Origin of the sequence: Rhodanobacter sp. MP1X3 (assembly GCF_014207165.1) — a bacterium.
Lineage (GTDB): Bacteria > Pseudomonadota > Gammaproteobacteria > Xanthomonadales > Rhodanobacteraceae > Rhodanobacter.
This window is the reverse complement of record NZ_JACHCO010000005.1, coordinates 172,813-230,483: the sequence shown is the minus strand read 5'-3', so window position 1 is coordinate 230,483 and position 57,671 is coordinate 172,813. Positions and strand designations below refer to the sequence as shown.

At 61.2% G+C, this 57,671-nt stretch carries 42 protein-coding genes and 1 pseudogene (1 of these 43 running past the window's edge); 31 read left to right on the top strand and 12 right to left on the bottom strand.

The window, feature by feature from the left end; genetic code table 11:
- Positions 1-143 precede the first annotated feature (143 nt).
- On the top strand, positions 144-1,184 hold the full coding sequence (locus HDE79_RS14740) for a YncE family protein (RefSeq protein ID WP_184602765.1): 1,041 nt from the start codon (positions 144-146) through the stop codon (positions 1,182-1,184).
- Positions 1,185-1,214: 30 nt separating this feature from the next.
- Here the strand turns inward: HDE79_RS14740 and HDE79_RS14735 are convergent, their stop codons facing one another.
- From HDE79_RS14735 to HDE79_RS14720, 4 genes are all read right to left on the bottom strand, one after another.
- Complete coding sequence (locus HDE79_RS14735; RefSeq protein ID WP_184602763.1) at positions 1,215-2,615, bottom strand: ATP-binding protein; 1,401 nt, start codon at positions 2,613-2,615, stop codon at positions 1,215-1,217.
- Positions 2,612-3,277: a response regulator gene (locus HDE79_RS14730; RefSeq protein WP_184602761.1), complete on the bottom strand. Its 666-nt coding sequence runs from the start codon at positions 3,275-3,277 to the stop codon at positions 2,612-2,614. The genes HDE79_RS14735 and HDE79_RS14730 overlap by 4 nt, the downstream gene beginning before the upstream one ends.
- Positions 3,278-3,977: 700 nt before the next feature.
- Positions 3,978-4,496, bottom strand: coding sequence for a hypothetical protein (locus HDE79_RS14725; protein ID WP_184602760.1), 519 nt, complete (start codon positions 4,494-4,496; stop codon positions 3,978-3,980).
- Positions 4,497-4,597: 101 nt separating this feature from the next.
- A complete protein-coding gene (locus tag HDE79_RS14720) occupies positions 4,598-6,304 on the bottom strand; it encodes an MASE1 domain-containing protein (RefSeq protein WP_184602758.1) in 1,707 nt (568 codons plus the stop codon).
- Between the two features lie 173 nt (positions 6,305-6,477).
- Here HDE79_RS14720 and HDE79_RS14715 point away from each other — a divergent pair.
- A pseudogene (locus tag HDE79_RS14715) lies at positions 6,478-6,675 on the top strand (transposase); the annotation flags it as partial.
- A gap of 188 nt (positions 6,676-6,863) precedes the next feature.
- Here the strand turns inward: HDE79_RS14715 and HDE79_RS14710 are convergent.
- The 4 genes from HDE79_RS14710 to HDE79_RS14695 all read right to left on the bottom strand — a co-directional run bounded on the left by HDE79_RS14710 (position 6,864) and on the right by HDE79_RS14695 (position 12,866).
- Positions 6,864-7,985 (bottom strand): hypothetical protein, encoded by a 1,122-nt coding sequence (locus HDE79_RS14710; protein WP_255488425.1) that lies wholly within the window; start codon positions 7,983-7,985, stop codon positions 6,864-6,866.
- A 238-nt stretch (positions 7,986-8,223) separates the two neighbouring features.
- Positions 8,224-9,720 carry a S41 family peptidase gene (locus HDE79_RS14705; protein WP_184602756.1) on the bottom strand — a complete coding sequence of 499 codons (1,497 nt, stop codon included), beginning with the start codon at positions 9,718-9,720 and terminating at the stop codon, positions 8,224-8,226.
- A 422-nt stretch (positions 9,721-10,142) separates the two neighbouring features.
- The gene (locus HDE79_RS14700) at positions 10,143-12,161 is read right to left on the bottom strand and encodes a bifunctional 2',3'-cyclic-nucleotide 2'-phosphodiesterase/3'-nucleotidase (RefSeq protein WP_184602754.1); all 2,019 of its coding nucleotides are present in this window, start codon (positions 12,159-12,161) and stop codon (positions 10,143-10,145) included.
- A gap of 183 nt (positions 12,162-12,344) precedes the next feature.
- Positions 12,345-12,866, bottom strand: a complete 522-nt coding sequence (locus HDE79_RS14695; protein WP_184603051.1) for a c-type cytochrome — start codon at positions 12,864-12,866, stop codon at positions 12,345-12,347.
- Positions 12,867-13,385: 519 nt separating this feature from the next.
- On the opposite strand from HDE79_RS14695, the gene HDE79_RS14690 reads away from it, so the two are divergent.
- From HDE79_RS14690 to HDE79_RS14635, 12 genes are all read left to right on the top strand, one after another.
- A complete protein-coding gene (locus tag HDE79_RS14690) occupies positions 13,386-14,651 on the top strand; it encodes an efflux RND transporter periplasmic adaptor subunit (RefSeq protein WP_184602752.1) in 1,266 nt (421 codons plus the stop codon).
- Entirely contained in the window at positions 14,626-14,772 is a 147-nt protein-coding gene (locus HDE79_RS14685) for a hypothetical protein (protein ID WP_184602750.1), read from the top strand. The genes HDE79_RS14690 and HDE79_RS14685 overlap by 26 nt, the downstream gene beginning before the upstream one ends.
- 15 nt (positions 14,773-14,787) lie before the next feature.
- Positions 14,788-18,036, top strand: coding sequence for an efflux RND transporter permease subunit (locus tag HDE79_RS14680; protein ID WP_184602748.1), 3,249 nt, complete (start codon positions 14,788-14,790; stop codon positions 18,034-18,036).
- Between the two features lie 268 nt (positions 18,037-18,304).
- Positions 18,305-21,436, top strand: a complete 3,132-nt coding sequence (locus HDE79_RS14675; RefSeq protein WP_184602746.1) for an efflux RND transporter permease subunit — start codon at positions 18,305-18,307, stop codon at positions 21,434-21,436.
- A 434-nt stretch (positions 21,437-21,870) separates the two neighbouring features.
- A complete protein-coding gene (locus tag HDE79_RS14670; RefSeq protein WP_184602744.1) occupies positions 21,871-22,140 on the top strand; it encodes a hypothetical protein in 270 nt (89 codons plus the stop codon).
- Positions 22,141-22,484: 344 nt separating this feature from the next.
- On the top strand, positions 22,485-23,744 hold the full coding sequence (gene icd / locus HDE79_RS14665; RefSeq protein WP_184602742.1) for an NADP-dependent isocitrate dehydrogenase: 1,260 nt from the start codon (positions 22,485-22,487) through the stop codon (positions 23,742-23,744).
- A 505-nt stretch (positions 23,745-24,249) separates the two neighbouring features.
- Positions 24,250-24,978, top strand: coding sequence for a hypothetical protein (locus tag HDE79_RS14660; RefSeq protein WP_184602740.1), 729 nt, complete (start codon positions 24,250-24,252; stop codon positions 24,976-24,978).
- Positions 24,978-27,524, top strand: coding sequence for a sulfite reductase flavoprotein subunit alpha (locus tag HDE79_RS14655; RefSeq protein ID WP_221440177.1), 2,547 nt, complete (start codon positions 24,978-24,980; stop codon positions 27,522-27,524). The genes HDE79_RS14660 and HDE79_RS14655 overlap by 1 nt, the downstream gene beginning before the upstream one ends.
- A 154-nt stretch (positions 27,525-27,678) precedes the next feature.
- Positions 27,679-29,799, top strand: a complete 2,121-nt coding sequence (locus HDE79_RS14650; RefSeq protein ID WP_184602736.1) for a TonB-dependent siderophore receptor — start codon at positions 27,679-27,681, stop codon at positions 29,797-29,799.
- Positions 29,800-29,974: 175 nt separating this feature from the next.
- Positions 29,975-31,747 carry a bifunctional isocitrate dehydrogenase kinase/phosphatase gene (gene aceK, locus HDE79_RS14645; RefSeq protein WP_184602734.1) on the top strand — a complete coding sequence of 591 codons (1,773 nt, stop codon included), beginning with the start codon at positions 29,975-29,977 and terminating at the stop codon, positions 31,745-31,747.
- A 119-nt stretch (positions 31,748-31,866) separates the two neighbouring features.
- The gene (locus HDE79_RS14640; protein WP_184602732.1) at positions 31,867-32,961 is read left to right on the top strand and encodes a TraB/GumN family protein; all 1,095 of its coding nucleotides are present in this window, start codon (positions 31,867-31,869) and stop codon (positions 32,959-32,961) included.
- 77 nt (positions 32,962-33,038) lie between these two features.
- The gene (locus tag HDE79_RS14635) at positions 33,039-34,160 is read left to right on the top strand and encodes a TraB/GumN family protein (protein WP_184602731.1); all 1,122 of its coding nucleotides are present in this window, start codon (positions 33,039-33,041) and stop codon (positions 34,158-34,160) included.
- Between the two features lie 38 nt (positions 34,161-34,198).
- On the opposite strand, the gene HDE79_RS14630 is transcribed toward HDE79_RS14635, so the two are convergent.
- Entirely contained in the window at positions 34,199-35,143 is a 945-nt protein-coding gene (locus tag HDE79_RS14630) for an aldo/keto reductase (RefSeq protein ID WP_184602729.1), read from the bottom strand.
- A gap of 80 nt (positions 35,144-35,223) precedes the next feature.
- The gene (locus HDE79_RS14625) at positions 35,224-35,412 is read right to left on the bottom strand and encodes a hypothetical protein (RefSeq protein WP_184602727.1); all 189 of its coding nucleotides are present in this window, start codon (positions 35,410-35,412) and stop codon (positions 35,224-35,226) included.
- A 108-nt stretch (positions 35,413-35,520) separates the two neighbouring features.
- On the opposite strand from HDE79_RS14625, the gene HDE79_RS14620 reads away from it, so the two are divergent.
- From HDE79_RS14620 to HDE79_RS14610, 3 genes are all read left to right on the top strand, one after another.
- Positions 35,521-36,441 carry a LysR substrate-binding domain-containing protein gene (locus HDE79_RS14620; protein ID WP_184602725.1) on the top strand — a complete coding sequence of 307 codons (921 nt, stop codon included), beginning with the start codon at positions 35,521-35,523 and terminating at the stop codon, positions 36,439-36,441.
- Positions 36,442-36,709: 268 nt separating this feature from the next.
- Positions 36,710-37,636 (top strand): class I SAM-dependent methyltransferase, encoded by a 927-nt coding sequence (locus HDE79_RS14615; protein WP_184602724.1) that lies wholly within the window; start codon positions 36,710-36,712, stop codon positions 37,634-37,636.
- Positions 37,637-37,676: 40 nt separating this feature from the next.
- Positions 37,677-38,210 carry an rRNA large subunit pseudouridine synthase E gene (locus HDE79_RS14610; RefSeq protein ID WP_184602722.1) on the top strand — a complete coding sequence of 178 codons (534 nt, stop codon included), beginning with the start codon at positions 37,677-37,679 and terminating at the stop codon, positions 38,208-38,210.
- A gap of 49 nt (positions 38,211-38,259) precedes the next feature.
- Here HDE79_RS14610 and HDE79_RS14605 read toward each other — a convergent pair whose 3' ends face one another.
- The gene (locus tag HDE79_RS14605; RefSeq protein ID WP_184602720.1) at positions 38,260-39,048 is read right to left on the bottom strand and encodes a TatD family hydrolase; all 789 of its coding nucleotides are present in this window, start codon (positions 39,046-39,048) and stop codon (positions 38,260-38,262) included.
- Between the two features lie 779 nt (positions 39,049-39,827).
- Between HDE79_RS14605 and gspE the strand changes: the two genes are divergently transcribed.
- The 13 genes from gspE to HDE79_RS14540 all read left to right on the top strand — a co-directional run bounded on the left by gspE (position 39,828) and on the right by HDE79_RS14540 (position 54,355).
- Positions 39,828-41,561: a type II secretion system ATPase GspE gene (gspE, locus tag HDE79_RS14600; RefSeq protein WP_184602719.1), complete on the top strand. Its 1,734-nt coding sequence runs from the start codon at positions 39,828-39,830 to the stop codon at positions 41,559-41,561.
- A 1-nt stretch (position 41,562) separates the two neighbouring features.
- Positions 41,563-42,780 (top strand): type II secretion system inner membrane protein GspF, encoded by a 1,218-nt coding sequence (gene gspF / locus HDE79_RS14595; protein ID WP_184602717.1) that lies wholly within the window; start codon positions 41,563-41,565, stop codon positions 42,778-42,780.
- A gap of 145 nt (positions 42,781-42,925) precedes the next feature.
- A complete protein-coding gene (gspG, locus tag HDE79_RS14590; protein WP_184602715.1) occupies positions 42,926-43,345 on the top strand; it encodes a type II secretion system major pseudopilin GspG in 420 nt (139 codons plus the stop codon).
- A gap of 113 nt (positions 43,346-43,458) precedes the next feature.
- The gene (locus HDE79_RS14585; RefSeq protein WP_343205985.1) at positions 43,459-43,914 is read left to right on the top strand and encodes a GspH/FimT family pseudopilin; all 456 of its coding nucleotides are present in this window, start codon (positions 43,459-43,461) and stop codon (positions 43,912-43,914) included.
- A 17-nt stretch (positions 43,915-43,931) separates the two neighbouring features.
- Entirely contained in the window at positions 43,932-44,354 is a 423-nt protein-coding gene (locus HDE79_RS14580; RefSeq protein WP_184603050.1) for a prepilin-type N-terminal cleavage/methylation domain-containing protein, read from the top strand.
- A 41-nt stretch (positions 44,355-44,395) separates the two neighbouring features.
- The gene (locus HDE79_RS14575) at positions 44,396-45,055 is read left to right on the top strand and encodes a prepilin-type N-terminal cleavage/methylation domain-containing protein (protein WP_184602712.1); all 660 of its coding nucleotides are present in this window, start codon (positions 44,396-44,398) and stop codon (positions 45,053-45,055) included.
- A gap of 41 nt (positions 45,056-45,096) precedes the next feature.
- Complete coding sequence (locus HDE79_RS14570) at positions 45,097-45,930, top strand: type II secretion system protein GspK (RefSeq protein WP_343205977.1); 834 nt, start codon at positions 45,097-45,099, stop codon at positions 45,928-45,930.
- Complete coding sequence (locus HDE79_RS14565; RefSeq protein WP_184602708.1) at positions 45,927-47,093, top strand: PilN domain-containing protein; 1,167 nt, start codon at positions 45,927-45,929, stop codon at positions 47,091-47,093. Before HDE79_RS14570 ends, HDE79_RS14565 begins: the two co-directional genes overlap by 4 nt.
- A complete protein-coding gene (gene gspM / locus HDE79_RS14560) occupies positions 47,090-47,752 on the top strand; it encodes a type II secretion system protein GspM (protein WP_184602706.1) in 663 nt (220 codons plus the stop codon). The genes HDE79_RS14565 and gspM overlap by 4 nt, the downstream gene beginning before the upstream one ends.
- Positions 47,749-48,462 carry a general secretion pathway protein GspN gene (locus HDE79_RS14555; RefSeq protein ID WP_184602704.1) on the top strand — a complete coding sequence of 238 codons (714 nt, stop codon included), beginning with the start codon at positions 47,749-47,751 and terminating at the stop codon, positions 48,460-48,462. Before gspM ends, HDE79_RS14555 begins: the two co-directional genes overlap by 4 nt.
- A gap of 14 nt (positions 48,463-48,476) precedes the next feature.
- A complete protein-coding gene (gene gspD / locus HDE79_RS14550) occupies positions 48,477-51,173 on the top strand; it encodes a type II secretion system secretin GspD (protein WP_184602702.1) in 2,697 nt (898 codons plus the stop codon).
- Between the two features lie 87 nt (positions 51,174-51,260).
- A complete protein-coding gene (gene hrpB / locus HDE79_RS14545) occupies positions 51,261-53,798 on the top strand; it encodes an ATP-dependent helicase HrpB (RefSeq protein ID WP_184602700.1) in 2,538 nt (845 codons plus the stop codon).
- A gap of 164 nt (positions 53,799-53,962) precedes the next feature.
- On the top strand, positions 53,963-54,355 hold the full coding sequence (locus tag HDE79_RS14540) for a DUF1161 domain-containing protein (RefSeq protein ID WP_184602699.1): 393 nt from the start codon (positions 53,963-53,965) through the stop codon (positions 54,353-54,355).
- Positions 54,356-54,437: 82 nt separating this feature from the next.
- Here HDE79_RS14540 and HDE79_RS14535 read toward each other — a convergent pair whose 3' ends face one another.
- Positions 54,438-55,856: a M20/M25/M40 family metallo-hydrolase gene (locus HDE79_RS14535; RefSeq protein ID WP_184602698.1), complete on the bottom strand. Its 1,419-nt coding sequence runs from the start codon at positions 55,854-55,856 to the stop codon at positions 54,438-54,440.
- 165 nt (positions 55,857-56,021) lie between these two features.
- Here HDE79_RS14535 and HDE79_RS14530 point away from each other — a divergent pair, with 165 nt between their 5' ends.
- Positions 56,022-57,671, top strand: the 5' portion of a protein-coding gene (locus HDE79_RS14530; protein WP_184602697.1) for a tetratricopeptide repeat-containing sulfotransferase family protein. 399 nt of this gene lie beyond the right edge of the window; only the first 1,650 of its 2,049 coding nucleotides appear in the window; the start codon lies at positions 56,022-56,024; its stop codon lies beyond the right edge, outside the window.

The window sequence follows — 57,671 nt, the reverse complement described above, 5'->3', positions numbered from 1 at the left end:
CGGATGTGGCTTAGTAGTGACTTTGTTCGATATGACAATCTCGCGAAAGCGTTTCCAGGGAGGGCTTCACTAAGGCTGCGATAAGCAGACGCTTTCATGCTGGGCGGCATAACTCATCCACCCTCTCCGAACAGGCAGCCCTCATGCAAAACCTTTTCCGTCATCTTCTGCCTGCGGCGCTTGCGCTTGCGCTGGCGTTGACTGTTCCGCTGGGTGCGAGCGCTGGCCAGGCAGCGGACAACGATCAAGTGCTCTCGCGAATGGATCTCGGCGGCGACGGCGGTTGGGATTACCTCGGCTTCGATGCGCAGCGGCATCATCTGTTTGTCAGCCGTGGTGATCGTGTACTGGTGATCGACGTGCAGCACGCGAAGCAGATCGGAACGATTGCCGATACCCAGGGCGTGCACGGCATTGCCGTGGCGCAGGACCTCAAGCGCGGTTTCACCAGCAATGGCAAAAATGCCACTGTCACCGCGTTCGATCTGGATACGTTGAAACCCGTGGCGGTGATCACAGGCACCGGCGAAAAGCCTGACGCGATCGTGTATGACATCGCCTCGCATCACGTGTTGACCTTCAATGGCAAGAGCGGCAACGTCAGCGTGATCGATCCGCAAAAAAATAGTGTGATAGCCACCATCGCGCTGCCCGGCAAGCCGGAGTTCGCGGTGTCCGATGGCGCCGGTCATGTCTACGTCAATATCGAGGACAAATCCGAGCTGGTGCAGCTCGACTCGCGCAGCAACACCGTGCTTAACACGTGGCCGCTGGCGCCGTGCGAGTCACCCAGCGGCCTGGCCATCGACCGCGAGCATCACCGGCTGTTCTCGGTCTGCGATAACCAGAAGATGACGGTACTCGATGCGGGCAGCGGCCATCTGGTGGCAACGCTGCCGATCGGCAATGGCCCGGATGCGGTGGCATTCGACGACGCGGCATCGATGGTCTACAGCTCAAACGGTGAAAGCGGCACGATCACCGCCATCCACGAGGACGATCCGGATCACTACACGGTGAAAAACACGATTGCCACCCAGGTCAGCGCGCGTACGTTGGCACTCGATCCGCAGTCACATCGCCTGTATCTGTCCGCTGCGAAATTCGGCGACACCAAACAGGCAAATGGACATCCATCCATCGTAGCCGGAAGCTTTGCGGTCCTGGTCGTCGGTAAGCACTGAGAGGGTGGGTGGCGTATCGATCGCCGCCCATCATTCGCCGAGCGGAATAGCCACCCGCACACGCAGACCTGTGCCGAAAGGGGAGTCGAGCAGTTCGATCGATGCGCCGTGCAGCTCGGCAGCGCGCTGCACGATGGAGAGGCCAAGGCCATAACCATCGCCCCGGCTGGATTTCTCCCGGTGAAAGCGCGCAAACACGGCGGCGCGCTGCTCGGCCGGAATGCCGGGTCCATCATCGATCACGTCCAGCATGGCTTCCTTTGCACCCTGCTCGATGATCAGCTGAACTTGCCCGCCCCGCGGAACATGTCGCAAGGCGTTTTCGATCAGGTTGCGCAGCAGCGCTGCCAGTGCTGCCTCGTAGCCCTGCACGATCACGTGCGGACTTTGTTGCATGAAATCGAGTTGCACACCGCTGTCGGCGATGATCGTGGTCAGCTCTTCGATGACGTCGCTGGCGACTTCGACAAGATCGATCGCAGTTCGCTGTCCCGATGCCACGCCAGCCTCCAGTCGCGCCAGCGCGAGCAGCTGTTCGATACGGCGAGCGAGTGCAGCAACGCTGTGCTGCGCGCCGGCGAGGCTGTCCTGCGCTTCGGTCAGGTTGCTGGTGGCGATGGCGCTTTCGAGATTGATCATGATCGACGCCAGCGGCGTACGCAGTTCGTGCGCGACATCCGCGCTGAAGCGCCGCTCGCGTTCGAGCGCGTCTTCCTGACGTTCGAGTTGTCCGTTGAGCGCCGCAAGCACCGGTTGCAGTTCCAGCGGCGCCTGGTCCAGATGAATCGGCTTGCGACTGCCTGGTTCGCGCGACGACAGCGCCTGCGCCAAAGATGCCAGCGGTTGCAATCCACGCTTTACCGCCCAACCGACCAGCAATGCCAGCAGCGGAAGCCCGATCACCAGCGGCACGCCATGATCGAGCCACAGCGCATGCAGGATGCCGTTGCGACTGTCGTAACGCTCCGCCGTACGAATCGTCACGCCTTCGGCGACATCCCTCAGCGTGTAAACACGCCAGTTGTACTGGCCAGCATGCAGATCCTGAAAATCCGCATCACCCGGGTGCGGCGCGGGCAGGTCGATCACATTGGCCGTCGCCAGCGTGGGGTGCCCCAAGCTATCGAACACCTGAAAGCCGACCTCTGCCTCGTACGTGTAGGCGTGCTTGCTGCGTGCCAGCTTGATCGCGGTTTCGTTCGGTACCGGTACCAGGCCGCCCTGGCCATCCTGTCCGCTCAGCGAGCTGATGCCGGTGTGCTGGATCAGGACTTCGAGCGTGCGCGCCGACTCTGCCAGCCGCCCATCCATCAGTTCGTCGACTTCCTTGATTGTGCGCTGAAAGCTCAGTACGCCCAGCGGCACCAGCACGGCGACCAGCACGATAACGATCAGCCAGCGCAGCCGCGCACGCAGGCTTGTCGGTTTCACTTTGGTTCCCGCGGAATCATGTAGCCGAAGCCGCGCACGTTCTGGATCGTCTCGAAGCTCAGTTTGCGTCGCAGTGCGTGCACCAGCACTTCGAGTGCGCTGCTGCCCACGACGTTGTCCAGCCCGTACAGAGAATTCTCCAGGCTTTCCCGGCGAACCAGCCGGCCCGCACGTTCCATCAGTGTCTGCAGCAGCGAAAACTCGCGACGAGTCAGTTCGACTCGTATGCCGCGGAACGTGACCTCCGATGTGCCCAGGTCGAGGCACAGCGCGCCGACTTCGATGCGGTTGGCGGCGAGGCCCTGCATGCGGCGGGTCAGCGAACGGATGCGTGCGCCCAGCTCGTCGAGATGAAACGGCTTGATCAGATAATCGTCAGCACCGGCATCCAGTCCGGCCACGCGCGCCTCAAGCGTGTCGCGCGCTGTCATCACCAGCACCGGCGTCTTGATGTTGTTGCGACGTGCCTCGATCAGCACCTCCAGGCCATCCTTGCCCGGCAGGCCGAGATCGAGCAGCACAAGGTCGGCGGTTTCATCGCGCAGAGCGATGAGCGCAGCGCGGCCGTCGTGCAGCCAGGTCACGGTATAGGCAAGACGCTCCAGCGCACGCTGAATCGCCGCGCCGAGTTGGGTATCGTCTTCCACAAGGATGATGTGCAACGCGCGCTCCTCCGGATGTCACACCACCGCGTGTGTCGGAGCGGCATGGACCATACGCAGAGTATCGCGGGGATGGCTTATAAACGACTTATGGGGCGTGCAGGCGTGCGTCACATCGACATAGCATGGCCTCACCTTTGTGCTGATCAATGACCGTTTGCACGAGTTTGGGCAGGCGTAGGTGCTCGGCTTGGGGCCGACGGGGATGACCGGATTCGGGCCGGTGATTCCGGCCGCTCAGGTGTTGGCGACGCCCCCGATTCTGAGTGGCACGAAGTTTTAGAGTCCGATCCCAAGCTTGCTATGTATTACGAAGATGATCAATCAATAGGTCACGGATCATGCAGCGATCGTCCTTGGTGAAGCCGAGCAGCATGCGGCTGGCATAGCGCCAGCGCGGCGTCATCTGGGGGCCCTCTGTGCCGCGATGTACTGCATCAGGTCGGTAAGCTCGAATCGCTGATGGAAAAGCCGGTAGCGATCGTGAAGCCGAACAGGACGGTGCTCGATCCTTTTTATGAGTAGTGCCACGACGGGCATTGCCGCGCTGCGAGCCAGCCACCATTTGTAGGCGTGGAAATGTCGGACGGTTATTTCGGGGTGGCCGAGGAGCGATTGCGCAACGAAGGACGGCAGGCGGCGTAGTGGCGCACGCCGGGTGCAATGCGCACCCGGCTTCCCACGGAAAGGTTTTCGATAGCTATAGCGGGGTGACGCCGGCGCACGGAGGACAGGCTGCGTCTGCCGGAGCTAACGCCGGTGTTGTCGTGGTCTTTGGCGATGTCTTGGCGGTGGCCGTCCATACGGTACTGCCATCGCTTTGATAGCGGGCTGTCAACTGCACCGTACTATCCTGATAGACCATGATGGCCGGCGCCGTGCTGTTGACGGCCGCCGCCAGCGGCCGCGCTGGCGTGGACACGCGCTGCGCGTCGGCACCCAGCGGTAGTACGAGAAAATAGCCGTTCTCCGTCGCCACCGTCGCGCGTACCGTGCCGACAAGATCGTTGACCTGGATGTACTTGACTCCGTCCTGTACGAAGACGTAAACATGCCAGCCGGGCGCCGCACTGACATTTTTCGCCTGCGGCCATGACTGTCCCAACCCCGACTGCTGCTGGCTTGTTCCAGCCTGCTGCTGTGCCATGGCAGGCAGCGCCAGGATGCCGGCGATCAACCCAGCCAACAATGGTGCACGCAATACACTGTGTCGAATCATGGTGTCCCCTCTGTTCGCGAATTCACATTCATTAGTTTAAGTACCAAACGTATTCCATGCAGCCGTCGCTATTGCATCGCATCACCGTCTTATCGCCAGTCTCACGCCACGCTAACTGCGCGCCGACCTTTATTTGCGGCAAATCCAGCGTCGAGCTTTACGTCAGGTGTGTCCAGCAACGACACGCTAATGCGTTGCCGACGCCTGTTGGAGCGCAGCCTGCCTTGGTAAAGGCTGGCCCGATCCCGCATGCCGGCAAGATCCAAACCCATGGCGCCGAGTCGAGACAGTAGCAGGTGGCTGCTCTTGGGTAGCGCGATCAGCAGCGGCTGCGCCGTGGGCGGTTCGGGTTCGCCGGCCACGACCAGCATTGTCCAGGGTATGTTGCGCGTCGGTCCCACCATCACCACCCGTACGTAGAGGCGGATACATGGCGTGGCTGGCGATTGCATCAGCGTATAGGCCACCGCTTCGCAGGCCAGCCGGTAGAGCGTCCACTGCGCGCCTGGCGTCAGCAGATTTACCCGCTCCGAGACGTGGCCATCGAAGACGATGCCACATTCTTCCATGGTTTCAGCGATCGCGCCGCCCCAGAGCGCCGTAGGCAAGCCCAGGCGTGGCCACTGCCACGGCGATGGAAGAAAACTCTCTTGCACCGAGGACGTGAAACGCTGGACCAGAAGCAGCAGTGTACGGAAGTAATGCAGCTCATTTTCAGGAAGCACGTCGCGGACGCGTTCGAGCAGGCGGCCATAACCCTCCTTGATATAATCATGGGCCTGTCCCTGCATCTCCATGCCACGACGTAACCGCAGCTCGCCCTGATAGATTTCATGGCGCGCCGCTTGCCGGACCTGCACATGGTCAGTAGCCAGCTGCCGCTCCTGCTCATTGAGCCAGTTGATCTTCGCTCCCAGCGGCAGTAACACCGTGAGAAAAATGGCCATAAAGTTCTGCGCGCTGATGACGCCCGGATCGTAGTGCGCGGGCATGCTCAGCAGGATGCCAACGCTGGCGGCGGTGCCGCCCACCGCGGCGCCCTGCCAGCCATAGCGCACGGCCATCCAAGCCACTGGCAAAAACAGGGCCATACGCGCGGCCTGACGCCATATGTCGCCGGCGACACCCACGCCCATCGCCGTCAGCAGCCCGACGCACGCCAGTCCGAGCACCACGCCTTCGAGCAATAGACGGCTGCTGCCCATCTGCCGACCCAGGTCACGCCAGGAGTCCGCCCGACGAACGGCTTGGTGGATGGCCAGCGCCAGCGGCCCCACCGTCAGACAGCCCAGATAGGTTCCCAATAGATAGCGCGGCGCCCAAAGCCAAACCCAGGCGGGACCGTTATCTTCCGGCTGAAACGTCAGAATAAGTTGCAAGGTGCTATCGGCTGCTGAAAGCAGCGCGAAGGCGAAGGTACAGCCCAGCAGCGCCGCCATATGCTTGGCTGTGATCGATTCGAGTACCCACTTGCCGGATACCGTGCCAGGGAGATGTGCACGCAGCGGCCATGCCACCACCATGGCAAAAGCCGATGTCGGAATCAGATGCAATAGCGACCCACTCCAACCGTATTGGTCAAAACAGGCATAAGCGACGGGGATAAAAGCCACGAGATTGGCGACCAGCAGGGCCGCCCAGAACCGACGCGGCAGCAGCAGCACACCAGCCAGCCAGATCCCGGCTTGGGGCATCCAGTAACCGTAATAGACCAACGAAACGCTGCGCAGCAGCAGGTACGCTCCGCAGAATGCCACGACGATGACTAGCTGTTGCGGCCAGGGCGTAAGCCCTATCCTCTTGAGCATGATGGTCTCCACTCCCTGAGTTGAAAGGGTTACGCACCCGTCGTTCCATCAGCCTGCGCCGAAAGTCCGTAAACGTCGTCATACCCCTCCAGTTTTATTACATTGCGGCCTCTCTCCGTGTCAATGAGAAATAGTCTTAGAACCTGTTCACGATCTCCCCGACATTCCTGATAATGGGAATGTGTAAGAAGAGCTATCCCAGCGATATGAGTCGCGAACTGTTCGATCAGGTTCGACCGTTGCCAGAGCAAGCCCGCCGGAAGACCAAGCCCCGGATCGTGGATCTGATACGAAGTGTAGTGCGCGGTGTTGTACCTGCTGCGCACGGGCTGCCAGTGGCGCGAACGTTGCCGAGCGACTTCCCCAAGTGGAGCGAACAAGATGAAGCCATCCGGCCTTCTTGGCTTTGCTGCTCAGGAAATCGTGAACCAGCTCTTTAAGAGAGTGCACATGGTAGCCGCCCGCGTCCGCATCGAGCGAAAAACGGACGGCTAAATGCCTGTGTAACGATCAGCGGTCAGTCGGTTGGACAATGTCACTGACTCATTTGTTTCCGTTGTCAGGGATTTGGATTTTGTTTGGTTGGCCACGGCGCCGCCTGCCAACAGGCGTTGTAATAGTCCTTGAGGGTACTTCTGACAGGTTCAAGGTAGAAGGTAAAGCCGTTGCGAAATGCGCTATTGCTGTCGCCGACCCATGCACCGACGGATTGCGCAAAAATGATGTATTCCAGACGAGCGGGCGGATAGGGCCGGGCCATCGTCACCGAATCGCTGGCGACACTGGCACCATCCCGCGGTTGCGTCAGCGTCTCTTGTCGGTTGATCTCGAAATACGATCGTGCGCCACGCGCCACAATATCTTTTGCACGGGCTGCGCCTACCTGATTGATCGCGGTAAGCGTCACGAGACCGCGCTTGCACTCGATCGTCATTCGGTGCTCGCCGTGACGGTCGACCTGATCGAGCACCAGATAGAGTCCAGTGGCAGATGGTTGGTATTTCGCCGTGAGCGGTAGCCGTCCATTGTTGGCCAGTCCCGATGAAATCATCTGATCCGCCGTCAGCCACATCACCGCATCGTGTGATGTGGTCGCCATTGGCGTGAGCGCACTGGGATTGATGCCCATGTCCTTCAGATACGAAACGACTTCGTCCGAGGTCTGCTGCGCCTGGCCAATGCCGCTCACTGCCGGGTCCATCGTGTGGTACGAGGACAGACCGATGCGATCACTACCGGTGGCCGCCCACCGATAGAGTCCACCGAAGTAGGCATAGGTGCATGCGCCCACGCAGACAGCCGTGTTGATCTCCCCCTTGCGTCTTGGCTTGCCCAGGTGCGTGACCATCGAACCGGCCCGAAACAGACGCCCCAGCGCCAAGCCTGCACTCAGGTTTCCGTTCGAGGAATTCAGATAGATATCGGACCCGTTGGGGATCTTTCCCGACTTCATCAACGCGGTAACACGTTGAGGCGCGTCGGCGTCGATAACGCCATAAAGATAAACCTGCGGAACGTCGGTGACAGATAGGGTCAGCCGATCGCTATCGATCTGGATGGATAGTTGATCTGCAGACTGACCGCGCGACGAGCCTTTGAGCGTATGCGTCTCTACGCCACGAGCATGAGTCTCAAATGTCGGACCGAGGCACGCGGTAAGCAACAAAGCGCACCAGAACATGTACCGGCGCCCGCCTATACGGGCAAGAAAAGGTTCAACAACCATACCGTATTGCACTACTGCTCCCGGAGCTCAGACCACCCAGTCTCCTTTGTGCCAGATGTCCTGCAAGTGAACACGGCTCAACACACGGGGCAGCGCCACTACTTTCAAGACTCGGACGGAGAAGCGGACACACGCAGTGTCTGTTCACAACGGCGGTCTCAAACGATTGCTTGCCGTAATCTATCTACGGTCATCAATTATGCTGCGCGATGATCTCTGCCTGGCGCAGTACCTCGTCGTTTACGGATTGCACAATGGGGATCCGTATTTGTATATCCGGTGTAACGCCTCTCTTCTCGCGCAGATCTCCATTCGGCCGGACAATTCTTGCTTTGGGATAGCCGACCAAGAGCTTGGTGTTTTTCAAGGTGAACTGCTCCATCGCGCCATAGGTCGTCGCCATGTCGGACGTTGGTTCTCCCAGAATGACGCCGAATTTGTAGTCCTGAACGAGAGCGGCTACCGATACGGCATCCGAGTAGGACTGGCGGTCGATCAGAACAAATACCTTGCCGTTAAAGCGCTTTCCCGGACGCGGATAAGCCAATGGAATATCGAAATCAACGATATCTCCGCTTGACGCGTGTGCGTAGAGGTTTGCGTACTTTTGCGAAATGGGCCCGGCTGCTGCGGCATCATTCGCGATCCGGGCCTGGTTCGCGGCCGTGGATTCCTCACTCACTTTTATCTTGAACTGCGAGGCAAAGCGGAATGGGCGAGTGGCAATCCAGGAGACCAGGACATCGCTAAAGAGGTTGTCGCCGCCAGGGTTACCGCGTAGATCGATGATCACGCTTGCCGCGTGCGCTTCGGAAAAACTTTCGAATGCGCTATCGATGAATTGGCGAAAGCTGGAAACGTCCCACTCTTCGGCTCCGGTCTTTGCCTCCGCGTTGTAAAACGGCCCCGGACGAAGGTACGCGACGCTATCGCTGAGCATCCTCGAATCGCGCAATGGCTTTTCCAGATCAAGAACTGGCGGCTGCTGTTTACGAGCTGCGTCCATTTCAGCGCTGGTGCGAGCCGGTATGTGCAGACGCTGAGAAGCGGAACCGACCCTGCTCAATACGATATCGAAACCGTCAACCGCGCCAAGTTCGACCCAGACATAAGTGGGAAAGTCATACTCCATCAGCGAATGGGCCATGTATGGCGTCTCCGCGGATACATGCCGTTCGGTCCGCTCCAGCCAGCGCGATAGGCTTTCCCCGTCGAGGCTGGTTATTTCATCCCCTTGTCGGATCGTATCCAAACCGCTGAGGTTTTCCGCTACGTAAACGCGACCATCGGCAATTCTTATCTGCAGTGGGAAAGCCCGGCCGCCATGTTTTCTGTACCGCGCCCAATCCGATGCTGGCGAGTCGACGCGCGTATGGCCCATGTGTACGGCGGCAGCAAACAACTCGAATTGGTTTTTTGCCTGCGGCAGAGTTAGCGGCCGACTCAACCCTGCAAGCGTCCGAGCGTACAGTCGATCAAGTTCTGGCTTTGGCGTGAATGCATAGAGATCGAAGTGCGCCGCTTTAAGTTCGCGGTACATCTGTTCGAAGTCCGAGCGCAATTCCATAGCTGAGTACAAACGCTCCGGCGCCGCGCTTGGCTTTGGCGCCGGATGACTACCCGCCAGACAAACGCCGCTGGCCATGCTCATCAGCGCGACCAGGCAAGTAAGCAGAATCCGGGATTTCATATGCCCATCTCCTGGTCGAGGACGATTGCCATATGCTGTCCTGCGGCTCGTATCCATGTTCTGGCATCCTTAAATTCTGACGCGCAGAAGGCGTGATCGTATTGACCGCTACCTAAGTTGAGCGGCGCACCCCGCACCTGGACTAATGCCAAGCTCTGCGTAACTTCAAGCGAATGACGAATGTGCGCTGTACCTATCTAACCTACGCGTGTCAGAAGTACTGCCGTGCCATTCGTCATACGAACACGGGATGCCTGCTACGGGTCGAGGCGATTTTCGGCAACTTGTTCGAGCATCAGTGGTTCAGAGCCAAACGTACACACGTCAATCTGAGCAAATCTTGATCAGCCCAAAACGCACGGCTGCGTTCTCACACAGACTCGGTCGACATAGATAGGCTAGTCAAACTATCTGGCGGGTGATTACTCGGACAAGTCGATTGCGTAGATAGCTATGCCGTCGCCAAGGTCCTTCAGTTGGCGGATACCTCGGAGTCCGGTCGCATACGCCACATCCTGCTTGCCGCTGGCGCCACTGAACACCACTAGGCCGTGCGTTTTCAGCGGCGCGAATTGCCATGACGTCGTTTCAAGATCCTTCGCGCCGATCTGCTTTTTGTCTTTCAACCAGTCGGCCAGAATTTCGCGGGTGCCATCCGGAGCGGTGAGGACGATATTGCTGCCGTCGAGGCCAGGAAAGTGGCCGCCGCCGCTGGCACGGTAGTTGTTGGTGACGATGACGAAGGGTTGGTCGGGCGTCACTGGTTTGTCGTGATAGGTGAGCGTGGTGATGCGCTGGCCGACGGGCTTCGATAGGTCGACCACGTAGTGGATACCGCCCTGGATCTGGTCGAAGTTGAAACCAGGGTATTTGTCGTTGATGAGCTGCTGCTCGCCGGCCTTGTTCGGATCGATCTGGTTGAAGCGCTCGGCAGATTTCTCCAGCCATGCCCTGAGGCCGGCACCGTCGGTTTTCACCGCGGCTAGTGTGTTGGGATAGAAGTACAGGTCGGCGGCGCTGCGCAAGGTCAGCGGGCCGGCGGCGACGTCGGTGTAATCGTCGGGGCCGCCGAAGCCGGTGCGGAATGCGGCGGCGCTGGACAGCATCGGTACGTCGCGTAGTTCGGGATGCGTGCGCGGAAGTTCGTTGCGCGCATAGTCGGCTTGCGCCGCGTTGACGGCGGCCAGCGCGGTCATGTTGCCCTCGTCGGCAAAGTAGCTGCTCATGCGTACGGTGCTTTCGCCGATCGGTGTGTTGACGTAGGCGATCGCCGCTACCTGGGTTTTTTCCAGCAGCGGCGCAATCTGCGGATCGGCAGGTACGCAGTCGGGTTTCGCAACAAGCTTGTTTGCGCCAGCGATAGCCGCACAGATTGGCCGCACCTCGCTGTGCGACTGGCTGCGGTCGATTACCCAGCGGCCCTGCTGCCGGTCGAGTGTCAGCTGGATTACGCCCAGGTCCTTGCCGAAGAAGCCGCCCATCACCGCGGGTACACCACGGACGAAGCCGTGCTCGGCATCGACATCCTTCATGCCGGCATAGTGCGGACCGGGGAACTCGGTGTGTGCGTGACCGAGCAGCAGCACGTCGATGCCGGGCACACCGGCCAGGTACCAGCCGCCATTTTCCATCGCCGACGTGTATGGCGCGGTGTCGAGGCCGCCGTGCAGAATCGCCACGATCAGGTCGGGATGCTGTGCTTGCAGCTGCGGCAGGTATTTCTGCGCGGCCTCGACCACGCCGGTGACGGTGACCTTGCCGGCGAGGTTTTGCTTGTCCCACTGCATGATCGGTGGCGGGGTGAAACCGATGATGCCGATCTTCAGCGGTACGCCGATCTTGCCGCGGTCGGCTCGGCTTTCATCAGGCATGTAGGCCTCGATGGTTTTCGTCACCACCGTCCACGGCTGGAAGATCGGCTTGCCGTCGCGCACGCTGTCGACGTTGGCAAGCACCAGCGGAAAATGCGGGCCGGCGCAATGATCAGTGTGGCCGCCGTCGACGTTCATCGGCGTACCCGTGGCTTGCGAGAGAAAGCGCAGGCCGTAGTTGAACTCGTGATTGCCGGCGGTGCCACCGTCGTAGCCGACTGCATCCATCGCGCGGTAGATCGCCAGCTCCTGATCGCAGGCGAGGGGCTTCACCAGCGCCTGATAGTCGGCCAGCACGCTGCCCTGGATGGTATCGCCGCTGTCGAACAGGAAGGTGTTGGGAAACTGCGCGCGGGCGCGGCGGATCAGCGTGGCGGTGCGTTCGTAGCCCAGCGTGCTGTCCGGCTTGAGCTTGTAGTAGTCATAACTCAGGACGTTGGAGTGGATGTCGGTGGTTTCCAGAATCGCCACTTTTGCCTGCATGCCGTCCAGCAGTTTCACGTGTTGGCCGGCGCAGCCGGCGAGCAGGGCGGTTGCCAAGGCGACAAGTGACGCGAAACGTAACGACATAAAGGGGTTCCGATGAATACGTGCAGAAGCTGGAAGCGTGACGACAGGGTGCTGACGCTAGCAGATCGAAATGACGTTTTTTTGCGATGAACTACCCGTGATCAGGGAAAGTGGGCCAGTGCGCAAACAGCAACGCCGCCCGAAGGCGGCGTTGCAATGAATCAACGGCGATGGAATCGGTGCTTATTTTGCCTGGTCAACAATCCATGTCACCGCGGCCTTGACCTGTGCGTCGGTCAGCGCCGGGTTGCCACCCTTGGCCGGCATGAAGTTGCCGTCCGGCCCGTGATAACCCTCGGTAGCGTGCTTGATCAGCGTGTCGAGACCTTCGGCGATACGCGGCGCCCACATCGCCTTGTTGCCGACCTTGGGCGCACCAGCGACGCCAGCGGTATGGCAGCTGGTGCACAGGTTGTCGAAGATGACCTTGCCGTCGGTGGTGCCGCCATAGGCCACCTGCGAGGCAGCGGCCTTGGCGGCGGCATCGGCCGCGGCCTGCATCGCGGCGCGGCCGGTATTGCCGGCATAAACGGCGCCAGCTGGTGTGATGCGATCGACCACCGCAGCCGACTGGTTCGGATCGGTTTCCTTCGGCGCGTGGTCGTAAATCTCGTAGCCGGCGAACATCAATACGACCGTCAGCACAGCAAGGCCGCCGACCATGATGCCAAGCTGACGGATGGTGGTCTTGTCGGAATTGCTCATGGGACCGCTCACGCACGTACTCCTTTCAGTAGGCAGGGCGGTGAGCCAGGGAGGCTGTTCCGGCGTACCTGATTAGCTGTTCTGTTGCACCGGTGGTATGGCGAGGCCAGAACCGCCGTAGTCGCGGGTCAGGCCGTTGCGCGAGGTTGCCATGCCCGCTCAAAGGCAACCAGCGCCGGATTATAGACGAAGCGTGCGGCAAGTTTCAGGCCTCCGCGGACGCGCATCACGGATGTGCCGCTTCGACAGCCGGGTGAGCGCGGCGCCTGAACGATGTCGCAAAAACGAGGTCTGCAAATATCGAACCCTGCCATCGGTCATGCTCTACCCCTGTCAACTGGCATTGTTCAAGTTCGTTCCACTACACCTATGCTTTCACCCCAGAGGAGTCTGTCGGCCATTGTGTCGACCGGGTGAGACCCGACAAACTTCAGACATACAAGCCGTGCATGCTGGACTGGTGTATGGCACCCCGTTGTGGACCCCGTTGCCGCGTTGTTTCAAGTCCAGGAGTTATACATGTCGCGTTTTTGGAAGATCACCCTGATCGTTATTGCCGTGATCGTGGTGGCGTTAGTGGGCTTCCGACTGCTGCACAAGCCGGCAGAGACGGCCGGTGGCCATCATCGTCGTGGCGCGGGTGCGGATAGCAGTGCAGCGGCCAAGGGCCAGGATGCGCAGGGCGACAAGGATGCCGCGCCGGTGCCGGTCACCGTGCAGCCGGTGGTCAGCCAGAGCGTGCCGATCTATCTCACCGGCCTGGGCACGGTGCAGGCGCTCAATACGGTGACCATCAACCCACAGGTCGGCGGCGAAATGATGACGCTGAACTTCACCGAGGGTCAGTCGGTGAAGAAGGGTGATGTGCTGGCGCAGATCGATCCACGCACCTACCAGGCCAATTACGACCAGGCCCTCGCCAAGCAGAAACAGGACGAAGCGCTGCTGGGCACGGCGCAAAGCACGCTCAAGCGAAACCAGGCGCTGGTGGCGCAAGGCTATGTCGCCGCGCTGGATATGGACACCTACCGCAACACCGTGGCGTCGGACACGGCCACCGTCGCGTCTGACGCTGCCTCGGTCAAGTCGGCCAAGGTGCAGCTCGACTACACCAAGATCATCTCGCCCTGCGATTGCGTCACCGGTATCCGCAGCGTCGACCCGGGCAACGTGGTGACCACTACCACGGCGATCGTCACGCTGACCCAGATCCATCCGATCTACGTGATCTTCTATTTGCCCGAGCAGAATCTGGAAACCGTGCGCAATGCGATCAAGGGCGGCGCCCAGCTTGAGGTGGTGGCGCTGGACAAGACCGACGCGCATCCGCTGGCGAGCGGCGGCGTACTGCAGGTGATCGACAACCAGATCAATACCACCACCGGCACGTTCAAGCTGCGCGCGCAGTTCCCGAATCTGGACAGCAACCTCTGGCCGGGTCAGTTCATCAACACACAGCTGAAGGTGAGCACCACGGCCGGTGGTTTGGTGATCCCGGCGCAGGCGGTGCAACGTGGTCCGGACGGCGACTACGTCTATCAGCTGCAGGACGACAAGACGGTCAAGATGCAGCCGGTGACCGTGGCCAACGAAGTGGGTGCCAGCAACGTGATGATCAGCAAGGGTCTGGCGGTCGGCGATCAGGTGGTGACCGAAGGCCAGTTCCGGCTCAAGCCCGGCAGCAAGGTCCAGGCGCTGAAACCCGGCGAAGTGCCGCCTGCACCCAGCGATGCCGAGTTGAAGGCCAAGCAGAAGAGTGGTGGCGGCCGTCGTGGCGGTGGCTGACGAATTGTGCTTCATCCGGCGGGTGATCGCGGCGAATTCGCCGGTCACCCGCGACAGCCTGCCTTTGCGTAGCGCCATCGCGCAAGGTTCATTGACGGTCGCCCACGACCACGCCAGCTGACGGTTACCACACGCCATGGGATTTTCGACCCTCTTCATCCGCCGACCGATCGCCACCTCGCTACTGATGGTGGCGGTACTGCTGCTCGGCATCCTTGGCTACCGTGAGCTGCCGGTATCGGCGCTGCCCGAAATCGAGGCGCCCAGCCTGGTCGTGACCACGCAGTATCCCGGTGCCAGCGCCGCGACCATGGCGTCACTGGTGACCACGCCGCTGGAACGCAACCTGGGCCAGATTTCCGGCCTGGCGATGATGACCTCCGATTCGTCGGCGGGTCTATCGACCATCGTGCTGCAGTTCAACATGGATCGCGACATCGATATTGCCGCGCAGGACGTGCAGTCCGAGCTCAACCAGGCGCGTGGCACGCTGCCCAGCACTTTGCCGTATCCGCCGGTGTACAACCGGGTGAACCCGGCCGATGCGCCGATCCTCACCCTGCAGCTCACGTCTGATTCGTTGCCACTGCGTGACGTCAACAATTACGCCGACTCGATCCTGGCGCAGAAGCTGGCGCAGGTGCAGGGAGTGGGTCTGGTGTCGATCGCCGGCAACGTGCGCCCGGCCGTGCGCGTGCAGGTGAATCCGGCGCAGCTGGCCAACCTCGGCCTGACGATGGAGGACGTGCGCAACGCGCTTACCGAGGCCAACGTCAACGCGCCCAAGGGCACGCTCAATGGCGCCACGCAGAGTTACAGCATCGGCACCAACGATCAGCTGGCGACTGCCGAGGAATACAAGAGCACGATCATCAGCTACAGCAACAACGCGCCGGTACGCCTGTCCGACGTAGCCAGCGTGGTTGACGGCGTGGAGAACGACCAGCTGGCCGCCTGGGCCAACGGCAAATCCGCCGTGCTGCTGGACATCCGCCGGCAGCCCGGCGCCAATATCGTGCAGACGGTGCAGTCGATCCGGCAGATCCTGCCGCAGCTGAAGGCGGTGTTGCCGGCCGATGTGCACCTGGATGTGTTCGCCGACCGCACGGTGACCATCCGTGCCTCGGTGCACGACGTGGAGATGACGTTGCTGATCACCATCGGCCTGGTGGTGGCGGTGATCTTCGTGTTCCTGCGTCGGTTGTGGGCCACGGTCATCCCATCGGTGGCGGTTCCGCTGTCGCTGCTGGGCACGTTCGCGGTGATGTCGTTCACCGGCATGTCGCTGGACAACCTGTCACTGATGGCGCTGGCGGTGGCCACGGGCTTCGTGGTGGACGATGCGATCGTGATGATCGAGAACATCGTGCGCTATATCGAACAAGGCATGGACGGCAAGGAAGCGGCGGAAGTCGGCGCCAAGGAAATCGGCTTCACCGTGCTGTCGTTGACCGTGTCGCTGGTCGCGGTGTTCCTGCCGCTGCTGCTGATGCCTGGCGTTACCGGCCGGCTGTTCCACGAGTTTGCCTGGGTGCTGACTATCGCGGTGGTCATCTCGATGCTGGTGTCGTTGACACTGACGCCGATGATGTGTGCGTATCTGCTGAAGGCCGACGCTTTGCCCGATAGTGATGACGTGCATGAGCGTCACGCAGCGGCGGGCAAAAAAAATGTGTGGACGCGCATCGTCGGTGGCTACGAGCGTTCGCTCGACTGGATTCTCGACCACCAGCGGCTGACCATGGTGGTCGCTGGTATCACCGTGTTCATCACCATCATTCTGTACATCATCATTCCCAAGGGTCTGCTGCCGGAGCAGGACACCGGCATGATCACCGGCGTGGTGCAGGCCGATCAGAACGTGGCGTTTCCGCAGATGGAGCAACGTACGCAGGCGGTCGCCAATGCGCTGCGCAAGATCGATGGTGTGGCCGGTGTAGCGGCGTTTATCGGCGCGGGTTCGGTCAATCCGACCTTGAACCAGGGCCAGCTCAGCATCGTACTGAAGGATCGTGGTGATCGCGCCAATCTCGATACCATGGTCGCCAACCTGCAGCAGGCCGCGGCCAATATTCCCGGCGTCGCGCTTTACCTGAAACCGGTGCAGGACGTGACGCTGGACAGCCAAGTGTCGGCCACCGAATACCAGTACTCGCTGTCCGACGTGAACTCGACCGAGCTGTCCGGCTACGCCAGCCAGATGACCCAGGCGCTGCGTCAGCGGCCTGAACTCGCAGACGTCGACAACAATCTCGCCGATCAGGGCACGGCGCTCAAGCTGACCATCGACCGCGACAAGGCCAGCCGCCTCGGCGTGCCGGTGCAGACCATCGACGACACGCTGTACGACTCGTTCGGTCAACGCCAGATCTCGACCATCTTCACCCAGCTCAACCAGTATCGCGTGGTGCTCGAAGTGGCGCCGCAGTTCCGCAACAGCACGGCGCTGCTGAATCAGTTGGCGGTGAAGAGCAATGGCAACGGTGCGCTGACGGGCAGCAATGCCACCAGTTTCGGTCAGGCTGCTTCGAGCAATTCGTCGACCAGCACCGGCGTCGGCGTCGCCAATACCGGCGTGATCATCGGCACTGGCGGCATTATTCCGCTCGCCTCGCTGGCCTCATCAGTTGTCACCACGGCACCGCTGGTGGTCAGTCATTCGCAACAGCTGCCGGCGGTGACCTTGTCGTTCAATCTGGCGCCAGGTTATTCGCTGTCGCAGGGTGTCGATGCGATTCACGAGGTCGAGCAGCAACTGAAATTTCCGGCGCAGGTACGCGGACAGTTCATCGGCAAGGCCGCCGAGTTCTCCAACAGCCTCGGTGACGAAGTGCTGTTGCTGCTGGCCGCGATCATCGTGATCTACATCGTGCTTGGCGTGCTGTACGAGAGCTACATCCATCCGCTGACGATTATCTCCACGTTGCCGCCGGCGGGTGTGGGTGCGTTGCTGGCGTTGATCCTGTGTGGCATGAGCCTGTCGGTGGATGGCATCGTCGGCATCGTGCTGCTGATCGGTATCGTCAAGAAAAACGCGATCATGATGATCGACTTCGCGATCGAGGCGAAGCGCACCGGCCTCAGCGCGCGCGATGCGATTCGTCGTGCCTGCCTGTTGCGGTTTCGTCCGATCATGATGACTACCGCCGCGGCCATGCTCGGCGCGTTGCCGTTGGCCTTGGGCAATGGCATCGGTTCGGAATTGCGTCGTCCGCTGGGTGTGTCGATCGTCGGCGGTCTGCTGTTGTCGCAGCTGGTCACGCTATACACCACGCCGGTGATTTACCTGCATATGGAACGGTTCTCCGACTGGATGGAAGCGCGTCGCGAGCGGCGTGCGCTGGCACATGCGCAGGCACAGAGCCAGGTGCGGAGAACGACTTGAGTCCAATGGTCCGATGGCGGCCGCCGGCTATGCGCGGACGGCACGAAGCGAAAGGGGCGCGGCGCGAGCCGTTCGCCCCTTTCGACTTGATGGCGGTGCGCTGGCACGCTGGGTCATGAGCACGTTTCACGGCGCATTTTCATCCCACTTTCGAGTTAAAAAATTTTGTGCGAACTGTTTTCCAGACTCAACCTTTTCAGCCTGCGGACGTTGATGGCTGCATGAGCCTTCACCTCCCGCACGTCGCCGTTGCGCATCATTTCGCGGCATGAATATCTCCGGACCGTTCATCCGTCGTCCGATCGGCACCTCACTCTTGGCCATCGGCGTGTTTGTGGTCGGGGTGATCTGCTACGCGTTGCTCGGCGTGGCTGCACTGCCGGATATCCAGGTGCCGGTAATCTTTGTGCAGGCCAGCCAGGCCGGCGCCAGTGCAGGCACCATGGCGTCCACCGTCGCCGCACCGCTGGAGCGCCATCTAGGTCAGGTGACTGGCGTCGATACGCTGCGCTCCTCCAGTTCGCTGGGCAGCACCCAGGTGTTCATGATCTTCGATGGCGGCCGCAATCTCGACGCTGCCGCGCGTGACGTGCAGGCGGCGATCAACGCGGCGCAGTCCGATCTTCCCTCTGGCCTCAACAGTCCACCCAGTTACGAGAAGGCCAATCCCAACGACGATCCGATCATTGCCTTCGCGCTGACTTCGGATACGCAGTCTTCGCGTGACCTGTATGACGTGGCCGATTCGCTGCTGGCGCAGCGATTGCGCCAGCTGGAAGGCGTGGCTTCGGTGGATATCGCTGGTGCATCGACGCCGGCCGTGCGCGTCGATGTCAACCTGCGTGCACTGAATGCCATGGGATTGTCGCCCGACGATCTGCGCAATTCGCTGACTGCCGCCAACGTCACCTCGCCGCAGGGTTTCCTGTCGGACGGCCAGACCACCATGGCGGTAACGGCCAACGACGCCTTGCACGTCGCTGACGATTTTTCCAGCCTGGTCATTTCCAACCAGAATGGCGTGGCGGTGCGTCTGTCCGACGTGGCCAAGGTTTACGATGGCCAGCAGGACGCGTATCAGGCGGCCTGGTTCCAGGGCAAGCCAGCGGTGCTGATGTACGTCTACAAGCAGTCCGACGCCAACATCATCGGCACGGTGGATCGCGTCAAAGCGGCAATTCCCGAGTTGCGAGGTTTCCTGCAACCGGGCACCACGCTGACGCCCTATTTCGACGGCACACCGACCATACGTGCGTCGCTGCACGAGGTGCAGGCCACGCTGTTGATCAGCCTCGCCATGGTGGTGTTGGTGATGGCGATGTTTCTGCGCCGTCTTGCGCCAACGATGATCGCCGCGCTCGCCGTGCCGCTGTCGCTGGCCGGCGCGGCCATGGTGATGTACATCCTCGGCTACACGCTCAACAACCTCACCCTGCTGGCGCTGGTGGTCGCGATCGGATTTGTGGTCGATGATGCGATCGTGGTGATCGAAAACGTCGTGCGGCATATCGATCAGGGTATGACGCGCATGGAAGCCGCGCTGGCCGGCGCGCGCGAGATCGGCTTCACCATCGTGTCGATCACCGGTTCGCTGGTGGCGGTGTTCATCCCACTGCTGTTCATGGGCGGCATCACTGGCATGTTCTTCAAGGAGTTCACGATGACGCTGGTGGCGGCGATCGTGATCTCGGCGCTGGTGTCGCTGACGTTGACGCCGTCGTTGTGTGGCCTGTTCCTGAAAGGTCACAGCGAACCGGAAAAGCCCTCGCGGCTGAATCTTGCGCTGGAGTCCATGCAGGACAAGATGCTCGCGGTCTACACCCGCGCATTGGATTTTTCGCTGCGCCATGCGCTGATGCTGGCGCTGACGCCGCTGATTCTGGTGGGCGTGACCCTGTTCCTGTTCACCCAGGTCCAGGCCAGCTTGTTTCCGCCCCAGGACACTGGGCTGATTCGTGGTCGAGCTTCCTCCGGCGCGACCGTATCGTTTCAGGATTCGGTCAATCGCCAGCAGCGCCTGATCGACATGCTGCTGAGGGATCGCGATGTGGCCACCGTCGGTTCGCGGCTGGGTAGCAGTCGGCAGGGTGCCAGTGGCCTGTTCGACATCCAGTTGAAGACCCGCGCCGAGGGTCGCAAGGACGACACCTTCGCAGCACTGGCGCGGCTGAGCGCCAAAGCCGCGCGCTATCCCGACCTCAACGTGCGCTTGCGCCCGATCCAGGATTTGCCCAGCTTTGGTGGCGGGGGCAGCAATCAGGGTGCGCAGTATCAGGTGTCATTGCAGGGCGATGACCTGACCGAGCTGCAGACTTGGCTGCCGAAACTGGTGACCGAACTGCGGAAGAATCCCAAACTCAAGGACGTTGGCAGTGACGTCGATGACGCCGGGCTGGAGCAGGACATCATCGTCGACCGCGACAAGGCCTCGCGGCTGGGCCTGTCGATGGGTACGATCGATGGAGCCTTGTATGATGCCTTCGGCCAGCGCCAGGTGTCGACGATCTACTCCGATCTCAACCAGTACAAGGTGGTGATCAATGCGTTGCCGAATCAGACCGCATCACCGGCCTCGCTGGACAAGACCTATGTGAAGTCGACCAGTGGCCAGATGATTCCGCTGACCGCATTTGCGCATCAGCAGGCGGGTCTGGCGCCAACCCAGGTCACCCACGAGAACCAGCAGACCACGATGGATCTGAGCTTCAATCTCGCGCCGGGCATCAGCCAGGGCGAGGCGCTGCAGATCATCCAGGCGACTGCCAGCAACATGCGTATGCCCGGCGACATGAAGCTCAACATCGGTAGCGATTTCCGTCGCTTCCAGCAGTCGCAGAGCGGCATGCTGTGGCTGGTCGCGGCGGCGATCATCACGGTCTATATCGTGCTGGGCATGCTTTACGAGAGCCTGATTCACCCGGTGACCATTCTCTCGACGTTGCCCGCGGCCGGTGCTGGAGCGCTGCTGGCGCTGTGGATCACTGACACTGAGTTGTCGGTGATCGCGCAGATCGCACTGGTGCTGTTGATCGGTATCGTCAAGAAAAACGCGATCATGATGATCGACTTCGCCCTGGTGGCTGAGCGCGAGCACCACAAGCCGCCTCTGGAAGCCGTGCGCGAGGCCTGCCTGGTGCGCTTCCGTCCGATCATGATGACGACGATGGTGGCGATTCTCGCTGCACTGCCGATCGCCATTGGCCTGGGCGAAGGTTCCGAGCTGCGTCGTCCGCTGGGTATCGCGATGATCGGCGGCCTGCTGATTTCACAGAGCCTGACCTTGCTCAGCACGCCGGCGCTATATGTGATTTTCTCCTGTCTCGCTGCGCACTGGAAAAGCTGGCGGGTGCGGCGGCGTGAGCGCGCCCGGTCAAGGCGCCTCGTGAGTGTCAGGGGCTGAGGTCGAGGGAGAATGTCGTCCGCGTATCAGCTGACGTCGGCGGATGGCGCCATTAGTTCCGTTCATCGATGCTCACAAATGGTTAACCAACAACGGGTTATGACTGGTCACGCTCGGACGCCGGTTATAGGGAGCGAGGAGCTATGAAACCGGTTTGACGATATCCATTGGTTGCAGTTGCAACTCGATCCCTGGATATTCCATTCCGTTTTTGTTCTGAAGGTTTACGTAGACGATTGACCCCGGAGCAGGCCATCTTCTACAACAGCGGTGGCAAGTGATAGCCTGTACGTGGTTGCCTGGCAGTTTTACGGCAGCGCCGATGCATGGAAGCCGTTTTTGATGCCCGTCGTGATCAGCTTATGGACCCCGATCGGATCAAACCCGGTCAGATGTAAAAATTTCCTTCCAACCCTAAATCTGGAGATGTTTGTATGAAGATGACCCGCACCCTGATCTGCGCTGCCTCGCTGGCCGCCGTCCTGTCCCTGAGCGCCTGCGGCAAGAGCGATGATTCCGCTTCGGCACCGGCTGACTCGACCCCGCCGGCAGCTGCTACCGCTGCACCGGCAGCAACGCCGACTCCGGCTTCCACCGCGGCTGCGGCACCGGCTTCCACTGCAGCCATGGCACCGGCCAGCACCGCCGCTGCTCCGGCCAGCACCGCTGCAGCGCCGGCGAGCGCTTCGACCGCTGGGCATTAATTTGCCCAAGCGGTATTCAGAGGCTGATTGCTAAGTAAGCGATATAGGTTAGCCAATCAGTACTCGAAAATAAAAAGAGCGCGGTTATCCGCGCTCTTTTTATTTGGGCCAAGTGGCGGTGGCGTTAGTTGGACGAATCACCGGGTCGCGCAGCCCAACTCAAGTTGAGCGTCTAGCGTTTGCGTACGCGTACCATCGCGTAGTGCCTCAAAACGTCGCTACGTATATCCGGCATGGTCAGCGAGGTCTATTCGGGCGAAAATGGGCGTCTTGTGTTTGCCCGGGACGGCGCCATGTCCGCCCTGACATTTTTGCAGGTCCTGATTTACCAGCCGGAGATTTCCATGTCTGACAGCAAGCCCACGCCGCCGACCGGTGGCAGCAAGATCACCATTACCGACGGCAAGCTGCACGTGCCGAACCAGCCGATCGTGCCCTTCATCGAAGGCGATGGTATCGGTCCAGACATCTGGAAGGCTTCCGTGCGCGTGCTTGATGCCGCTGTGGCCAAGGCCTACGGCGGCCAGCGCAAGATCCACTGGATGGAAATCCTGGCGGGCGAGAAGGCATTCAACGAAACCGGCAGCTGGCTGCCGGAGGAAACCGTCGAGGCCTGCCGCGACTACCTCGTCTCGATCAAGGGGCCGCTGACCACGCCGGTCGGTGGCGGCATCCGCTCGCTCAACGTGGCACTGCGCCAGCAACTGGACCTTTACACCTGCCTGCGCCCGGTGCGCTGGTTCAAGGGCGTGCCATCGCCGGTGAAAAAGCCGGAAGACGTAGACATGGTGATCTTCCGCGAGAACTGCGAAGACATCTACGCCGGCATCGAATTCCAGGAAGGCACCGACGACGCGAAGAAATTCATCAAACTGCTGCAGGACAACTTCCCCGACCGCTTCAAGAAGATCCGTTTCCCGGAAACGTCCGGCATCGGCATCAAGCCGGTTTCGAAGGAAGGTACCGAGCGCCTGGTGCGCGCCGCGTTCAAGTACGCCATCGACAACGACCGCAGGTCGGTGACCCTGGTGCACAAGGGCAACATCATGAAGTACACCGAAGGCGCGTTCCGCGACTGGGGCTACGCCCTGGCCAAGAACGAGTTCGGCGCGGTCGAGTTGGACGGCGGCCCGTGGATGAGCTTCAAGAACCCGAATACCGGCAAGGAGATCGTGGTCAAGGACGTGATCGCCGATGCGTTCCTGCAGCAGATCATGACTCGCGCTGCGGAGTACGACGTGGTCGCCACGCTCAACTTGAACGGTGACTACATCTCCGACGCGCTGGCCGCTGAAGTCGGCGGCATCGGCATCGCGCCTGGCGGCAACATCAACTACATCACCGGCCATGCGGTGTTCGAGGCCACTCACGGCACGGCACCGAAGTATGCCGGCCAGGACAAGGTCAACCCAGGTTCGGTGATCCTGTCCGGTGAGCTGCTGCTGCGTCACCTCGGCTGGAACGAGGCCGCCGACAAGATCATCGAGGCGATGGACAAGGTGATCGCCGCCAAGACAGTGACCTACGACTTTGCCCGCATGATGGATGGCGCCAAGGAAGTGAAGTGCTCCGAGTTTGGTGACGCGCTGATCGCGGCGATGTAAGTCGTTCTTCCAGATGTCTACACAATAAAGGGCGCCGCGGCGCCCTTTATTGTGTTTGGATCGCCGCCTCTGTCGCGCGTTCGTGGTGGCATGAAATGCAGCACGGACGACCGCAGGCTATCCATTCCCGGCTGTGTCGATCGCGCCTGTTGGACCGGCAAATGGAAAAGTTGCCAGCTCGATGGCACCAGTGACAACAGGCCGACCATGCCGGCGAGCGTGTTTGCCGCCAGGCTGACAACTTGTCGCCAAGGTCGCTTGCCTGATTGGTCCGTTGGCGTCGTCCACCCGATGTCGTTCCGTCGACACGGTACTCGTTGCAGCAACGACCACTCCCTGTAGCGCTTGCCTATCGCGAAGATCGAGGTGCGCTTCGGCGAACAGGGCTGGTGCGCGCGAAAACAATTGACTTGGAGATGCTAATCATTATCATTTGCAATACCACTTAATATTCGCGGCGCTTCGATTTGGCACGAGTGTCGGCGCGGAGTTTCAAGGAATTTCGATGCCAATCTCTGCTGTGTTTCGTTTGATTTTTGGCCTGATGGTCGCTGCTGTTGCGCCGCTAGCCGTGGCGGCGGTGCCCGCCCACATCCTCTTCATCGGACGCGCCGATGTGCCGCATGGTTCGGCCGACGCGCTGGTCGTGGCGCATTTGCAGGCACGCGGATTGCAAATCAGCGTGGTCGATCAACCCAGGGATTATGGCCATGCACTGGCTGACGCATGCCATTTCAGCCTGGTGGTGATCTCTTCATCGATCCGTTCGCGCGACTTTCTGCCAGGTTTTCGCGATGTTCGCGTGCCCTTGCTGACGTGGGAGAACGACCTGCTGGACGACCTGCGGTTTACCGGGCGCTACAAAGGGCAGGACTTTGGCGAGGTGGCGAAAGAGCACTACCTGTGGTCGGTCAACGCGCCCCACCCGCTGTCCGCCCACCAGCCGTCGGGGATGATCACAATGTACGACCGCGATCAATCGATGGGCTGGGGCAAGCCCGGCCTCGGTGCGGTGATTGTGGCGACCTTGCCGGGGCAGCCAGAGAAGGCGGCCATCTTCGGCTATGAGCGCGGTGCCACGATGGACTACGACTTCATCGCACCGGCCCGACGGGTATTCCTGCCACTGGACAACGATACCTTTGGTCAACTCAATCCCGCTGGCTTGGCGCTGTTTGACGCTGCCATTGATTGGTCATTACACGATGCCCAGGGATGCAGTGCGGCACCATGATGCGTTGGGTGTTATTTCAGCTGCATTGGTTTCTCGGCATCACAGCCGGATTGGTACTGGCGGTGATCGGCGTCACCGGCGCGACGATGAGTTTCGAAGACGAGATCATGGCTGCGCTCAGCCCTGGCATCGTCAGCGTGGCGGCCCCCTTTCCTGCTGCTGCGCCGTTGTCGCCAGATGCCTTGATCGCCCGCGCCATGGCGCAACGCCCGGGGCGCAAAGTGGTCAGCCTGACGTTGTCGAGCGAACCGCTGCATGCAGCGCAGGTCAGCTTTGATCCGGCTTCAGCGGGGCAGCGGCGCGGCGAGAGCAGCTATATCGATCCGTATCGCGGCCTTTTGCTGGGGCGGCCGAATGGTCAGGATTTTTTCGCCACGGTGCGGCAGATTCACCGCTTTCTGGCTTTGCCGGGATACGCGAATGGCGTCGGTCGTACGATCACTGGTATCAGCACGCTGTCGCTGATCTACTTTGCGCTATCGGGGCTTTATCTGCGCTGGCCGCGGCAACCGCTCAACTGGCGTGCGTGGCTGGTGCTGGACTTGCGTCGCACCGGACGCAACCTCTACCGAACCCTGCATGCCGTGATTGGCGGCTGGGTGCTGATGTTCTATCTGCTTAGCGGATTCACCGGATTATGGTGGTCGTACGATTGGTATCGCCGCGGCGTGACTTATGCGTTGACGGGGCAGTCCTTGCAGGCGGGGCAGCCACGCGCACCGCGCACACCGCGAGCGGATCGGGTCGCGGTGTCGATGCCACCGTTAGATGCAGCGTGGAAGGGCTTTCTGCAGGCAAGCGGCGGCCGTTTCAGCGAGGTCATAGTCACTTTGCCCGAGGGTCGTGGCCCGGTGCGTTTTCGTGCGCAGCTCCCGCATGCCCGCTTCGAACGGATGGCGGACGAGATCCAGGTAGCTACCGATGGGCAGGTATTGAAAGTCGATCGCTACGCCGATCGTGCGCTCGGCAAAGTACTTGTCGGCGGTGTGCTCGATCTGCATCAAGGCAGCTTTTTTGGATGGCCGGGCCGTGTGATCATGGCGCTGACCAGTCTTACCATGCCGTTGTTTGCGATCACCGGTATCTTGCTTTACCTGGGTCGCCGTCGGCGCAAGAAAGCCTTGGCGCAGATGCAGCCCCTGGCCGCTATCGAGGTGCCGGCCGATGCATGGCTGATCGCTTATGCCAGCCAGACCGGGCGTGCCCAGCAGCTGGCGCGGCAAACCGCGATCGCCTTTGAAGCCACGGGACAGCCCGTGAATGTGCTGCCATTGGCGAATGTGGGGCCAGACGAGTTGAGCGCCGCGCCGCGTGCATTGTTTGTTGCCAGCACCTACGGCGATGGCGAGCCGCCGGATGAAGCACGGGCGTTTGTCCGCCGCATCATGCAGCAGGCTATCCCGTTGGGGCATCTGGAATATGCGGTGCTGGCCCTGGGTGATCGCGAGTATCCCGATTTCTGTGAGTTTGGCCGTCAACTCGATGGCTGGCTGCATGAGCGCGGCGGCCGTCGTCTGTTCGAGCGGGTCGAATGGGATGGTGACGATGTGCAAGCGCGCCATCGCTGGGCTGAAATGATTGGCGATCTCGGTGCCAGTCGACATGCCGCCGACCTGAGCGCGGCGCGTTTCGATAGCTGGCGTTTGTGCGAGCGCCGCGCACTCAACGAGGGTGGGCCAGGTGCCGTGGCCTTCCATCTTGCGTTCGAGCCATCGCCAGCCGCGATGACGTCCGCTGAGCCGCTCAGCTGGGAGCCGGGCGATATCGTCGAGATCTTGCCGCGCCAGTCGTCGCAGCGCGTTGCCGCATGCCTGGCGCGGATGCCGGACGTGGATGCAGTCGAAGTGGAGGTGGAGGTGTTGGCCGAACGACTGGCGACGAGTGACTTGCCACTGGTGTGGCCATTGGCATTGACATCGGCAGCTGCGCTGGATGCGTTGGTTCCACTGCGCCCACGAGAGTATTCGGTGGCCTCGCTCGCGGGCTCAGGTCGGATTGAGTTGCTGGTACGTCAGGCTGTGCGTGATGACGGTGAGTACGGCGTGGCGTCGGGTTGGTTGACGCGCCACCTGGCCGCGGATGGCGAGATTGCACTGCGCATCCGGCCCAATCCTGGCTTCCGGCCGCCGGCCTTGACCGCGCCGCTGATCTTGATTGGCAACGGCACCGGACTCGCCGGTCTGCTGGTGCATCTGCGTCATCGCCACGCACTGCACGCCGCTGCCAGCTGGTTGCTGTTTGGCGAGCGCAGCCGGACGCATGACCGCTTTCACCAGCAAGAATTGGACGGCTATCTTTCCGCGGGAAGCCTGGCTCGCCTGGACCAGATTTATTCGCGTGAAAGCGATGGCGGTTACGTGCAAACGCTGCTTGCCGTTCACGCGGATCAACTCACCGAATGGATCAAGGACGGCGCAACTATCCTGGTATGTGGCAGCCTGCAAGGCATGGCTCCGGCGGTCGATCACGCGTTGCGCCTGGCGCTTGGCGATGAGCTTATCGAACAACTAATCGACACGGGACGATATCGCCGAGACGTCTACTGAATCCCGCCCAGCTTTTTCGCGATGGCGTCATCACGCCATCGCCTGTCGCCACGCCACGCCACGATTTTCGCTACCCGCCGTTTTGACCCAGCGGGGTCTGCGTGTGCCTGACGATGGTGTTTTACTTTTTTATTCGTTACCTGGAGAACACTCAATGAGGCATCCGAAATCGCGACAACCGCAAGCCACCTGTTTACTGATGCTCTGCGCGCTGCTGCCGCCGCTGGCACGAGCGGACGCCGATGAAGCCACGCATCCCCGTAAAACCACCAATCTGGAAGCGGTCAAGGCGGTGGCCGCTCACAGTGAGGGTTTTGCCCCCAAGCGGGTGAATGTCGGTCCATACCAGGGCCAGGACATACTCAACGTGCCGGCGACGGTGAATGTGGTGACGCGTGATTTGATCGATGCGCAAGCTGCTGCCGGTATGTATGACGCGTTACGCAACGTGGCTGGCGTCAGCCGCCAGCAGCTGAATGGTCTGTCGTATGACAACTTGTCGATCCGCGGCATCAGCCTGGACAACCGCGCGAGCTATTACTTCAACGGTGTATTGCCGTTCGACAACAACATCGCGATACCAATGGAGGATAAGGAAAGCTTCGAGGTACTCAAGGGTGCGGCCGCACTGTATTACGGTTATGCAGTACCGGGCGGCATCGTCAACATGACGACCCGACGGGCCGGTGATACGCCGGTGACGCGGGTGGGTACCTCCTACGACAGCAACGGCTCGGCCAAGCTCAGCCTCGATCTGGCGCGCCGGTTTGGTACGCACAATCAGTTCGGTGTGCGCGTCAATGCGGCAGATCAGAATGTGCACACGCCGATCAACAAGGTGGATGGTGGTCGACGGATGGTCAGCCTGGCCGCCGACTGGCGGGTCAACTCGCGGCTCTTGCTTAAATACGACTACGAACATGTCGAACAGAATTTGCCCGAGCAGGCCGGTATCACGCCGCTGGCAGCGGTCAATGGCAAGATCACCTTGCCGCGTCTGCCGGCGGCCGACGAGCTGTTGCCGCCATCGGGCTATCAGACCAAGTCGCGCGCCGACACGCATCTGCTGCGCGCCGATTATGTGCTGAGCGACAACTGGGCCGGGATGGTATCGGCAGGTCAGTCCACCACCCGCCGTGATCGCTGGCTGTGGATCTTTCGCAACTACAACGTGAACACGGGCACCGGCCAGTTGCAGGGTAGCAAACAGAACGGTCAGATCTATCGCAATCGCAATCTGCGTGCGGAAATCAATGGTGTGCTCGAGACCGGCCCGATCACGCACAACGTCACGGTCGGCGCGTCGCGCAACCAGCTGTATCAACCCGACTTCACCACGTATTACTACGTCGCCACGCAGAATCTCTACGATCCGATCAACGTCACCAGCATCAAGGCATCCGGCACGCCGAAGGTGTTCTATGCGCAGACGGTATGGAACAGCGGTACCTATGCGTTCGACCGCATGGCCATTGGTCAGCAGTGGGAATTCACTGGCGGGTTGCGGCGGTCCACGTATGAGAGTTCGCAGTTGGGCTCGGTGAGTACGGACGTCAGCAAAAACACACCTTCGGCCAGTCTGGTCTACAAGCTCGATACCAGCACCAGCATCTATGCCAGTTATATCGAAGGGCTGGAGTCCGCCGGCAGCGCGCCGGGCACGGCTGCCAACGCCTATCAATCGCTGCCGGCGGCGGTGAGCCGACAGAGTGAACTGGGCTTGCGTCATCGTTACGACAACGATGCGCTGGTGTCGGTCGCCTATTTCGATATTCGTCAGCCTTCAGCCAATCTCGACAGCGATAACGTGTACAGACTGGATGGCTGGTCGCGTTATCGCGGCGTTGAGGCCTCGGCGCAGGGCCATCTCGGGCCGCAGTTGTCGTTGAGTGCGTCGGCGATGTGGTTGCACGCCCGTCAGACGCAGGCAACCGATCCGACGCTCGTCGGCAAGACACCTGAGAATACGCCGCGAGTGACTGCCAGCGTCTTCGCTGAATACGCGTTGGTCGGTGCGCCTGGATTGGCGTTCAATCTCGGCGCGTTCTATACCGCCGCGCGCCCCATCAATAACGCTGACCAGACCTGGATAGGTGGCTATACCCTGTTCAGCACAGGCGCAAGCTATACGATGCAGGCGGACAGTCATTCGATACATTTTCAAATCAATATCGAGAACCTGGCCAACAAGCGCTATTGGAGTGCGGCGGGCTCCAGTCAGCTGGCTGTTGGGCTGGGGCGGACGGCGATGTTCAGCACGACATTTGATTTCTGACTGCGTTGCGCGGTCCTGTATGGCCTTGGGGGACGTCTGTGCAAGTCGCTGCATTCGGTTGCAATTAGGCGTTCAGACGATGGGCATGCGCTGCTGTTTGCGAGACCGTCCGGCAAGCAGGTTTGACCGGGGCAGGCGGCAGGAGGAATGGCGTTGCAGCCGTTAGACTGCGGGCATGGAAGCAAATCGTGAGGGAAGCTCAAATACCGATCCGCAGGCGCATGCGGCGGCGGCGCTACTGGTCGATGCGTTTGCGGACTACAACGCCCGTTTCGCCGACATCACGCGTCGGGCGCGTCGGCGTTTCGAGCGGCGCGATTGGCATGGCAGCAGTCTGGATGCACGCCAGCGCATCGATCTGTACGACATCTGCATCCGTGAAACCCAGGGACGGCTTGATGGGCTGCTCGATGACCGCGTGCGCTCGCGTCTGCTTTGGGTCGCCATGCGCCATGCCTACGAGAAACAGATAGCCCGATTGCCCGACCGCGAGTTTTACAAGACCTGGTTCAACTCACTTTCGCGCCGCCACTTCCATACCCGCGGTCTGGCATCGGATATCGAATTCGTGGCGCTGGAGCGTGAGCCGGACTCCGAAGGCAGCGATGTGGCGCCACATCGGCATTACGAAGTGCAAGGCGACTTGCCTTCTGCCTGCGAACGCCTGCTGAAGGATGCCGCGTTTGCCTACGCTGATCCCGCTGGCTGTGCGGCAACATTGGCACGCACGCTGGAGGCGCGACTGCACGCGGCAGGTCTGCCGACCGTTGAAGTGATCGATCTGCTGCAGGCGATTTTCTATCGCGACCGCCGCGCGTATCTGGTCGGACGCTTGCGTGTCGGACACCGGCGACATCCGCTGGTGATCGCGCTGACGCATGCCGCCGATGGCGTACAGGTGGATGCGCTGCTGACTGTGCGCGAGCACATCTCGATCCTGTTCGGCTATGCGCGCAGTTATTTTCATGCTGACATCGGCAACGTCGGTGCGGTCGTTGCCTTTGTGCGGGCGCTGCTGCCACACAAACCGCTGGAAGAGCTTTACGCCGTGCTGGGTCGGGCCAAACAGGGCAAGACCGAGCGTTACCGGCGCGTATTCAGCCATCTGGCCATCCATCCGCAGGAGCGCCTGGTCCATGCCGACGGCAAGCGTGGCATGGTGATGGCAGTGTTCACCCTGCGTGATCTGCCGGTGGTATTCAAGTTGATCCGTGACCGCTTCGCGTGGCCCAAGGACATGGTGCGCAAGCAGGTGGAGGAGAAATACCGGCTGGTGTTTCATCACGATCGCGTGGGTCGGTTGATTGACGCCCAGGAATTTGGCCAGCTGCGTTTTTCGCTGCATCAGTTCGACGAAAAGCTGCTGCAGGAGTTGCTGGACGAATGCGCCGAAAGCGTGCGCGTGGACGGCAACGAACTGGTGATCGCGCACTGCTACGTCGAGCATCGGCTGCGCCCGATGGATCTGTACGTGCGCGAGGTCGATCCGATCGAGGCGGCGCGTGCGATGCGCGACTACGGCCAGGCGGTCAAGGATTTGGCCGGCAGCAATATCTTTCCCGGCGATCTGCTGCTGAAAAACTTCGGTATCTCGCGCAACGGGCGCGCGGTGTTCTACGACTACGACGAATTGTGCATGTTGGGCGAGTGCCATTTCCGCGCGTTACCAAAGCAGCACGAGGACGACGAGATGCAGTCGCTGCAGGATTCCGTCTACGCCGCACCGGAGGACGTGTTTCCCGAGCTTTTCGTCAACTTTCTTGGCGTATCCGCGCCGTTGCGTGCGGCGCTGATCGAAGCACACGGCGAGATTTTCGATCCGGCGTGGTGGCGCAGCCTGCAGGATCGCCTGCGCGCAGGTGATTACGTCGATGTGCCGCCGTATCCCGCCGAAACGCGCCTCGCCCATCAGCCCGCTCTGCCTGGGCGGGAAGAAGCCTCGCAGTGAAACGGGTCCATACAGGGATCATCAACGCCGGATGCTTTTATTCGCGCATGTGCGCACCTTCAGCGAAAATTGCGGTCAATAGCTGCGACCAAACGGTCAAGCGACTCGGGAAATCCATCATGCGCGTTGTATTGGCACTTTGCCTGTCTGCCCTGTCCCTCAGCCTGTCGGCGCAGACAGCGCCTGCTGCTCCGGCATCACCCTCCAGCGTGACCGACCTGGCTGCCGTGGCCGTCAGTGGCGTGCAGCCCGGTCCGGGGCTTTGGAAGGTCAGCAAGGGCGGTCATACGATGCTGCTGCTCGGCGTGATATCACCGCTGCCGGAGCTGATGCAGTGGCGGTCAGCCGATGTCGAAACCGCTATCGCCGGCTCGCAGCAGGTGTTGCAGCTACCCGACGTCAAGCTGAAAGTGGACGTGAGTTTCTTTGGCAAATTGTTCCTGCTGCCGTCGGCGTACAGCGCGCGCAAGAATGACAACGGCGCCAGCCTGCAGCAGGTGCTTCCTGCGCCGATGTTTGCGCGTTGGGAGGTGCTGAAGGCCAAGTACATTGGGAAAGATGGCGGCATTGAGCGGTGGAAGCCGATCTTCGCCGCCCAGGAACTGTACAAGAAAGCGATCAAGGCGAATCAGTTGAGCAAATCCGGTGGCGTGCAGTCGAACATCGATGCGCTGGCCAAAAAGTACAACGTGCCGGAAACCTCCACCGACTACCCGCTGGTGATCGAGCACCCGCATGATGCGATCAAGGCGTTCAAGGCATCCGGGCTGGACGATGTAGCCTGCTTTGGGCACACGCTGGATGCGATCGAGCAGGACATACCAACGATGACCTTGCGCGCCAATGCATGGGCTACCGGGGATCTGGATGCGCTGCGCAAACTGCCCGACAGCGACCGTCGCGGTACCTGTATCAGCGCGATTACCGATGCGGAATTTGCGCGCAAGCTTGGTTTGTCCGACGTGCCTGCGCGAATGGAGGACAGCTGGCTGACCACAGCCCGTGCGTCGTTGGCAAAGAATGCGCAAACCTTTGCGATGCTGCCGATCAAGGAGCTGCTGTCGGCCGATGGCTATCTGTCCAGGCTCAAGGCCGAGGGTTATCAGGTCGAGGCGCCGGATGCCGACGATAGCGATGATGCCGGCCCGGCATCGGCGAACACATCTGCACCAAGCACGTCAGTCTCTGGTCCGGCAGCGAGCGTGGTTCACTAAGAGCCTGTTTGCGATAACTTCGAATGAGCATGCGTCGTTTGCAATGTTAGCCAGAGGCATTGGGAGAAAGTACGCGGATGTTCATCCATCGACGCATCGCCCATCGATTGATCGTTCTGTTGTTGCTTGCAGGCACGGCTCCGCTGGCTGCGGCTTTCGATGCGCCCGCACACGCATCGTCGGCAGCGCCGCCGCCGGGGCAGGTTACCGAGCTGCAAGGCATCAGCGTCAGCGGCGTGCAGCCGGGGCCCGGTCTGTGGAAAGTCAGCAAGGGTGATCACGTGCTGTGGGTGTTGGGTACGCTGGAGCTGTTACCCAAAGGCATGGTCTGGCAGGCGCGCGACGTGCAGGCAGCGATCGCCGATTCGCAGCAGGTGCTGGATAAACCGCAGATCAAGGTGGATGCCAAGTTGGGCTTTTTCGGCACGCTCGGCATCCTGCCCAGCCTGATCGGTGTGCGCAACAATCCCGATGGCAAGCATCTGGTCGATGTGGTGCCGCCGGATCAGTACGCACATTGGCTGGTGCTGAAAAAGAAATATCTTGGCTGGGATAACGGTGTCGAAAAACAGCGACCGATTTTCGCTGCCTTTGCGCTGTTTCTCGCGGCGATCAAACAGGCTGATCTGACCGACGACATGATCGATCCGCTGATCAAGAAGGCGGCAACGCAGCACGATCTGAAACCTACCCCGATCAATTACACGGTTGTGGTCGATCAACCGAAAGCCGTCGTGAAGGATTTCAAGAAAGGTCCGCTGGAGGATGGGGATTGCTTCGCCAAAACGCTCGATCATCTCGATAGCGATGTGGCGCTGATGCGCGCACGCGCCAACGCATGGGCCACCGGCGATCTGGATGCGTTGCGCCGGTTGCCACTCAGCAATCAGTTGCAGGTCTGCCTTGCGGCAGTCAATCAGTCGGCTATCTCACACGAGTTGGGCTTGACGGATATTGAAGCGAATATCGAATCGACATGGGTAGCGGCCGCCATCAAGGCACTCGATAACAACCGTGTGACCTTTGCCCAGCTGCCTATGGAACGACTGCTTGGCAAGCATGATTATCTGGCCCCATTGCAGGCGCAGGGTTATACGGTGACATTGCCGGAAGGCTTGAACGATGCGACGCCGGAGTCGGCAGCTGCAACCGCGTTACCGGCAAAGGCAGCGAGCACCACTGGCGCTCGGCCCCGCTGAACTTCCTGCGCTTTTATCCGCAGAGCGTTGCCACAAGCTCACTCACTTGCGGAATTCAGTCGCGCTATCTCGTTGTCACTCAGGCTGAGCTCCGCGGCACCGACCAGCTCGTGCAACTGTTCCACGCTGGTTGCACTGGCAATCGGCGCGGTGATGCCGGGTCGCGCCATCAGCCATGCAAGGGCAACCTGCGCCGGTTTGGCATGGTGCGTTGAGGCCACTTCATCCAGTGCCGCCAGAATCTGCATGCCGCGCGGATTGAGATACTTCTTCACCGCACCGCCGCGAACGCTGCTCTTGGCCAGGTCGCTCTCGCTGCGATACTTGCCGCTGAGAAAGCCGCTGGCCAGCGAGTAGTAGTTGATGACGCCGATGTTTTCGCTGCGGATCAGCGGTTCGAGATCCTTTTCGTAACCCGCGCGATCAATCAGGTTGTAGTCCGGCTGCAGGCTTTCGTAGCGCGGCAGGTTGTACTCGCGCGATACCTTCAAAGCCTCGGCGAGGCGGTCGGCGTTGTAGTTGGATGCACCGATCACGCGCACCTTGCCGGATTCGATCAATCGCGCGAATGCCCCCAGCGTTTCCGCGAGAGGCGTGCTGGCATCGTCTTCGTGTGCCTGGTACAGATCGATGTGGTCGGTCTGCAGTCGCTTCAACGAGCTATCCACAGCCTGCGTAATATTCACCGGTGACAGACCCGGCTGATCAGTCCACTTGCCCACCTTGGTGGCGATCACCACCTTGTTGCGCTTGCCTGATTGCTTCAGCCACTTGCCGATGATCGTTTCCGACTCGCCGCCACGGTTGCCCGGCACCCATGCCGAATAGACGTCGGCTGTATCGATCAGATTAAAGCCGGCATCGACGAAGGCATCGAGTAGCTCGAACGAGCGCTTTTCGTCAACGCTCCAGCCGAACACGTTTCCGCCGAAGGCGAGCGGCGCAATAGAAAGTGATGATTTGCCAAGTGGGCGCTGTTGCATGGGACACCTCGGATGGGCGGGATCGTTATGTGCAAACGGCGGCACATTACTATCCGAGGTGGTTGCACTTCATGCGGGAATCAAGCACAGGCCGGTTTGGCGCCATCGTGCGGTTTGCACGATGGCGCGGTGGTGACCTGTGCTGCTTTGGGTGGTTCGATCATGGTGCTGGTCTTGCGCGGATCGACGCCATCGTTCAACCGCCACAACAGTTTCGCGGGGACGACATGCCCATGGAGAAACAACAGATTAGTCCATATCGAGCTCATCAGAGGCACCTCAAGGAGGGGTGGAGGGTGTTGGTGTGCTCAACATAGCGACATAACAGATCGCCAAAAAGCGATATATTCGCAAGCTAGACTTGAGAGAAATTTAAGATGGGAAAGCTGCCGTTGGGCCTGCTGCAACAGTTCGTGCTGGTCGCCCGGCTGGGCAATCTGTCGCGCGCCGCGGCGCAGGCGAATCTCACCGTGAGTGCGCTCAGTCATCAGATGCGCCAGCTGGAAGAGCGACTGGAGCGGCGCCTGTTCGAGCGCGGGCCGCGCGGCGTGACGTTGACCGTCGATGGCTGCAGCCTGCTTGAGGCGGTGGGCGAACATTTCGATGGTATCGAGCATGCGTTGCTGCGTTATCACCAGCGCCGCCACGACGCGCTTACGCTCAGTGCCAGTCCCGGCATCATCACGAGCTGGCTGGTGCCGCGACTGCCGCGGCTGGTCGCCGTGCATCCGGATCTGGAACTCAGCCTGCAGTCGAGCTCCACGTTGGTGAATTTCGAGCGCGAGCCGGTCGATGTCGGCTTGCGTTTCGGTCGTGGCAACTGGCCGGGTGTGCGTAGTGAGCGGTTGTTCGGCGAATGGGTCGCACCGGTCGCTGCGCCAGAACTGGTGGCGCAGATGGGCGATGCCGATCCAAACGATCTCTCGCAGTGGCCATTGCTGGGCGATCCGCATCCGGCCAATCGCTGGCTCGACTGGTTTGCCCAATACGGTGGCACACCGCCGAAGCGCTATGTGGCGCATTTCGACACGGTCGATGCGCTGCGGCATGCGGCGCTGGAAGGCCTCGGCGTGGCGCTGGGGCGGATGGTGACGTCGAAATCGCTGATCGACGCTGGGCGCTTGCAGGTACTCGGCGATCACTACCTGCCGGTAGAAGATGCGTACTGGCTGGTGTATCCACCTCGCTCGCAGGAGCATCGCGGCTTGCAGGTGTTCCGCGAGTGGCTGCTGGCCGAAGCCGAGGATTACTGCCGGCATATGCCGGCGTTGCGGCGTGACGACGCGGCGGTTGATTGATGGGATTTCACAAAGCGGCAGGGGTCCTCACCGTCGCGGGTCGTTGCAGGCGCATCATCAGGAGATGATCCATGAAGTCACGAGCCGTGGTCGCGTGGGAAGCCGGCAAGCCGCCAAGTATCGAAATTGAGCGACAGCGATGGCTTGCGGTGGCTGACGTAGAATGTCTTCACGCAACAACGTGTTTGCACAAGCTATGGTCGTGCAGCGTTGGTGAGATGCAATGCAACGTCGATCAACAGTGAAATACAGGTAAGGGGCTGGCAGCATGGAAATAATTCGTTCACGCACGCTTGCAGCATGGTTGCTTGCCGCATGCATCGGCTTGCCCACGTTGGCTGCAGCGCAGGCTACAGCGTCCAGTTCGATGGCGCAGGATCAGCCGACCGACACACTGGTGCCGCCCACCAGCGCCAGCGATTTCACCGGTCAGCAGCTGGACAGCGCACTGGCCGGCGACTGGCGTTCGCCGAACAACCGCGCCCGCGACGTCTATCGTCATCCCAAGGCGACCTTGCAGTTTTTCGGCATCCGCCCCGATCAGACGGTGATCGAAATCACGCCCGGTGGCGGCTGGTACAGCGAGATCCTGGCGCCGTTGCTGCATGACGACGGTCATTACATCGCTGCCGTGGAGAAGCCGGCCAGCGGTGACGAGGCAAGCAAGGACGATGATGCCCTGCATCGCAAGTTTGCCTCTGATCTCATGCACTACGGGAAAGCCAAGGTAGTCGAGTTTGACCCCAAGGCGCCGGTGTTCGGCGCGCCGGGTTCTGCCGATCTGGTGCTGACTTTCCGCAACGTGCACAACTGGGCCAGCACCAATAAAGATGGGGCCGACACCACGTCGGCCATGTTCAAGGCGTTTTATGCGGTGTTGCGGCCGGGCGGCGTGCTTGGCGTGGTCGACCATCGGGCCGACGATAGCGCCATGCTGGATGCGGTAAAAAAGAGCGGCTATCTGCCAACCAAGTATGTGGTGAAGATGGCGACCGATGCCGGCTTCACGCTCGAAGACAGCAGCGAGATCAACGCCAATCCGAAGGACACGAAAAATTATCCCAAAGGCGTCTGGACCTTGCCGCCCACGTTCGCGCTGGGTGATACCGACAAGGCCAAGTATCAGGCGATCGGCGAATCCGATCGGATGACCTTGCGCTTCGTCAAACCGGCGCCGGCCACCGCGACACCTTGAGGCCAGCGTTGGTGAGGAATGTCGTGTGCGGTAAGCCATCATGCTGATCGCACTGAATAAACCCTACGGGGTGCTGTGCCAGTTCACCGATGAAAATGGCCGCCGCACGCTGGCCGATTTCGTCAGGCAAAAAGACGTCTATGCGGCCGGACGGCTGGATCAGGACAGTGAGGGTTTGCTGCTGCTGACCGATGATGGCTCACTGGCGCATCGGCTCACCGATCCCCGCCATAAACAGCCGAAAACCTATGTGGCGCAGGTCGATGGCGAAATCGACGATACGGCGCTGTCGGCCCTGCGGAACGGCGTGTTGTTGAACGACGGACCCAGCCTGCCAGCCACCGCGGAACGCATCGACGAGCCAGGCTGGCTATGGCCGCGCGATCCGCCGGTGCGCTTTCGCAAGCACCTACCCACCAGTTGGCTCAGTCTGTCGATTCGCGAAGGTCGTAATCGGCAGGTGCGGCGTATGACGGCTGCTGTGGGGTTCCCCACGCTGCGATTGATCCGTGTACGGGTGGGTGATTACGCGCTGGATGGTCTGGCGTTGGGCGAGACGCGCATGCTGTCATAGCGTGTTCGGCGCCATGGCGATCCGGTAACGGTCCTTGATGCCTGCTCGACTAAGACAAACCGAAAAACGCCTCGGCTGTCGCCGTGCTGTTCGCTGCCGTCATCTCAGCCGGCTCACCGCGATCACGCGCGATTTCCTCGCAGATATGTTTCAGATACATCGGTTCATTGCGCCGATGCTTCGGCTGCGGTCGCACTGTGCGGGGCAGTAGATACGGGGCATCGGTTTCGATCATCAATCGGTCGGCCGGAATCTCGCGTACCAGCGCGCGCAGATGTGTGCCGCGGCGTTCGTCGCAAATCCAGCCAGTGATACCGATATGGCAATCCAGCGCCAGATAGTCGCGCAGTGCCTCACCGGTATCGGTAAAACAGTGCACCACGGCAGCCGGTACCCTGTCGCGGTAACGCCGCAGTACCGAGACAAAGTCCTCGTGCGCATCGCGTTGATGCAGAAACAGTGGTTTCTGCATGTCGACGGCAATTTGCAGCTGCCGTTCGAACACCTGCAGTTGCACCTCGCGCGGCGAATAGTTGCGGTTGTAGTCCAGTCCGGTTTCGCCGATGGCGCGCACGACTGGATCGTGCGCGAGCTCGCGCAGCTGGGTATCCGTCGCGTCGTCGTAGTCGATCGCATGATGCGGATGCACGCCGGCCGTGGCAAACAGCTTGCCAGGATGTGCTTCGGCCAAAGCCAGCGCATGTACGCTGCCTTCGCGCGAAGCGCCAGTCAGGATCATCCGGCTCACACCGTGCCTTGCCGCGCGCTGCAGCACTTCATCGAGATCGTGCTGAAACGATTCGTGACCGAGATTGACGCCAATATCGAGCAACTGCATGGTTGGGCCGCGACAGGTAAAGCGGCATTGTCCCAGACATCGATAGCGTCGCAAGTCGCCTCAGCACGTGGAAACGACGATAGAGGAAAGGTTTCGTAATCGCAGGTGCACTTGCGGTAATCGATCTGTTGCGTCAGCTCGGGTATCAGGCGTTGAGGTCGGAATACCCCTGATCGCGCGCGTTGGTAGGCATATTGACCGGCACACCGCGGCAATGGCGGCGAAATCGGTGTCATTGTCGGGGTTGTAGCTGCGCAAGAAGTATTGTTTGCCTTGCCATCGCCGGGATGCTGGTGGGTCACCACCATGCCCGGGATCGCCTCCAGCACCCCTCGCCCGGACGCGGCAGCGGAATATCTTGCAGCAGCGAGCCAGGGTGATGCCCTGCGACGTGGCGTCGGAGGTGCCAATACCGTTACCCGCATGGTGCTGACGTTATACGGATGGGATGTTCGAACTAACCGCCAGTAGCCGGGTCAGACCCACATACACCCATGACACAAAAATGGATGCAGGAAATTTTCCTAAGATGTGAAGACGCCGCTGAACGGGTGGAGACGGCACAATGGCGGGCGGTTCCGGGTGTGATGTGTGCCGGGGCATGATGCCGACATCATCTCCGACAACAGCAAGATGATCGAGCGATGGTTGGCAAAATTCAGCAGCCGCCACGCTGGGATAATCAAGTTGTGATAGTTATGGTGGTCATTTCGTCAAAGCGGGTGGTTCGCGACAACCAGCGTTGACGGCTTCTCAAAAGCATTGAGCGGGGTGGAATCATGTCGGCAGTCATCAAGCCGGCGGCAAGCGGGGCCGGCATGGCGGCAGACGATCGCGAAGCGGAAGTCTGTGCATGGCTGGTTGCGCGTGGTCGTTTGAAGGACAGCGATCTGGGCCGCGCGCGCCGTCTGCACGAGGAGTCGGCCGAAGGCACGCTCACCACCCTGATGGCGCGGCTGGGACTAGTGTCCGAGCGCGATCTGGCCGAGGCCTGGGTCGAATTGCTGCAGGTGCCACTGCTGGCCGCGCGCGATGCGCCCGAGCTGCCGCCTGCGGAGCTGGAAATATCGTTGCGCTTTCTGAAACAGCACCACGTGGTGCCAGTGCAGGATGAAAAAGACGGGCTGGCCCTGATTGTCTCTGATCCGGCCGATCCGTATCCGCTGCAGGCGGTGACCCTGGCGGCTGGTCGGCCGGTCGCACTGCGGGTCGGCCTGCGTTCGGAAATCGACGGGCTGATCGAACGTTATTACGGCACCGGTCGTTCGGCGATGGGCACCATCGTGGAGAACCTCGACGGTAGCGCCGCCGAAGAGGACGACGTCGAGCATCTGCGCGATCTCGCCTCGGAAGCGCCGGTCATTCGGCTGGTCAACCTTATCCTGCAGCGCGCGGTCGAGCAGCGTGCGTCGGACGTGCATATCGAGCCGTTCGAGAATCGTCTGAAAGTGCGCTATCGCATCGACGGCGTACTGCATGAAGTGGAGGCGCCGCCGTCGTCATCGACCGCGGCGGTGATTTCGCGCGTCAAGATCATGGCGAGGCTGAATATCGCCGAGCGCCGCCTGCCGCAGGATGGCCGCATCCAGTTGCGCGTGCAGGGCAAGGAGCTGGACTTGCGCGTATCGACCGTGCCGACCAGTTTCGGCGAGTCGGTGGTGATGCGTATCCTCGATCGCGAGTCGGTGGTGTTCGACTTCGCCTCGCTGGGTTTCACCGACAGCTTTCAGCAGCGCTTCGTCGACGTGCTCAATCGTCCGCACGGCATTCTGCTGGTGACCGGTCCCACGGGTTCCGGCAAGACCACCACGCTGTACACCGCGCTGTCGCAGATCAATACCAATGACGTCAAGATCATCACGGTCGAGGATCCGGTCGAGTATCAGCTCGAAGGCATCAACCAGATCCAGGTGAAGCCGCAGATCGGGCTCGATTTCTCCGGCGCGCTGCGCTCGATCATGCGTCAGGATCCGGACGTGATCATGATTGGCGAAATGCGCGATCTGGAAACCTGCCGCATCGCGATCCAGTCCGCGCTCACCGGCCATCTGGTGCTCTCCACGCTGCACACCAACAGTGCCGCCGGTGGCATCACGCGACTGCTCGATATGGGTGTTGAAGATTACCTGCTCGGCTCGACCATCAACGGCATCCTGGCACAGCGACTGGTGCGCCGGCTCGACCCGGAAACCGCGATTGCCTACGAAGCGCTGCCCGAAGTGATCGAGCAGTTCGAGCTGGAAAAATACACCGACGAGCGACCGATTCGTTTGTGGAAGCCGGGCAGCAGCGCAGCCAACCCAACCGGATACCGCGGCCGCCGCGCGATCATGGAATTTCTCACCATGAGCGATCCCTTGCGCCGATTGGTGATGCAGCGCGCCGATGCCGGCGAAATCGAACGTCAGGCGCGCAGTGAAGGCATGCGCACGATGTACGAGGACGGCATCGCCAAGGCCGTGAGTGGCGTCACTACGCTGGAAGAAGTCATGCGCGTTACGCAGGACGGTTGACGTGGCGCAATTCAGCTACAAGGCAGTCAGCGACGCCGGCGAGATGCTGCAAGGCCAGATGGAAGCGGCCAGCGTCGAGGACGTGATCGGTCGCCTGCAGGATCAGGGTCATACGTTGCTGGCCGCGCAGCCCGCCGATGGCGCGGCCGGTGGCAGCGGGCTGGCTGGTCTGTTCAAGCGTGGCCCGTTCACCGGCGATCAGCTGGCGCAGTTCACTCATCAGTTGGCGACCCTGCTCGGTGCCGGCCAGCCGCTCGATCGCGCGCTGAGCATCCTGCTCGATCTGCCCGAGGGCGAGCATGCCAAGAAGATGGTCGAACGCGTGCGCGATCGGGTGCGCGGCGGCACCACGCTGTCGCAGTCGCTGGATGAAGAGCTGGGCGTGTTTCCCAAGCTCTACATCAGTCTGGTGCGCGCGGGTGAAGCGGGCGGCTCGCTGGAAGAAACGCTGCGTCGCCTGGCCGATTACCTGGAACGCGCGCAGGCGATGCGTGGCAGCATCATCAATGCGCTGATCTACCCAGCGTTCCTGATGGTTGGTGTACTCGGTTCGCTGGTGCTGTTGTTGGCTTACGTGGTGCCGCAGTTCGTGCCGATCTTCGCCGACATGCAGGTACCGATTCCGTGGATCACCCAGGCCGTGCTGGTGGTGGGCAACACGCTGCAGGCGTGGTGGTGGCTGATCATCCTGCTGATCGGTGGCGGCGTGTTTTTCTGGCGCGCGCGATTGCGTGACCCGCAGGCACGGCTGGCCTGGAATACGAAAATGCTGAGCATGCGGCTGGTCGGTCCGCTGCTGCTGAAAGTGGAAACCGCGCGCATCGCCCGCACGCTCGGCACGCTGTTGAAAAACGGCGTGCCGCTGCTGAGTGCGCTGACTATCGCGCGCCAGGTCACCAGTAATCGCGCGCTTGATGCCGCGCTGATCCAGGCACACGAACAGGTCAAGGGTGGCTCGGGCCTGAGTCTGGCGCTGGGCCAGTCAAAACTGTTTCCACGGCTGGCCATGCAGATGGTCCAGGTCGGCGAAGAGGCCGGCCAGCTGGACACCATGCTGCTGAAAGTCGCTGATACCTTTGAACTTGAATCCAAGCGTGCGATTGATCGCTTGCTTGCTGCATTGGTGCCGGCACTGACCATCGTGATGACGGTGATGGTGGCGATCATCATGGCCGCAATTCTGCTGCCGCTGCTGAGTTTGACCAGCAATATTCAATGAAGATTTGAACGGAGAGAACACGATGCATGATTTGATGAAGCGGGAACCAAGAGTCGGGTTCAGGGATCAGGGAAGCGCCAAAGTCGAAGCTGTTGCTGCATCGAGGCGTTCGCGTTCCCCGCTTGCTATTTCCCGCCGGGCCACCTTGGGTGGCTCCCTCAACACTTCGCGCTCGAAAGGCTTCACCCTGCTCGAAATGCTGGCGGTGATCGTATTGATCGGCATCATCGGTGCGGTGGTGGTGACCCAGGTTGGCAAGAACGTCGACAAGGGCAAGTACGGTGCGGGCAAGGCGCAACTGATGACGCTGAGCCAGAAGATCGAAAACTATGCGCTCGACAACGGCTCGCCGCCGCAGCAGCTGGACGATCTGATGACCAAGCCGGCGAATGCCACTAACTGGCAGGGACCGTACGCGAAAGAGTCCGAGTTGAAAGATCCCTGGGGCCATCAATTCGGTTACCAGTATCCGGGCCAACACGGCAGCTTCGATCTGATCTTCTATGGTCAGGACGGCAAGCCCGGTGGTGATGGCTACAGTCAGGATGTTGGTAACTGGCAATGAACATCAGGGAACGGGGAGCCGCCCGAGGTGGTCTAGTGGCGAGTGAGCAACAAGAGCAGGCGAGTGTCGCTGCTCTTGCGTTCCACGCGCTCCATTCTCCGTTCCCTGCGCGTATCAAGCGCGCGCATGGCTTCACCCTCCTCGAAATGCTCGCCGTCATCCTGCTTATCGGGATAGCGGCCGCGGCGGTATCGTTTTCGGTCACGCAAGGTTTGGCCAGTGCGCGGATAAACGCAGCCAGCAGCGAATTGGCCGGCGCGCTGCGCGCCACGCGGGCGCAGGCGATCGTGAAGGGCCAGCAGCAGAATTTCGATATCGATACGCGCAGCAACAGCTACCGCAACCTGAAGCAGCAAAACGTGCCACTGCCAAAAGGTTTGCAGCTCAGCGTCACCAGCGCGAAGGACGACCAGCCGAACGATTACACCGGACGCATCCGCTTTTTCCCCGATGGCAGCTCCACCGGCGGCCGCATCACCTTGACCAGCGGCAAGCGCGAGTGGCACGTCAACGTGTCGTGGCTGACTGGCGAAGTGCGCGTAGTCGATACGACGGTGGCGATGCAATGAGTTGCCGTTTGTCACGTATGCAGACCAGGCGCGCGCAGCGCGGCTTCAGCCTGATCGAAGTGATCGCCGCCATCATGCTGCTGGCCATCGCTTTTGCTGCGTTGATGAAAGTGGCCGGCGGTTCGATCAGCCTCACCCAGAATGCGGCCGGCTATAGCGAGGCGGCGTTGTGGGCGCGAGGCCTGCTCGATAGCGCTTTCATCGGAGAGCCGATCAAGACGGGCAGCAGTGCGGGTCAGTTCAACAACCAGTTCCGCTGGCAGCTCGCTGTGACGCCGTGGAACGATGCCGGCATCCAGCCACCGGCCGCCCCGCTGCATTTATATCAGTTGGATCTGGATGTGCTGTGGGGGCCGATCGGGCATCCACGTTCGGCCCACTTCCGCACGTTGCGGCTAGCCGGCCAGGATGCCGCCAACATGATGCGGCCGGCACCATGAATTCTGCCGTGCTTAGAGCCTTTACAAAGTCTCCTAGGCCGATGGCCGGTTTCACCTTGCTCGAAGTGCTGGCATCGCTGGTGCTGCTTGCCCTGCTGCTGATCGGCGTGTATTCGGGCTTGCGCACGGCCACGCATAGCGTGCGTTCGGGCACGGCGGCGGTGGAGCGGATCGACCAGATCCGCTCGGCGCAGCAGTTTCTGCAGCGCGAGCTCGCGCAGAGCATGGCCCAGCCGATCAGCAAGAACGAGCGCGGCGAGAACATCTATTTCCAGGGCGACGCGCACGAAATGCGTTACGTCGCGCCGCTGCCTGGCTATCTCGGCAAGCTTGGGCCGCAGCTGCAGAGTCTGAAGCTGGTCGATGATGGCCACGGCGATGCCAGCCTGGTGTTCAGTCTCGCCTTGCTGCCGCCGGATGGATCGCCGCCGAAAGCACTGGGCGACCCGCAGGTCTTGCTCGATCACATCAGAAGCGGCGGCTTTGCCTATCGCGGGCTGGATGCGTTGGGCCAGAAGGTGCCATGGTCTGCCGCCTGGCCGGATGGACGGCTGCTGCCGCTGCTCGTGCGCGTGCAGCTGCAGCCGCAGGGCAATTACGCGTGGCCGTTGATCGAGGTTCCGTTGCGGGTCAATCCGCTGGCCAGCGGTGCAGCCACTGGTCTGCAGCCGCTGAATGCGGTGAGCGGGGGCGCGCGATGACGCGGGCGTTGGTTCATCACTCAAGGTCAAGTCAGCGCGGCGTGGCGCTGCTGCTGGTGCTATGGGCCTGCACATTGCTGGCGATTTTGCTGGGTGGTTACGCCGCGCTGGCCCGTACCGAGGGTCTGCAGGCACGCTATCAGTTCGCGCAGACGCAGGCGCATTACGCTGCCGAGGCCGGCATCATGCGTGCTTTTTACGGCCTGCAGGATCCGATCAACAAGAATCGCTGGATCGGCGATGGACGTATTTATTCTTTCGCATTCGACGCCGCCGAGATCAAGGTCGCTGCCATTGGCGAAAACGGCAAGGTGGATCTGAATGCGGCCACGCCGCAAATCCTGCAGGCGCTGTTTCAGGCGGCGGGCACGCCGCAGGCGGCAGCCCAATCACTGGCTGCCAACGTCGTGGACTGGCGCAGCGCTCCATTGATGGCGAGTGACCTTGACAAGCGTCGCGCGGCTTATGCGGCGGCCGGACATGATTACGGTCCGCGCAATGGCCCGTTCGTCAGTATCGAGGAGTTGCAGATGGTGCTGGGGATGACGCCAGCGCTCTATCGCGTAATTGCCCCGGACATCACGATCTGGTCCGGCAATGCGGCGCCCGATCCCAACACGGCGCCACCGCTTGCACTGGCAGCGATTCCCGGCATGACAGCGGCGCAGGAAGCCATCATTTACGCGGCAAGGCAGAAGGGCGCCAGCGATGCCGGTATGGTTCTCAACAACGGAGTAACGCATAGTATTCGGTCGGAGGCGACACTGGCCGACGGTACGCGTGCAGTGCTGCGCGCGACGATGCGTTTACAGCAGGGACAAACCGGTGCGCAACCCTTTGCGGTGCTGCGCTGGCAGGAGGGGGACGAAGAATGAGTACGGCTACGCAGTCGCTGCGGCCATTGGTGGATCGCATGCGCCGCGCCTGGCGTGGTTCACCGCTGCCGGATTTTTTCCGCTGGTGGGGCGGCGAGCTGCGCGTTCTGCTGCCGGTGCGCTGGCAGAGTTTTTTCAGCGGTGGCGCGGACTGGTATCTGCTGCAGCATGAGGGTACGCAGTGGTCGCTGCGCCGCGCGGGCAACAGTCTGCCGATGACGCGCTGGAACGACAGCGATGACAGCCTGATCCAGCAGACCACGTTGACCAGCGCGCTGAAAAATATCGACCCTGAAGATCTACGGCTGGCGTTGTTGCTGCCGACAGCTGCCGTCTTGCGCCGCACGCTCGCCTTGCCGCTGGCGGCACGCGACAACCTGCTGCAAGTGATGGCGTTCGAGATCGATCGGCAGACGCCGTTCAGTGCGGCGCAGGTGTATTACGCGGTGCGCGAACTGCCGCAGCCGGCAGCAGCCGGACGCTTCAATGCGGAGCTGGTAGCGGTGACGCGCAGCACGCTCGATCCGCTGTTGGCACTTCTGGGTACGCTGAGCATTCCGATCGATGCCGTCGATTTGGCGGTCGGCAATGATCGGCTCGGCGTCAATCTGCTGCCGCCTGAGCAGACAACGCGGCGCGTGCGGCCGCGCCTGCGTTTGAATCTCGCATTGGCGGCTGTTGCTGTTGTGCTGCTGTTGTTGACGCTGGCCACCTGGTTGCACAACAGGCAGGCTGCGCTGGCGAACATGCAGGACACGGTGGAAAGCATGCGCAGCGACGCGCAGCAGGTCACCTCGCTGCGGCAGCAGTTGCAGGACAATGCGGGCGCCGCCGGCTTTCTGGCTCAGCGCAAGAAAAGCACCGTCAGCATGCTCAGCCTGATGCAGGAGATCACGACGCGCCTGCCCGACACGGCATGGCTGGAGCGTTTCAGCGTCGACAACACCGGCCAGGTCGGATTGCAGGGTCAGAGCGTGCAGGCGGCCAAGTTGCTCGACGCGCTGAAGGATTCCACCCTGATCACGAACGCCAGTTTTCAGGGCAGCATCCAGCCGGATCCCACCACGGGCAAGGAACGGTTCTATCTGACCGCGCAGCTGCGTCAGCCGGCCGCCGGCAAAGGCAAGCCGTCGGCTACGGCGGTTGGTGGAGGCGTGCCATGAAAAAGCTCAGCCTCAATCCGCGTGACAGTCGCCTTGCCGCGATCAGCCTGCTGCTGGTAGCACTGGTGATCGGCTATTTCGTGCTGTTGCACTGGTGGTTCGTGGCGCCGCTGAAGCAGATCAGCAGCGACATGGTCGACCTGCGCGATACGCAGGGCCGCTTCGCTGCGGCGATTGCCGAAAAGCCGGCGCTGCAGCAACGCATTGCCACGCTCGGTGCGGGACAGGCCAGCAGCAACGCGTTTCTGGCCGAGGATGATCCGAATACGGCTGCGGCTGATTTGATGCAGCGCGTGGTCGACGTGGTCGGTACCAGCACCCAGGGCGGCAGCTGTGTGGTGAGCCAGAAGGTACCGATACCCAACCCACCAGCGACGCCCGGTGAGCCGTATCGCAAGGCGGCCGTGAGTATCAACCTCAGCTGTGATATCGAGTCGCTGGCCCAAGTGCTGCAGGCGCTGGAGCAGGGCACGCCCTACGTATTCATTGATGACCTGAGCATTTATCGCAATCCGGTCGCGGCGCAGCAAAATAACGCGGCACCGCTCGAGGTGCAGTTCACACTGTCCGGCTACGTGCGTCCTGCACACGATACGCCAGCGGCTTCGCCGCTGGTTCCGGCAGGCCCGCGTGTACCGGGACAGGGAGCTGCGCCATGAATGCTGCCAATCAACGACGTCTGACGCCGATGCTTGCTGCGATCGTCGCGCTGCTGGCGATCGTGTTGCTGCTCCTGCTGAGCGGCGTAGGGCGCAAGGTGCACTGGAATACGCCACGACCGCCAACCATGCTGCCACCGGGCAACAACGCGGCCAATCTGCCGACACCGCTGCCTTTGCAAAGCTTCGCGCTGGTCTGGCAGAAGCCGTTGTTCACTCCTGATCGCAAGCCGATAGCCCGCATTGCCAATGGAGGCACATCGTTGGGTGATCTCACGCTCACCGGCATCATTCTCACGTCGGGCCTGCACATGGCCTTGCTGCATGACAAGAACGGCGATCGCCAGATTCGCCTGCACGAGGGTGAGGCGATGCCCGATGGCAGTGTAAAGCTGGTGGAAGTTCGTCCGCGCTCGGCACTATTCGATGCATCCGGTGGTCGAACCGAGTTGAAGCTGCCGGCGGGGGCACCATTCGATGATCCAAAGGCGGCTGTACCGGGAATGCCGAACGGGGATGCAAACGCCAACAATCAACCGGTGCCCGCCGACGCGATGATCCGCATCGGGCCGCATGGCGTCGGACGACAACCGGGACCGCCCGGCAATGCACAACCACCGCAGGATGCGCCACCCGCGTCACCGTTGCTCGATCGAATCAAACAGGCAAATCAGAGACGCCGCGCCGAACGCGCCGCGGCATCTCACTAAGGAGTAGGTGATTCATGTTTCGCAAGCTCACTCAACATGTTCTGCGCACCAGCACCATCGCCTTGACCGTGTGGCTGGTCGGTTGCGCCAGCTCGCAGGTGCACGACGACAGCGCGCTGCAGCGCGAAGCGATGGCCGGCACGCAAAATCCGGTGCCAGCACCGCTGCCGCTCAACAACGATCTCAACGGAGGCAGCGGCGCTGCCACGCCGAAGTCGGAGATCAGCCCGGGTACGGGCAACTTCATCCATCCCACTGCGTTGAGCACGCCGCGTCCAGCGGCAACCGGCGACGGCGCAGTGACCTTCAATTTCGAGAATCAGCCGGTGCAGGCGGTAGTCAAGGCGATCCTCGGCGATCTGCTCAAACAGAACTACACCATCGTGCCGGGCGTGCAAGGCAATATCTCGTTCTCTACCTCCGAACCGGTGGACAGCAGCCAGGCATTGCCGATACTGGAGACCCTGCTGTCGTGGACCCACAACGCGCTGGTCAAGCGCGCCGGCGGCTATGTCGTGCTGCCTGAAAAAGATGCCGTGGCCGGCAATATGGTGCCCAGCCTGGGCGCTAACGCACCATCAGGTGGTCTGCAGTCGCGACTTTTCCCGTTGCGCTACATTTCCGCTACTGAGATGCAGAAGCTGATCAAGCCGTTCGCCCGGCAGGATGCCGTGCTGCTGGCAGACCCTTCGCGCAATCTCATTGTGATGTCCGGTACGCCGGAAGAGCTGGCCAATTATTCCAGCATGGTGAAAACCTTCGACGTCGATTGGCTGCGCGGCATGTCGATCGGCGTATTCAACCTGCAGTACGCCAAGGTCGATGAGCTGATGCCGAAACTCGATGGCATGTTCGGCGAACATGGTGATACGCCGCTGGCTGGCACGCTGCGCTTTATCCCGATCGAACGCACCAATGCGATGGTGGTGATCAGCACACAGCCGCAGTACCTGCAGGAAGTCGGCGACTGGATTGCCAAGATCGACGCCGGTGGTGGCAACGAGCCACAGCTGTTCGTCTACGACGTGCGCAACCTCAAGGCATCCGATCTCGCCAAATACCTGGGGCAGATCTATGCCAACGGTTCGGGTTCCGGCAACGGCAGCGATGCCAATGGCAAGGTCGGTCCGGGCCTGACCGGCGGTACGCTGGGAAGCGGCAACAACAGCAGCTCGCAAAGCTTGGGCAGCACCGCCGGCAGCTTCGGATCGTCCTCGTCCGGCACCAGTGGCCTCGGCGGGTTGGGCAGTTCAAGCGGTACGTCCGGACTGGGCGGTCTGGGCAGCAGCAGTGGTGGATTGAATACGAGCGGTGGCATTGGGAGTTCAAGCGGTTCGTCATCCAGCCTCGGTAGTGGCGTCGGTGGCAGCGCCAGTGGTGCGGGCGGCAACGGCAGCGATGCTTCAAGTGATCAGCAGTACACATCCAGCGACGGCAGCGTCCGCATCAGCTCGGTCGACAGCAACAATCAGCTGCTGGTCCGCGCTCGGCCGTCGCAGTGGAAGGAGATGCAGGAAGCCATCAAGAAGCTCGACAACGTGCCGCTGCAGGTACAGATCGAAACGCGCATCCTCGAGGTGACGCTCACGAACCAGTTCGCGTTCGGCGTGCAGTACTACCTTGACGGGCTGACCGGCTCCACTACTTCCGGCACCACGATCACGCCGGGCCAGACGTACCGCCATCGCAATATCGGCGCAGGCGGCGGCGGCACGGTGCCCACCAGCGCAGACACACTCTTCTATTCCTTCATCAACAGCAATACCCAGGTCGCGATCAGTGCGATGGAAACCAGCGCCAATTCCAAGACGCTGTCCGCGCCCTCCATGGTGGTGATGAACAACCAGCTGGCGCATATCCAGGTCGGCAACCAGATACCGGTCAACCAGACGTCATTGATTGGCCTGGGTGGCACCACTACTACCGACACCACCGCCAGTACGGTCACGTATATTCCTACCGGCGTCATCCTCGATGTGCAGCCGCGTGTGAATCCAGGCGGTCTGGTGTATCTGAATGTGCATCAACAGGTAAGCACGGCATCGACGACGACCAATTCGCAGGGCAACCCCACCATCGCCCAGCGCGATGTGTCGACCCAGGTTGCAGTACAGAGTGGCCAGACTGTGCTGTTGGGAGGTCTGATAACCCAGGACAACGAGGTGGGCAACACCGGTGTTCCGTTTCTCAGCGACATTCCCGTGCTGGGTCGACTGTTTGGCACCACCAGCAAAAGCCGCACGCGCACAGAGCTGATCGTGCTGATCACGCCCAAAGTGATCCGCAGCAGTGAGGATGCCAAGCAGGTGACTAGCGATTATCAGAGCAAGTTTGAATCGTTGCAGCCGTTGCGCGCATCAACTGCACCCACCACGCCGATGGCCCTGGCCCTTTCCACCGCGCTGCAGTCATCGGCGCCAGGGGCGCTGCCCGTATCGTCCAATACCCCATCGGCAAGCGCTGCGTCGACGGGTGTTCCGGCACCGAACTGGCCTGGGCAACTGCAACAGCATGCGGAAGATGCGCTGCGCCAGTCCGACTATGCGACCGCGCAGGATCTGGCAATGCAGTCGTGGCGACAGGGTTCGCATCATGGTTCGCTGTGCGAGCGCAACTGGCAGGTCATTGCGCAAGCGCGTGAGCACAGCAATCGACTCGGTAGCGTCGATGCGGCGCGCAAGCAGGAGAACAGTTGCCTGGCAACTCCTTGACCTTGTATCGCGTCGACGGGCGAGCCACGGAGGGCTTGTCCTGACGCTGCCTAACGAGTGGCGCCCCAGCCGCTATCATCGGCGACGATGAATGTTCCGCTGCCCACTTCCCTGATCACGACTTTTCCGATCACGCCGCTGCTGCCGGACATCTGCGCGTCGCTTGCGGATCATCCGCGACTGGTGCTGGAAGCCCCGCCCGGCGCCGGTAAAACAACCCAGGTGCCGCTGGCCTTGCGCGATGCTGCGTGGCTTGCGGGCAAGAAAATCATCGTTCTGGAGCCACGACGCATTGCCGCCCGAGCGGCTGCGCAGTTCATGGCGCAGCAGCTCGGCGAAGCGGTCGGTGAGACCGTCGGCTACCGCATTCGCTTCGAATCGAAAGTGAGCGTGGTGACGCGTATCGAGGTGGTCACCGAAGGCATCCTCACCCGATTCATCCAGGACGATCCGGAACTCACCGGCATCGGAGCGATCCTGTTCGATGAATTCCACGAACGGCACCTCGCCGGTGATCTCGGTGCGGCGCTCGCGCTGGATGTACAGGCCACCTTGCGCCCGGATCTTCGATTGCTGGTGATGTCCGCGACGCTGGATGGTGAGCGCATCGCGCAATGGCTGGATGCGCCGCGTATCAGCAGCCCAGGCCGCAGTTTCCCTGTACGCATCGAGCATCCACCGGCGCGCACGCAGGAAACCGTGGAGCATCATCTGGCGCGCATCGCGCGGCAGGCGCTGGAAGAGAACGAGGGTGACGTACTCGCGTTTCTGCCGGGACAGCGGGAAATTGTTCGTACTAAAAATGCGCTTGCACAAACGATCACGTCGGACGGTATCGAAGTCATCGCGTTGCACGGCGAGCTGTCGCAGGTCGAACAGCAGGCGGCGCTGGCGCCGGCCGAGTCAGGCATGCGGCGTATCGTGCTGGCCACCAATGTGGCGGAATCCAGTGTGACCCTGCCAGGCATCCGTGCGGTGATCGATGCGGGGCTGGCGCGCGAGCCGCGTTTCGATCCGAACTCCGGCTTCACACGGCTGGAAACCGTAAGCATTTCACAGGCCTCGGCCGATCAGCGCGCGGGTCGCGCCGGTCGTGTGGCGCCCGGTACGGCCTATCGCCTGTGGCCGCAAAGCAAACGGCTGGAATCAGCGCGGCGCGCCGAAATCAGCCATGCCGAATTATCCGGGCTGGCGCTCGAACTGGCGGCCTGGGGCTTGAACGCAAGCAGTAGAGACACGCTGCGCTGGCTCGATCCACCGCCTGCTGGCGCACTGGCACAGGCGCGCGAGTTGCTGATCAGACTCGGTGCGCTGGATGCCACCACGCGTATCACCGCCATGGGGCGCGCCATGCTGGAGTTGGGTGCGAGTTCGCGATTGGCCGCTGCGGCATGGCGCGCGCCGTCAGCATGGCGCCCGCTGATCGCCGATCTGCTTGCCTTGATGGAGGCGCGTTCGCCGATGCGTGGCGAACAGGCGCGCAGCGATGATTTTCGTGTCCGCGTCGCCGCCTTGCATGCGTGGCGCGATCGCCGGGGGCCTTCAGCACGCCATGACGTCGATAGCGGTGCGCTGGCAGCCATTGAACAGATCAGCAAGGGATGGCGCAGACGTCTGGACGTCCGAACGGCCGCCAGCGGTGTGCCGGATAGCCATGCGGTCGGCGATCTTTTGCTGCACGCCTTTCCCGATCGGGTGGCGCGCCGCGACGAGTCCAATCTGCTGCGCTACACACTGGCCAACGGTCGTGGCGCGCGCCTGCATGAGAATACCTCGTTGCACGGCGAGCCCTGGCTGGTCGTGCTGGATCTGCGTCACGAGGCACGCGACAGCCTGATTCTTGTCGCCGCGCCGCTCGATCCTTTGGTGCTGGAGCGCGATTATCCGGCGCAGTTTTCTCGCGAGCACACGCTGCGCTGGAACGAGCAGCGCGCGGTGATCGAAGCGTTCGACGAACGTCGTTTCGGCGCCATCGTGCTGGAGCGGCGCAGCGTACCGGTGCGGCCGGAAGATGCACTGCCGGCGCTGTTGGCTGTGGTGCGCGCGCGCGGCATCGAGACCTTGCCGTGGGGCGATCAGGCGAAACGACTGCGTGCGCGCATGCAGGCCTTGCGGGCGTGGATGCCGGAGCTCGGGCTGCCGGACGTGTCCGATACTGCACTGCTCGATTCAATCGGCATCTGGCTTTCACCCTATCTCAATGGCAAGCGCGGACTTGATGCGTTGGGTGCGGACGAACTCTCGCAGGCGCTGGCCTCGCTATTCGATTACGAACAGCGCCGCATGCTCGACGCGCAGGCGCCGGAAAGCCTCATGGTACCCAGCGGCCAGCAGCGCCGGCTCGACTATGCGCCGGACGAGCCGCCAGTGCTCGCTGTAAAACTGCAGGAGCTATTCGGCCTCGCCGATACGCCGCGCATCGGCGGCGGTCGCATTCCGGTGACATTGCATCTGCTGTCACCGGCCGGCCGGCCAATTCAGGTGACGCAGGATCTGAAAGGCTTCTGGGAGCGCACTTACCCGGAAGTGAAGAAGGAATTGAAAGGTCGTTATCCGCGCCATCCATGGCCGGATGATCCATGGACCGCCGTGCCAACGCATCGTGCGAAGCCTCGCGGCACCTGATGGCGCGAGCGCACGGTGGAGGATATGACGACCTTCTTGCGCTCGGTGGCTACCGGTAATATTTGTTCCGTACAATGAAGCTTGCACCTGAAATTCATCGTGGCAGGTGTTTTATCAGCGGAATAGTTTGATCTTAGGATTGTTGACCCCAGAGGAGAAAGCCCATGAACAAGCGTTTTGGAATGATGGCATTGCTGTTGCTCGCCCTGCCAGTGATGGCCCATGCATCCTGCGATGATGTGAAGTCCAGCATCGATGCCAAGATCAAGGCCAAGGGTGTATCCGACTACAAGCTGGACGTTGTGTCCGGAGACCAGGCCGATGCTAACGGCAAGGTCGTCGGCCAGTGCGAAGGCGACAAGAAAATTGTCTACACGCGTGGTGAGGCATCCAGTTCGGACAGCTCCAGCTCCTCGTCGGACAGCTCGTCAGCCGACAGTGCGGCACCTGCCGATTCAAGCAGCGCACCGGCACCGACGAAGCCAAAACATCACCATACGAAGAAAGCGGCAGATGATTCAGCTGCGCCAGCGCCGGCAGCTTCCAGCGGCGGTTGAGCAAGCTTTTGCAAATCAGATAAGGGCGCCTCGAGGCGCCCTTATCATTTCAGCCGGGTTTATTTCGCCCGGGCTTTTGCGCTTAATGATTGGCAGCGGTGCTGCTCGAGGCTGGTGCCGGTGAGCGCGTAAAGCTGCCGGAGTCGCCGGGAAACACGACCGGGCTTTCATAGCCGTCTGCCGATACGGACGAGACACCAAAGAACCAGTCGTCGATCACCACATCCTTCAGTACAGTGTGATCGTCATCGCCGACGCTTTGCTTGTATTGCCACTGCGGCGCCGTCGTGTCGCGCCAGTGCACGAGATAGCCGATGGCGCCGGACACCTTGTTCCATTTCACTGTGGTGTCGGTGGCCAGCGCGCCCTCGGTCTCCACGCCCGTTGGCGGTGCGGGTGCACGGCTCAGCGCGGCCATTGTCAGCGTATTGAGCGCGGTAACGTGGGCCAGATAACGGAAGTCGATACCATCGATGGTGTCGCCGTAACGCACGCCCCGATCCTTGTCGGTATTTCCGATACGTAGATCCTGATGCTGCCGGGTGTAATCCTCGTGCGACTCGGTCACGCGCACTGCGGGGAAGCCGGCCTCCAGAAATGGCACTTGATCGCCGCCGCGGCCATAGCGGTCGGTGCGATAAATCATGTGCACGTGCAGATCAGGCAGGTAGGTATCGGCCAGATTCGCCATGTAGCGGGCCATATTGCGTGAGGGCGAATCCACCTCACCGCCGTGATAGCGGCGATAGGTTGCCTGCGCAGCGGTTTCGTTGCTCTTGGTGCCCTCGGAAAACACGCGCACCGAGGTGTTGTCGATCGCGCCGTTCTGGCCGCGGCTATTGCCGATAATGTCGTTGTTCAAGTCGGCCTCTACCTGCCAGCCTTGCGCCACGGCGTAGTCGGCCAGCACCTTGCCGCCGTAGAGGCCTTGCTCCTCGCCGGACAAGGCGGCGAATACCAGCGTGGCCTGATTGTCCTGCTTGGACAGCAGACGAGCTGCCTCGATCAATGCTGCCACACCGGATGCGTCGTCATTGGCGCCCGGCGCATCGCTCTTGCTGTTCATCACGTCGGTGACGCGTGAATCGAGGTGGCCGGTCATCACGATCACCCGATTGGGATCGCCCTTGCCGCGCTTGATCGCGACCACGTCCATCACTTCGGTTGGCGTGGGCAATCGTTTGCCGGTGAACGTCTGCGATGGTGTAACCACTTCGATGCAGCCGCCGCAATCGTGCGAGATGCTCTCAAAGCGCGATTTCACCCATTGACGAGCAGCACCGATGCCGCGTGTCTTCGACGTGGTATCCGACATCGTGTGGCGCGTACCGAAGCTGACCAGCTTGGTGATGGTCGTACGCAATTCGGCTTCACTCGGTGCGCTGGCCAGCGTTTGCAGGGCAGGTTGATCGTACGACGCAATGGAGGAAGTTTGTGCCAGAGCGCCGATGCTCGCGGCTGCCAGCATGGAAAAGGCAAAAATTTGCAGGCTTCGATACATCGTATTTGCTCACCGTCAAGGGACGAACACGATACAACTCTTAGGCTGATAATTGCTGGCGTAAATAGTTGACGGTGTGATCGATCGGCAAAACATGTTTGGCTTTATGCGTGTGTTCGCAGCAGCTTGCGAGGTCTGCGTTGTCACTTACCGCGAAGGCCAACCTTGTCGCACAATGAGAGGATGGAGTATCGAGCGCAGCATTCTTCGGATTCGACGCCGCTGGTAGCCGGTTCACCTGGCCAGCGGGACATCGATGCGCTTGCCAATCTGGTTAACCAGCAACGGCACACTGAAGCCGAAGCGCTGGCGCGAAAGCTTATCGCCCGCTTTCCCGAACACGGCTTTGCCTGGAAGGCGCTTGGCGCGTCGCTCAAATCACAAGGGCAGATGGTGGAGGCCGTCGCCGTCGAGCAACAAGCCGCCGTCCTTTTGCCGCACGATGCCAACGTGCACTACAACCTGGGCAACAGCTTGATGGCATTAGGGCAGCCGAGTGATGCCGCCGACAGTTATCGTCGTGCCGTTGCGATCAGGCCGGATCATTTCAAAGCACATTTCAACCTTGGCAATGCGCTAAGCGCACAGGACCGGCTGAAGGATGCGATGGACAGCTATCGGCACGTGCTGGCGATTCGGCCGGATTTCGTCGAAGCCCATGCCAAGCTCGGCCATGCCCTCATCGCCGCCGGCCTACCCGGCGAAGCAGAGGTGCATCTGCTTCGCGTTCTGGCAGCGCGCCCGGACGACGCACCGGTGCATAACAGCCTGGGTATCGTGTATCGCAGCCAGGGCCGCAAGGCCGACGCTGAGGCCTGCTATCGCCGCGCATTGGCGATCGACCCGAACTATGTCGAGGCACACACAAATCTAGGCAATGCGCTTGGCGACCAGGGCCGCATGGTTGAAGCGGAGTCCAGCTATCGTCAGGCGCTGGCGCTCAACGATGGATATGCCGAGACGCATTTCAATCTCGGCAACATCCTGCGCGACCAGAAGCGGCAACTCGACGCGGAACAAAGCTATCGGTGCGCGTTGAAGATCGCGCCCAATCATTTGCGGGCGCTCAACAATCTGGGCCTGTGTCTCAAGCGGCAGGGTCGCCTGGAAGAGGCCGGTCAGTGTTTCGAGGCCGCCATCGCGATCAAGCCGGATTTCATTCAGTCGCATTGCAATCTCTCGCCACTCAAAACCTATACCGCCGACGATCACCACCTCGGCCTGTTCGAAAGCCAGCAGCATCAACTTCCCACGTTGCCGAGAACAGGGCGCATCAGCTATTGGTTTGCCTTGGGCAAGATGCGCGAAGATGTTGGCCGCTACGAGGATGCATTCACCGCCTATGCGGAGGGAAATCGCTTGCAGCACGAGCAATTTCCACACGACGAAGCACGTGAGGTGGCGCTGCTGGAACGCCTGCAATCGGTATTCAGCGCCTCATTCTTTGCCAGTCGGCCGAAGCCGGCTTACGCAGACAAGGCACCGATCTTCATCATAGGCATGCCGCGTTCGGGTACGTCACTGATCGAGCAGATCCTGTCTACCTATCCCGGTGTTTATGGCGCTGGCGAGCTGAGCGACTTGGACGATGTAGTGCATTCCATCGCCACGAAAACGGGTGAACAGGTAGATGCCTATCCGGAAGTCGTCGCCACATTGTCGGCCGATGAGTTCCATCGCCTGGGCGAAACTTACATCGAACGCATTTGGCGACTGGCACCAGAAGCCGAACGCATCACCGACAAGATGCCGGCCAATTTTCTGCACGTGGGCATGATTCACCTGATGCTGCCGCATGCCAGGATCATCCATGCC

What these genes read in the sequence shown, in the direction of transcription:
- HDE79_RS14740 (WP_184602765.1), top strand. Translation starts at nt 144, where the DNA reads ATGCAAAACCTTTTCCGTCATCTTCTGCCTGCGGCGCTTGCGCTTGCG.
- HDE79_RS14725 (WP_184602760.1), bottom strand. Translation starts at nt 4,496, where the DNA reads ATGATTCGACACAGTGTATTGCGTGCACCATTGTTGGCTGGGTTGATC.
- HDE79_RS14720 (WP_184602758.1), bottom strand. Translation starts at nt 6,304, where the DNA reads ATGCTCAAGAGGATAGGGCTTACGCCCTGGCCGCAACAGCTAGTCATC.
- HDE79_RS14710 (WP_255488425.1), bottom strand. Translation starts at nt 7,985, where the DNA reads ATGTTCTGGTGCGCTTTGTTGCTTACCGCGTGCCTCGGTCCGACATTT.
- HDE79_RS14705 (WP_184602756.1), bottom strand. Translation starts at nt 9,720, where the DNA reads ATGAAATCCCGGATTCTGCTTACTTGCCTGGTCGCGCTGATGAGCATG.
- HDE79_RS14700 (WP_184602754.1), bottom strand. Translation starts at nt 12,161, where the DNA reads ATGTCGTTACGTTTCGCGTCACTTGTCGCCTTGGCAACCGCCCTGCTC.
- HDE79_RS14695 (WP_184603051.1), bottom strand. Translation starts at nt 12,866, where the DNA reads ATGAGCAATTCCGACAAGACCACCATCCGTCAGCTTGGCATCATGGTC.
- HDE79_RS14690 (WP_184602752.1), top strand. Translation starts at nt 13,386, where the DNA reads ATGTCGCGTTTTTGGAAGATCACCCTGATCGTTATTGCCGTGATCGTG.
- HDE79_RS14680 (WP_184602748.1), top strand. Translation starts at nt 14,788, where the DNA reads ATGGGATTTTCGACCCTCTTCATCCGCCGACCGATCGCCACCTCGCTA.
- HDE79_RS14675 (WP_184602746.1), top strand. Translation starts at nt 18,305, where the DNA reads ATGAATATCTCCGGACCGTTCATCCGTCGTCCGATCGGCACCTCACTC.
- HDE79_RS14670 (WP_184602744.1), top strand. Translation starts at nt 21,871, where the DNA reads ATGAAGATGACCCGCACCCTGATCTGCGCTGCCTCGCTGGCCGCCGTC.
- icd (WP_184602742.1), top strand. Translation starts at nt 22,485, where the DNA reads ATGTCTGACAGCAAGCCCACGCCGCCGACCGGTGGCAGCAAGATCACC.
- HDE79_RS14660 (WP_184602740.1), top strand. Translation starts at nt 24,250, where the DNA reads ATGCCAATCTCTGCTGTGTTTCGTTTGATTTTTGGCCTGATGGTCGCT.
- HDE79_RS14655 (WP_221440177.1), top strand. Translation starts at nt 24,978, where the DNA reads ATGCGTTGGGTGTTATTTCAGCTGCATTGGTTTCTCGGCATCACAGCC.
- HDE79_RS14650 (WP_184602736.1), top strand. Translation starts at nt 27,679, where the DNA reads ATGAGGCATCCGAAATCGCGACAACCGCAAGCCACCTGTTTACTGATG.
- aceK (WP_184602734.1), top strand. Translation starts at nt 29,975, where the DNA reads ATGGAAGCAAATCGTGAGGGAAGCTCAAATACCGATCCGCAGGCGCAT.
- HDE79_RS14640 (WP_184602732.1), top strand. Translation starts at nt 31,867, where the DNA reads ATGCGCGTTGTATTGGCACTTTGCCTGTCTGCCCTGTCCCTCAGCCTG.
- HDE79_RS14635 (WP_184602731.1), top strand. Translation starts at nt 33,039, where the DNA reads ATGTTCATCCATCGACGCATCGCCCATCGATTGATCGTTCTGTTGTTG.
- HDE79_RS14630 (WP_184602729.1), bottom strand. Translation starts at nt 35,143, where the DNA reads ATGCAACAGCGCCCACTTGGCAAATCATCACTTTCTATTGCGCCGCTC.
- HDE79_RS14625 (WP_184602727.1), bottom strand. Translation starts at nt 35,412, where the DNA reads ATGAGCTCGATATGGACTAATCTGTTGTTTCTCCATGGGCATGTCGTC.
- HDE79_RS14620 (WP_184602725.1), top strand. Translation starts at nt 35,521, where the DNA reads ATGGGAAAGCTGCCGTTGGGCCTGCTGCAACAGTTCGTGCTGGTCGCC.
- HDE79_RS14615 (WP_184602724.1), top strand. Translation starts at nt 36,710, where the DNA reads ATGGAAATAATTCGTTCACGCACGCTTGCAGCATGGTTGCTTGCCGCA.
- HDE79_RS14610 (WP_184602722.1), top strand. Translation starts at nt 37,677, where the DNA reads ATGCTGATCGCACTGAATAAACCCTACGGGGTGCTGTGCCAGTTCACC.
- HDE79_RS14605 (WP_184602720.1), bottom strand. Translation starts at nt 39,048, where the DNA reads ATGCAGTTGCTCGATATTGGCGTCAATCTCGGTCACGAATCGTTTCAG.
- gspE (WP_184602719.1), top strand. Translation starts at nt 39,828, where the DNA reads ATGTCGGCAGTCATCAAGCCGGCGGCAAGCGGGGCCGGCATGGCGGCA.
- HDE79_RS14580 (WP_184603050.1), top strand. Translation starts at nt 43,932, where the DNA reads ATGCAGACCAGGCGCGCGCAGCGCGGCTTCAGCCTGATCGAAGTGATC.
- HDE79_RS14575 (WP_184602712.1), top strand. Translation starts at nt 44,396, where the DNA reads ATGGCCGGTTTCACCTTGCTCGAAGTGCTGGCATCGCTGGTGCTGCTT.
- HDE79_RS14565 (WP_184602708.1), top strand. Translation starts at nt 45,927, where the DNA reads ATGAGTACGGCTACGCAGTCGCTGCGGCCATTGGTGGATCGCATGCGC.
- gspM (WP_184602706.1), top strand. Translation starts at nt 47,090, where the DNA reads ATGAAAAAGCTCAGCCTCAATCCGCGTGACAGTCGCCTTGCCGCGATC.
- HDE79_RS14555 (WP_184602704.1), top strand. Translation starts at nt 47,749, where the DNA reads ATGAATGCTGCCAATCAACGACGTCTGACGCCGATGCTTGCTGCGATC.
- gspD (WP_184602702.1), top strand. Translation starts at nt 48,477, where the DNA reads ATGTTTCGCAAGCTCACTCAACATGTTCTGCGCACCAGCACCATCGCC.
- hrpB (WP_184602700.1), top strand. Translation starts at nt 51,261, where the DNA reads ATGAATGTTCCGCTGCCCACTTCCCTGATCACGACTTTTCCGATCACG.
- HDE79_RS14540 (WP_184602699.1), top strand. Translation starts at nt 53,963, where the DNA reads ATGAACAAGCGTTTTGGAATGATGGCATTGCTGTTGCTCGCCCTGCCA.
- HDE79_RS14535 (WP_184602698.1), bottom strand. Translation starts at nt 55,856, where the DNA reads ATGTATCGAAGCCTGCAAATTTTTGCCTTTTCCATGCTGGCAGCCGCG.